At 44.7% G+C, this 41948-nt stretch carries 32 protein-coding genes and 1 riboswitch (1 of these 33 only partly in view); of the genes, 26 read left to right on the top strand and 6 right to left on the bottom strand.

The annotated features are described in order from the left end of the window. Nucleotides 1–777 precede the first annotated feature (777 nt). Nucleotides 778–2109 (bottom strand): cation:proton antiporter, encoded by a 1332-nt coding sequence (locus R7O13_RS20830; protein WP_031781147.1) that lies wholly within the window; start codon nt 2107–2109, stop codon nt 778–780. A 191-nt stretch (nt 2110–2300) separates the two neighbouring features. Between R7O13_RS20830 and metH the strand changes: the two genes are divergently transcribed. Beyond that, on the top strand, nt 2301–5981 hold the full coding sequence (gene metH, locus R7O13_RS20825) for a methionine synthase (protein WP_262607053.1): 3681 nt from the start codon (nt 2301–2303) through the stop codon (nt 5979–5981). Between the two features lie 86 nt (nt 5982–6067). Here metH and lysC read toward each other — a convergent pair whose 3' ends face one another. After that, the gene (gene lysC / locus R7O13_RS20820; RefSeq protein WP_017821324.1) at nt 6068–7420 is read right to left on the bottom strand and encodes a lysine-sensitive aspartokinase 3; all 1353 of its coding nucleotides are present in this window, start codon (nt 7418–7420) and stop codon (nt 6068–6070) included. Nucleotides 7421–7521: 101 nt separating this feature from the next. After that, nucleotides 7522–7700, bottom strand: a riboswitch (Lysine riboswitch). Between the two features lie 220 nt (nt 7701–7920). Here lysC and R7O13_RS20815 point away from each other — a divergent pair. Further along, nucleotides 7921–9042: a pyridoxal-phosphate-dependent aminotransferase family protein gene (locus R7O13_RS20815; protein ID WP_104975641.1), complete on the top strand. Its 1122-nt coding sequence runs from the start codon at nt 7921–7923 to the stop codon at nt 9040–9042. Between the two features lie 59 nt (nt 9043–9101). On the opposite strand, the gene R7O13_RS20810 is transcribed toward R7O13_RS20815, so the two are convergent. From R7O13_RS20810 to R7O13_RS20795, 4 genes are all read right to left on the bottom strand, one after another. Then, entirely contained in the window at nt 9102–10883 is a 1782-nt protein-coding gene (locus tag R7O13_RS20810) for a PglL family O-oligosaccharyltransferase (RefSeq protein ID WP_318304626.1), read from the bottom strand. Between the two features lie 67 nt (nt 10884–10950). Then, the gene (gene uvrA / locus R7O13_RS20805) at nt 10951–13773 is read right to left on the bottom strand and encodes an excinuclease ABC subunit UvrA (protein WP_086047064.1); all 2823 of its coding nucleotides are present in this window, start codon (nt 13771–13773) and stop codon (nt 10951–10953) included. A 149-nt stretch (nt 13774–13922) separates the two neighbouring features. Further along, a complete protein-coding gene (galU, locus tag R7O13_RS20800) occupies nt 13923–14795 on the bottom strand; it encodes a UTP--glucose-1-phosphate uridylyltransferase GalU (protein WP_005381239.1) in 873 nt (290 codons plus the stop codon). Between the two features lie 159 nt (nt 14796–14954). Beyond that, complete coding sequence (locus R7O13_RS20795; RefSeq protein ID WP_005381237.1) at nt 14955–15599, bottom strand: LuxR C-terminal-related transcriptional regulator; 645 nt, start codon at nt 15597–15599, stop codon at nt 14955–14957. Nucleotides 15600–15876: 277 nt separating this feature from the next. Here R7O13_RS20795 and R7O13_RS20790 point away from each other — a divergent pair, with 277 nt between their 5' ends. The 24 genes from R7O13_RS20790 to R7O13_RS20675 all read left to right on the top strand — a co-directional run. Then, nucleotides 15877–16416 carry a single-stranded DNA-binding protein gene (locus R7O13_RS20790; protein ID WP_005387798.1) on the top strand — a complete coding sequence of 180 codons (540 nt, stop codon included), beginning with the start codon at nt 15877–15879 and terminating at the stop codon, nt 16414–16416. Nucleotides 16417–16658: 242 nt separating this feature from the next. Beyond that, nucleotides 16659–18668, top strand: coding sequence for an RNase E specificity factor CsrD (gene csrD / locus R7O13_RS20785; protein WP_054728884.1), 2010 nt, complete (start codon nt 16659–16661; stop codon nt 18666–18668). An 11-nt stretch (nt 18669–18679) separates the two neighbouring features. Continuing rightward, on the top strand, nt 18680–20125 hold the full coding sequence (locus tag R7O13_RS20780) for a hypothetical protein (RefSeq protein ID WP_054579427.1): 1446 nt from the start codon (nt 18680–18682) through the stop codon (nt 20123–20125). Further along, a complete protein-coding gene (gene gspM / locus R7O13_RS20775) occupies nt 20122–20772 on the top strand; it encodes a type II secretion system protein GspM (RefSeq protein WP_005381197.1) in 651 nt (216 codons plus the stop codon). Before R7O13_RS20780 ends, gspM begins: the two co-directional genes overlap by 4 nt. Beyond that, nucleotides 20765–21097: a hypothetical protein gene (locus R7O13_RS20770; protein ID WP_005381196.1), complete on the top strand. Its 333-nt coding sequence runs from the start codon at nt 20765–20767 to the stop codon at nt 21095–21097. The genes gspM and R7O13_RS20770 overlap by 8 nt, the downstream gene beginning before the upstream one ends. 20 nt (nt 21098–21117) lie before the next feature. Next, nucleotides 21118–22758, top strand: coding sequence for a pilus (MSHA type) biogenesis protein MshL (gene mshL / locus R7O13_RS20765; RefSeq protein WP_230238629.1), 1641 nt, complete (start codon nt 21118–21120; stop codon nt 22756–22758). Between the two features lie 44 nt (nt 22759–22802). Next, nucleotides 22803–23648 (top strand): ExeA family protein, encoded by an 846-nt coding sequence (locus R7O13_RS20760; RefSeq protein WP_005381192.1) that lies wholly within the window; start codon nt 22803–22805, stop codon nt 23646–23648. Next, nucleotides 23645–24739 (top strand): tetratricopeptide repeat protein, encoded by a 1095-nt coding sequence (locus R7O13_RS20755; RefSeq protein WP_318304621.1) that lies wholly within the window; start codon nt 23645–23647, stop codon nt 24737–24739. The genes R7O13_RS20760 and R7O13_RS20755 overlap by 4 nt, the downstream gene beginning before the upstream one ends. Continuing rightward, nucleotides 24736–26460, top strand: a complete 1725-nt coding sequence (locus tag R7O13_RS20750) for a GspE/PulE family protein (protein ID WP_005381188.1) — start codon at nt 24736–24738, stop codon at nt 26458–26460. Before R7O13_RS20755 ends, R7O13_RS20750 begins: the two co-directional genes overlap by 4 nt. Nucleotides 26461–26468: 8 nt before the next feature. Next, a complete protein-coding gene (locus R7O13_RS20745) occupies nt 26469–27692 on the top strand; it encodes a type II secretion system F family protein (RefSeq protein ID WP_005381186.1) in 1224 nt (407 codons plus the stop codon). A gap of 3 nt (nt 27693–27695) precedes the next feature. Continuing rightward, on the top strand, nt 27696–28157 hold the full coding sequence (locus R7O13_RS20740; protein WP_017821318.1) for a hypothetical protein: 462 nt from the start codon (nt 27696–27698) through the stop codon (nt 28155–28157). A gap of 291 nt (nt 28158–28448) precedes the next feature. Further along, nucleotides 28449–28937, top strand: coding sequence for a type II secretion system protein (locus R7O13_RS20735; protein WP_017817383.1), 489 nt, complete (start codon nt 28449–28451; stop codon nt 28935–28937). Nucleotides 28938–29010: 73 nt separating this feature from the next. Then, nucleotides 29011–29244, top strand: coding sequence for an MSHA biogenesis protein MshA (locus R7O13_RS20730; RefSeq protein WP_318304617.1), 234 nt, complete (start codon nt 29011–29013; stop codon nt 29242–29244). A gap of 115 nt (nt 29245–29359) precedes the next feature. Further along, nucleotides 29360–29839 carry a type II secretion system protein gene (locus R7O13_RS20725; RefSeq protein ID WP_053303458.1) on the top strand — a complete coding sequence of 160 codons (480 nt, stop codon included), beginning with the start codon at nt 29360–29362 and terminating at the stop codon, nt 29837–29839. Further along, a complete protein-coding gene (locus tag R7O13_RS20720; RefSeq protein ID WP_158159795.1) occupies nt 29836–30417 on the top strand; it encodes a type II secretion system protein in 582 nt (193 codons plus the stop codon). Before R7O13_RS20725 ends, R7O13_RS20720 begins: the two co-directional genes overlap by 4 nt. After that, nucleotides 30417–31127: a PilW family protein gene (locus tag R7O13_RS20715; protein WP_213904083.1), complete on the top strand. Its 711-nt coding sequence runs from the start codon at nt 30417–30419 to the stop codon at nt 31125–31127. The genes R7O13_RS20720 and R7O13_RS20715 overlap by 1 nt, the downstream gene beginning before the upstream one ends. Next, nucleotides 31117–31551 (top strand): MSHA biogenesis protein MshP, encoded by a 435-nt coding sequence (locus tag R7O13_RS20710; RefSeq protein WP_065274898.1) that lies wholly within the window; start codon nt 31117–31119, stop codon nt 31549–31551. Before R7O13_RS20715 ends, R7O13_RS20710 begins: the two co-directional genes overlap by 11 nt. A 4-nt stretch (nt 31552–31555) precedes the next feature. Beyond that, nucleotides 31556–35521 (top strand): DUF6701 domain-containing protein, encoded by a 3966-nt coding sequence (locus tag R7O13_RS20705; RefSeq protein WP_318304612.1) that lies wholly within the window; start codon nt 31556–31558, stop codon nt 35519–35521. Between the two features lie 151 nt (nt 35522–35672). Next, entirely contained in the window at nt 35673–36716 is a 1044-nt protein-coding gene (locus tag R7O13_RS20700) for a rod shape-determining protein (RefSeq protein WP_005381144.1), read from the top strand. Between the two features lie 150 nt (nt 36717–36866). Then, complete coding sequence (gene mreC / locus R7O13_RS20695) at nt 36867–37763, top strand: rod shape-determining protein MreC (protein ID WP_005381142.1); 897 nt, start codon at nt 36867–36869, stop codon at nt 37761–37763. Beyond that, nucleotides 37753–38241: a rod shape-determining protein MreD gene (gene mreD, locus R7O13_RS20690; protein ID WP_005381141.1), complete on the top strand. Its 489-nt coding sequence runs from the start codon at nt 37753–37755 to the stop codon at nt 38239–38241. The genes mreC and mreD overlap by 11 nt, the downstream gene beginning before the upstream one ends. 4 nt (nt 38242–38245) lie before the next feature. Then, entirely contained in the window at nt 38246–38815 is a 570-nt protein-coding gene (locus tag R7O13_RS20685; protein ID WP_171344977.1) for a Maf family protein, read from the top strand. 18 nt (nt 38816–38833) lie between these two features. Next, nucleotides 38834–40303, top strand: coding sequence for a ribonuclease G (rng, locus tag R7O13_RS20680; RefSeq protein WP_005381138.1), 1470 nt, complete (start codon nt 38834–38836; stop codon nt 40301–40303). Nucleotides 40304–40315: 12 nt separating this feature from the next. Continuing rightward, nucleotides 40316–41948, top strand: the 5' end (the start) of a protein-coding gene (locus R7O13_RS20675; protein WP_258654909.1) for a YhdP family protein. It continues 2249 nt past the right edge of the window; the window shows 1633 of its 3882 coding nt (coding positions 1–1633); the start codon lies at nt 40316–40318; its stop codon lies beyond the right edge, outside the window.

Below are 41948 nucleotides of genomic sequence, written 5' to 3'. Positions count from 1 at the left end.
CGCCGGGGGTCGCGGGTTCGAGTCCCGTCCACTCCGCCACTTATATTAAGCCTCAGTCGAAAGACTGAGGCTTTTTTCGTTTTGGTTACCTGACTTACCTTAAACCCACTCTCATATTTAAATCTTGCATCTCGAGTTACACTACCCTCTTCACATGGTTTTAATACGTCGTGAACGAGCTAGCACGTAACTCTGTGCCTTAGTCTTATTCCGATACCAAGCTCTAACCAAAGCTCCTTTTATTCGATATTAGAAAATCTAGTTATGTGACAGAGTTTAATTGTTTGAAGTGTCGCTTGTTTCTAATTTGAAAATAGGATGACTTTGAATACAAGTTTAGTCTCACTGAGATCAAGAGGGAGGGGGCTAAATTTCTGTTAAGGCTTTGATCTACTGAATGCTAGCTCAGTTTTATCTTGGTGAGGTTGCTAACCTGTTTGGGTTCTGAACGCAATCACCCTAAATGTCTCTTTCTCATAAAAATACAAACTCGCTCATTGCTAAGTATTGTGGAAGTTTAGCTTTGATGTTTGCGAGGAGCCTATATTGCCAAGGGAAGAGAAGTGATACAGATGAAAATGGGTAAATTAAAAGGCTCGTCTATGAATACTATCTATCGGCAATAGTTAGTATCTATGAAAATGTAGCGTAGCGATTCTTAGTATATTTGAAGGTATATCAAAGAATAAGGAGCATTAGTCCTTGAAGGGGAGTCTGAAAATTAGTTATGAAAAAAGCAGCTAGGTAGCTGCTTTTTATTTATTAAGTTACGTGTCTTTAAGAGTCCAATGGCTCCGTATGTTCCGGAGTGGTTATTGCTTGGTTATTCTCTTCCATCTTCTTCTCTTCTGCTTTTGCTTTTTCAATCATTGGAGTGATTGTTGAGCCTTGAATGAGGATAGAGAAAACCACGACGGAGTAGGTCATTACAAGAATAATCTCTTTTACATCGATTAACTTATCTTGAATCACCCAAATACCAGATGGAATAGAAAGTGCCATCGCTAGTGCTAGGCCTCCGCGTAAACCGCCCCACGTCAAAATACGCACTGACCATGGATTATATTTTCTGTAACGTTTAAAGCCTATGTAAGAAAGAAATACACTTAGATAGCGAGCTGCTAGTACAAGAGGGACTGAAATAGCCATCATGATCCAGTCTTCTTTGTGGAATTCAAATAGCAGCATCGACATGCCGATCAGTAGGAATAACACGCCATTCAAGAACTCATCAACAAGCTCCCAAAAATGGTCAAGGTGATCTTCACTCTCTTTTGAAAAGCCAATAAAGCGTGTCCAGTTGCCAATCATAATACCGGATACAACCATCGCGAGTGGGCCTGATACATGGATGTATTCAGCAAATGCGTAACCTGCTGTTGGGACACCAATGGTAAGTAACAATTCCATTGAGTGATCATCGGTGGCACTGATCAAGTAGTGGAATAGCAAACCGAGGACGAAACCATATGTGATACCACCGATAGCTTCTTGGATGAAGAGTAAGGTGACACTACCTACAGTTGGTGCCTCAGTGCCAAATGCAATCGTAAATAGAGTGACGAAGATAACCAAACCGAAGCCATCATTGAAGAGCGATTCTCCTTCAATCTGAGTGGAGATACGTTTAGGAGCATCTAGTTTTTTCACAATAGCCAATACAGCGATTGGGTCAGTTGGCGATATTAGAGCACCAAATAGTAAGCAGTAGACCAAATCAAATTGGATGCCAATTAACTGACAAAACCCATACAGCGCAAATCCAATAAAGAACGTAGAAAACAGTGTAGCTCCAAGGGCTAAAACAGTGATCTCCCACTTTTGATCTTTAAGGTTCGGGAGTTTGATGCCTAGTCCACCAGCAAATAGTAAGAAGCCAAGAATGCCTTTGAGCAAGAAATCTTCGAAGTTAATCCTTGTGACCGTCTCCGTCGCAATTTCGGTGAGATGGAACCAGTTGTTTTGACCCGCAATTAAGATTAGAAGTGAAAGCACCATTGAACCTGCGGTAATCGCAATGGTGGTTTGCATCTTTCCTATCTTGCTGTTTACAAAAGCAATTAGCATCGCAGCTGCGGATAGAAAACATAAAGTATGATAGACCGACATAGAGCTCTCTATTTGTAACATTTTATGAATGGAATTCTCGGCTGATGCTGCTTAAATAGCAAACATTTTTTCGTGATTATTTTGTAAGTTAAGAAGGAGATAAAATAATCATTAATTCCACGTTTAGACGTCTAGACTCCTGAAGTTTGTGTGATAGGATGGAAAGATAACTAAAGGAATGAGGCTGTACTGTGGGAAGTAACGTAAGACAACAGATTGAAGCTCAATTGAAGCAACGTATTCTTTTGATTGATGGTGGTATGGGAACCATGATTCAAGGGTACAAACTTGAAGAGCAAGACTATCGAGGAACGCGCTTTGCGGATTGGCATTGTGATCTAAAAGGTAACAACGACCTGTTGGTTCTAAGTCAGCCTCAACTTATCAAGGAAATTCACGCTGCATATTTAGAAGCGGGTGCAGATATTCTTGAGACCAACACTTTTAACGCAACAACCATTGCGATGGCTGACTACGAGATGGAAAGCCTAAGTGAAGAAATTAACTTTGCAGCTGCCAAGCTTGCACGTGAAGTTGCAGACGAATGGACCGCAAAAACACCCGATAAACCACGTTATGTCGCAGGGGTTTTAGGGCCGACAAACCGAACTTGTTCTATTTCTCCTGATGTAAATGACCCCGGATATCGAAATGTTTCTTTCGACGAGTTAGTTGAGGCTTACTCTGAATCGACTCGAGCGCTTATTAAAGGTGGTTCAGACCTTATTCTTATCGAGACCATCTTCGATACGCTTAACGCTAAGGCTTGTTCATTTGCTGTTGAAAGTGTGTTTGAAGAGATGGGTATTGAGTTACCTGTGATGATCTCGGGGACTATTACTGATGCTTCCGGTAGAACATTATCCGGTCAAACCACAGAAGCGTTTTACAACTCATTACGTCATGTTAAACCGATTTCGTTTGGTTTGAACTGTGCACTTGGCCCGGATGAACTGCGTCCTTATGTTGAAGAGCTCTCGCGTATATCAGAATCTTTTGTTTCCGCTCACCCAAATGCTGGGCTTCCGAATGCATTCGGCGAATACGATTTGTCGCCAGAAGATATGGCTAAGCATGTTAAAGAGTGGGCTCAAAGTGGCTTTTTAAACTTGATTGGTGGGTGTTGTGGTACAACTCCTGAGCACATTCGCCAAATGGCACTCGCGGTTGAAAATATCGCCCCTCGTCAATTACCTGAACTTCCCGTTGCTTGTCGCTTGTCTGGCCTAGAGCCACTCGCTATTGATAAAGACTCTTTATTTATCAATGTCGGTGAGCGTACGAATGTAACCGGTTCTGCGCGTTTTAAGCGCTTGATTAAAGAAGAACTGTACGATGAAGCGCTCGATGTGGCTCGTCAACAAGTTGAAAATGGCGCTCAAATTATCGATATCAACATGGATGAAGGCATGTTGGATGCACAAGCTTGTATGGTTCGCTTTTTAAACCTTTGTGCGTCAGAACCTGAAATCTCAAAAGTACCAATCATGGTTGACTCTTCCAAGTGGGAGGTTATTGAAGCTGGTCTTAAGTGCATCCAAGGCAAAGGCATTGTTAATTCGATCTCACTCAAGGAAGGCAAAGAGAAATTTGTTGAACAAGCTAAGTTGATCCGCCGTTACGGTGCGGCTGTGATTGTGATGGCGTTTGATGAGATTGGGCAAGCAGATACACGTGAGCGCAAAGTAGAAATTTGTACCAACGCTTACCGAATTCTTGTTGATGAAGTGGGCTTTCCACCAGAAGACATCATTTTTGACCCAAACATTTTTGCCATTGCTACGGGGATCGAGGAGCATAATAACTACGCGGTGGATTTCATTGAAGCCGTTGGCGATATCAAACGTGATTTACCACATGCGATGATATCGGGTGGTGTTTCTAACGTCTCATTCTCTTTCCGTGGCAATAACTATGTACGTGAAGCGATTCACGCGGTGTTCCTCTATCACTGTTTTAAAAATGGTATGGATATGGGGATTGTGAATGCGGGTCAGTTAGAAATCTACGATAACGTGCCTGAAAAATTGCGTGAGGCTGTGGAAGATGTCGTTCTTAACCGTCGTGATGACGCCACTGAGAGATTGTTAGATATCGCGGCGGAATATGCAGGCAAAGGGGTAGGTAAAGAGGAGGATGCCTCTGCACTTGAGTGGAGAACTTGGCCTGTTGAAAAGCGCTTAGAGCACGCGTTAGTGAAAGGAATAACTGAGTTCATCGTTGATGATACCGAAGAGGCTCGTGTCAAAGCTTCAAAGCCATTAGAGGTGATTGAAGGCCCACTAATGGATGGGATGAACGTCGTCGGAGACTTGTTTGGTGAAGGTAAAATGTTCCTTCCTCAGGTCGTAAAATCTGCCCGAGTGATGAAGCAAGCAGTCGCGCATCTCGAGCCCTACATCAATGCAGAAAAGCAGGTGGGACAAACAAACGGTAAGATTTTGCTAGCGACGGTCAAAGGTGATGTACATGATATCGGGAAAAATATCGTTGGCGTTGTATTGCAGTGCAATAACTACGAAATTATCGATCTTGGTGTCATGGTTCCTTGCGAAAAGATCTTAAAAGTAGCGCAAGAAGAAAACGTCGATATTATTGGTTTATCAGGGTTGATCACGCCTTCATTAGACGAAATGGTGCATGTTGCAAAAGAGATGGAGCGTCTCGACTTTAACTTACCTCTTCTCATCGGTGGCGCAACAACGTCAAAAGCCCATACAGCAGTTAAGATTGAGCAAAATTACAAGCATCCAGTGGTTTACGTGAACAACGCCTCACGTGCAGTGGGCGTATGTACTTCTCTTTTGTCAGATGAACGTCGCCCTGAATTTGTTGAAAAACTTGAAGCTGATTACGAACGAGTACGTGATCAACATAATCGAAAGAAACCGAGAACCAAACCAGTGACATTAGAAGCTGCTCGAGCGAATAAAGTTGCTATCGATTGGGAAGCTTACACCCCTCCAGTGCCTGTTAAGCCTGGCATTCATATCTTCGATGATTTTGATGTGGCTATATTACGTCAATACATCGATTGGACACCATTCTTTATGACTTGGTCACTTGTGGGTAAGTATCCAACAATTTTCCAACATGAAGAAGTTGGTGAAGAAGCAAAACGTTTATTCGAAGATGCCAACGAGTTACTTGATCGAGTTGAGCGAGAAGGCCTGTTAAAAGCGCGTGGAATGTGTGGCTTATTCCCTGCTGCGAGCGTGGGGGACGACATTGAAGTTTATGCTGATGAAACTCGTACCGACGTTGTGAAAGTATTACGTAACTTGCGACAACAGACCGAGAAACCAAAAGGATTCAACTATTGTTTATCCGACTACATCGCATCTAAAGAGTCGGGTAAACATGATTGGATAGGGGCATTTGCTGTCACTGGTGGTATTGGTGAACGAGAGCTTGCTGATGAATACAAAGCACAGGGAGATGATTACAACGCAATTATGATTCAAGCGGTGGCGGATCGCCTAGCCGAAGCGTTTGCTGAGTATTTGCATGAGCGTGTCCGTAAAGAAATTTGGGGTTATGCTGCGGATGAAGATTTATCTAACGATGATCTCATTCGTGAAAAATACCAAGGTATTCGCCCTGCACCAGGTTATCCAGCGTGCCCTGAGCATACTGAAAAAGGACCGCTTTGGGAGCTACTTAATGTGGAAGAGAATATTGGCATGACTCTAACCTCCAGCTATGCAATGTATCCGGGCGCGTCAGTCTCTGGTTGGTATTTCTCTCATCCTGACTCACGTTACTTTGCGATCGCACAGATCCAAGAAGATCAGCTAGAGAGTTACGCCGATCGTAAGGGGTGGGATAGGATCGAGGCTGAAAAATGGTTAGGGCCAAACATTAACGGTTAAATTGATGTTTACCTCGTCCAAATGTAACAACTAATGAAACGACAAAGGGCTGCAGATACGCAGCCCTTTGTTTTATTGAGTTGAACTTACTTCTCAAACAACTCAGTGTGGAGTTTTTGTATGGCTTGTTTCGATACCGATTCATGGAGCAAGAAGCATAAGTTGTGAGGGCTAGCGCCATAACAAATCATGCGTAGGTTAAAATCTTCTAGCGTGCCAAAAACCTGTTTCGCGTAGCCTTTACTCTCACTCATGTTGTTTCCAATGAGAGCAACGAGGCATAGGTCATGTTCAACTTCTACCTTACATAACTCTTCTAACTCTTCTCGTGCAGCTTGCGGCAGCTGCGGCGCGCCGCCGGATGTATCGGTTTGATCAAGTGTTAACGATACACTGATTTCAGATGTCGTGATCAAATCGACAGAGATCTTATGCTTTGCAAGGATCTCAAAGACCTTTGCTAAAAAACCGTATGCGTGGAACATATTGGCGCTGCGTAGCGTTACCATGGTTTGGTTACAACGCAAAGCTAGCGCACGGAATAACGGTGAGCTTTCGACTTGGTGGCGAATCCAAGTTCCCCCTTTTTCTGGCTCTTTCGATGACCCTACAAATACCGGAATGTCGTGGCGTAATGCGGGTACTAGCGTAGAAGGGTGAAGGATTTTAGCGCCAAAGTTAGCCATTTCTGAAGCTTCACTAAAGCTGATCTCGGGAATTGGTGAGGCTTTTGGTGCAATTCGCGGGTCTGTTGTGTAGATACCCGGAACATCAGTCCAGATTTCTAGCCCTGCCGCTTTAACGCTCTCAGCAATTAAGGCGGCGCTGTAATCGCTGCCCCCTCGACCTAATGTTGTTGTATTACCGGCTTCGTCAGATCCTATGAAGCCTTGAGTAACAACAACGGATTGTTGGCAAAGTGGTACGAGTTTATCTTGCGCAAGCGTCGAAATTGCTTCAATGTTTGGCTCCGCGCGACCAAAGTTGTCATCAGTACGCAGCACATCGCGGATATCAAAGCGCACAGCTTGAATGCCTCGCTCACACATTAACTGAGTTAGAATATGCGTCGACATGAGTTCGCCACATGCGACTAAATGATCGGTTAACTTCGCACTAGCTTGGATAGATGCAGCCTCGGCTAGGCTGGTTACGGTATCTAATATGCCATACACCTCGGCAGCAGTTTTCGTGCTGTCTTCGAGCTGAGTTAAAATGGCGTCATGAATGTTGGCCAGATTTTGCAGTAGCTCAGTACGGTGCGTTTGATCCTGAACACCGTTGGCGAGTTCTACCAATAGGTTGGTGACGCCAGAGCAAGCGCTGCTCACGACCAGGCGAGTATTTGGATTGTTTTCGATAATGGTGGCGCAACGACTCATTGCCTCAAAGTTGGCAACACTGGTTCCACCGAATTTAGCTACGTTAAATGCGCTCACTGCGTTCTCCCACGACTTCCTAAAAAATTGTACATCCAATGTTTAGTGAGAAAAGGAACAGAGCAAAAAGAGAGGTATTTAGAATGCTATTTGAAAAATTTACCCTCAGAAGCCCTTCATCAGACTGCGCTGATGACAGTTGATGGGATTCAGCCCAATTCAACCGACAAGTCAAATCCTGCAACTTTGACTTACCTCGGCACTACTCCCCCTCAATGATTGGTGTTGGAATTGCGGTTCCACAAATCATCTACCTGGGTAGCGCTCCTCTTCTACATAAAGCTCAAACATTGAACGGTTTTGAGGCCTTAATGTCAATCAATATTTCAACCTTTATGGTGTTTTTTATTAACGATTTTGTGACACTGGTTTGACCTCCATACTTACGGCTAATTGCTGATAGAGGAAAAATCTATTAGGGTGAAGAACCCTACACCTGAGCCATGTTATTGAATAGAACTTTTAGAATGCTCAGGATAAAAGATAATCAAGGAGCTGACATGTCGATCCAAAGCTTTATTCCGCCTCACCGTATTTTAATGGGACCTGGTCCTTCTGATATTTATCCTCAAGTGTTACAAGCACTAAGCCGTCCTACGGTAGGTCACCTTGATCCTCTGTTTATCGGTATGATGGATGAGCTCAAGCAGCTATTGAAGTATGCCTTTCAAACTGACAATGAGTTCACTATTGCGGTTTCAGCGCCAGGTAGTGCAGGGATGGAAACCTGCTTTGTAAACTTGATCGAGAAAGGCGATAAAGTGATCGTCTGCCGTAATGGTGTATTTGGTGAACGCATGCGCGAAAATGTCGTCCGTGCTGGTGGTGAAGTTGTTATCGTCGATGATGAATGGGGGACGCCTGTTTCCATTGATAAAGTCGAGCAAGCATTCGAACAGCACCCAGATACAAAAGTTCTTGCTTTTGTGCATGCGGAAACCTCAACTGGTGCAGTCAGTGATGCTCAAGCATTGGGTAAGCTGGCGAAACAGCATAATGCATTATCTATTGTTGATGCGGTGACATCGCTTGGTGGTGTGCCGTTAAAAGTGGATGAATGGCAACTGGATGCGGTTTACTCAGGTAGTCAAAAATGTTTGTCATGTGTACCTGGGCTCTCACCAGTGACGTTTTCTCCTGCCGCGATTGAAAAGATTCAAGCAAGAACAACACCAGTACAGAGTTGGTTCCTCGATCAGAGTTTAGTTTTGGGGTATTGGAGTGGAGAAGGTAAGCGTAGTTACCATCATACGGCGCCAGTTAATAGCTTGTATGCGCTTCATGAAGCTTTATTGATACTGAAAAATGAAGGATTAGAAAACGCTTGGGCTCGTCACCAACTGATGCATGAAAAACTCAAAAATGGCTTACAAAAGTTAGGCTTTGAATTTGTTGTGGACGAAGCCCATCGGTTGCCACAATTAAATGCGATTTACGTGCCTGAAGGAATTGATGAAGCAAAAGTTCGTGCTCACTTGCTAGAAACCTATAACCTAGAAATTGGTGCAGGCCTTGGGGCATTAGCTGGTAAAGCGTGGCGTATTGGCTTAATGGGTTACGGCGCTCGATCTGAAAACGTTGCGCTGTGCTTAAAAGCGTTAGAAGAGTCACTCACTGAGTAAAATCATACAGCAATGAGATAAAGAAAAGCGAAGGTCATCCCTTCGCTTTTTGGTATTTATTACTCAGCTCCTGAAGTGGGGGCTGGTGAGGCAGAGATTGCTTGAGAAGGTGGTTGGTAATTGACGTCACTGAAATCAATCTTCGGGAACAAAAACTGCGCTTCAGCTCTAATTTGCTCCGCTTTACTTGAGTCATCTAAGCCTTGGTAGGCCAAAATCAAATTATTATAAAATGCAGGGCGAGGCTTATCTTTGATGATTTTTAGCGACCAATTGATATAAGGCTGAATCAAGGTTGCGTCTTGTTGGTACAGCCCAAGGTTTAAAAACGTGCTATAGACATCCCAATCAAATCTGTCTTTCCAAACCACAGGGTTACTGACTTGATTCAGAATATCAGGGTTAGTTGGTCTAGTGGTCTCAAACTTCGTCAATACATAGTTCGTATGTAATGCGCTTACCATGTAAAACGTAAACGCAACGGGAAGTACCAAACTAAAAACACGCAGCAAGCTTTTGGTCACATTACTAAAGCCGACTTGTCGATAACGAGAGACGCGCTGATCGACCCAGTACAGTAGGATAACGAAGATCAACCAATGCACGAGAGAGTGGTAGAAAGGGTATTCCAGTTGTGAGTGCAATACGATAGGTATAAACAAGGCCAGCAACGCAAGACGAGTTCCGCGTTTGGCTTGATAGATTCGATACAGTACCAGTGCCATCGCTAAGAAGATGCCGAGTATTGGCAGCAAGCCACCTTCTACTCCCCAGTAAAGTAGCTCATTATGCGGATGATCCATGGCTGGCAAACCAGCTGGGTAATTCTCATTTAGGGCATGTTGACGAGCCGTATACAGCATGTACTCAGATTCAAACTTACCATATCCATAACCAGTAAAAGGCTTTTCAATCACCATGTCTAATGTTTGCGGAAAAGTATACGCTCGAGGAGACTCCATATTTACTTTTTCTGCGGCTAACCCACCCCCATCAGGAAAGGCAAGATGCATGACAACGACTGAGAATAAGAGCCCACTTACAAGTGACACAACCCAGCGGATAAAGCGCCCTTTGGTTGCAAAACGGTACATGTATGGAATGACCAACAACACGGCGATGACCGAGGCTAACCAACCAGTGCGTGAAGCCAACGCCACAATTAGTGGTAAAGTTAAAACTGGCACGGCATAGAGAAGGTAAACATCGCTTAACTTACGGTCGTATTTGTAGGGCTGACGTGCAAGTAAATAGCTGGCAATCACCAACCCTGTCGCAAGAAAGCTGGCCATTACATTGGGCTGTTGGAAAATACCATAAGGATGATTGGCCACCGTGTCGTAACCAAACGGATTGCCTGGTTTGAGATGCAGATATTGTGTCAAACCAAAAATGGCTTCGATAACAACCGCAAGGACAATGAACCATAATAGGCGTTGGCGATGTTTATTACTGAAATGAAATTGTTGTAAAACAATAAAGAACAGGACACCACACCACAGGCCTATGAGCTTATTGGCTGCCAAGCTGCTATTCGCATTTGGGTACAGAATGGGCACTGTCATGATAAGAGCACTAATGAACAAGCCGATGGTTAGTTTTGAGTAACGTAGCACTCGATTATTCGCGAGTTGGTAACACCCAATGCCTAATGCAAAGCTAAAAGCAATCCAAGTTGTCGCATTGAACGAAAGCGCAAGCCCCGAACCGCCGGGGTTGGGCATGAAAAAGTGCATTGCCAACACAAATAGTGTTGCCAAGGCAATGAGAAACTTGCGATTGAGGGGAACCTGTACTTTTTCGGGAGAAAGCTTTGTTCCACTTACATGTATAGTAGCCATAGTTATTGCGTTGTTTTGAATGAAAAAAGACCAGCACTTGCTGGTCTCGATACTTTACCTGTTTTTTCTACTTCAACATAGGCTTGAGGAAGTGAGCTGTGTGCGAACCCTCGATTTGCGACACATCTTCCGGAGTGCCTTGAGCGATTATCTCGCCGCCACCTTGACCCCCTTCAGGACCAAGATCGATAATCCAGTCCGCAGTCTTAATGACGTCCAGGTTATGCTCGATCACCACGACAGTGTTTCCGTGGTCGCGAAGTCTGTGCAGTACAGTGAGCAACTGCTGGATATCATGGAAGTGCAAGCCGGTTGTTGGTTCATCCAAAATGTACAAGGTTTTTCCTGTATCACGTTTGGATAGCTCTCGCGCCAGTTTCACACGCTGTGCTTCACCACCGGAGAGTGTTGTTGCCGCTTGACCCAATCGTATGTACGACAAACCCACATCCATCAGTGTTTGTAGTTTGCGAGCGATGGCAGGAACTGGATCGAAGAAGGTGCGTGCATCTTCGACCGTCATTTCTAGCACTTCATCAATAGTTTTACCTTTGTAACGTACTTCGAGCGTTTCACGGTTGTAGCGTTTACCTTTACACACATCACATGGCACATAAACATCTGGTAGGAAGTGCATTTCTACTTTGATAACACCGTCACCCTGACAGGCCTCACAACGACCACCGCGCACGTTAAAACTAAAACGGCCCGGTTTGTAACCGCGAGAACGCGACTCCTGTGTGCCTGCAAACAGTTCACGGATTGGTGTAAAGATCCCCGTATAGGTTGCAGGGTTAGAGCGAGGTGTACGGCCAATTGGGCTTTGATCGATATCGATGACTTTATCGAAGTGCTCTAGACCTTTAATCGATTTATAAGGTGAAGGCTGAGCCGTTGTCGCTCCGTTAAGTTGGGTATGCGCAATTTTAAAGAAAGTATCATTAATCAGCGTTGATTTACCTGAGCCAGATACCCCTGTAATACAGCTGAATAACCCAACAGGAATTGAAAGGTTAACGTTTTTAAGGTTATTACCTGTTGCGCCTAATAGCTCAACCGTTTTTTTCGGATCTCGCGGCGTGCGATCTTTCGGTACTGCGATTTCTTTAACACCACTTAAGTACTGACCTGTCAGAGAATTCGGATTCGCGACTATCTCTTCCATGGTGCCTTCCGCAACAACATTACCACCATGTACGCCAGCACCAGGACCAATATCTATGACATGATCTGCACAGCGAATCGCATCTTCATCGTGTTCTACCACAAGTACGGTATTACCTAAATCGCGCAAATGAGTCAGTGTTTTTAGGAGTCGTTCGTTATCACGCTGGTGGAGGCCAATCGACGGTTCATCTAAGACGTACATGACACCAACAAGACCTGCACCAATTTGGCTTGCTAAACGAATACGTTGAGCTTCACCGCCTGATAAGGTTTCTGCACTGCGTGATAAGTTTAGGTAGTTCAAACCGACGTTAACTAAGAATTGCAGGCGGTCGTTGATTTCCTTCATCACTTTTTCAGCGATTTGGGCGCGTTGACCTTCCAGTTTCAAGGAATGGAAGAATTCCAATGCATCAGCAATGCTGAGTTCAACAATCTCAGGTAGTGTCGTATCAGCAATAAACACGTTACGTGCTTCAAGGCGTAGACGAGTACCGCCACAGCTTGAACAAGATTTAGTGGAGATGTATTTTGCAAGCTCTTCACGGACAGAGTTGGACTCTGTATCACGATAGCGACGTTCTAGGGTATTCAGAATACCTTCGAATGGATGGCGTTTAACGCGAATATCGCCACGATCGTTGATGTATTTAAACTCAATCTCAGTACGACCTGAGCCCTTTAGAATGACATCTTGCGTTTTCTTTGGCAGAGAATTAAAAGGGGCATGGAGGTCAAAACCATAATGATCGGCCAATGAGGTGAGCATTTGGAAGTAGTAGTAGTTCTTTTGATCCCAACCGCGAATCGCACCTTGTGCCAAGCTTAATGAATCATCTTGAATGACTCGACTTGGATCGAAGTATTGTTGAACACCCAAACCATCACAGGTGCCACATGCTCCAGCAGGGTTGTTGAATGAGAAAAGTCGCGGCTCTAGCTCTTGCATGCTGTAACCACATTGTGGACAAGCGAAGTTGGCGGAGAAAATAATCTCTTCACCGTCGCCATCCATTGGCGCGACAACCGCAATACCGCCTGATAATTCGAGTGTTGTCTCGAAAGATTCGGCCAAGCGCTGTTGTAAGTCTGGACGAACTTTAAAGCGGTCTACCACAACTTCAATGGTGTGCTTTTTATGTAGCTCAAGGGTTGGAGGATCGGAAAGATCGCAAGTTTCTCCATCAATACGCGCACGAATAAAGCCTTGAGCCGCTAAGTTCTCAAGCGTTTTAACATGCTCACCTTTACGTTCTTTGACAATAGGCGCCAATAGCATCATTTTGCTGCCTTCCTGCATCTCTAGGACTTTGTCCACCATTTGGCTGATGGTTTGCGCAGCAAGAGGGGCATGGTGCGTTGGACAGCGGGGTTCGCCCACACGAGCATACAATAGACGTAAGTAGTCGTAGACTTCGGTAATTGTACCGACGGTTGAACGCGGGTTATGAGAAGTAGATTTCTGTTCAATAGAAATCGCAGGTGATAACCCTTCAATGTGGTCGACATCGGGTTTTTCCATCAGAGACAAAAACTGACGAGCGTAGGCAGAGAGAGACTCTACGTAGCGTCGTTGGCCTTCTGCATACAATGTATCGAAAGCGAGAGAGGATTTACCGGAGCCACTTAGTCCAGTAATGACAATCAGTTTATCGCGAGGGATTGTAAGATTAATGTCTTTAAGGTTATGGGTTCGGGCACCGCGAACTTCTATTTTATCCATCGTTTTTGCTCTATGTATAACCAAGTGGGGCAAGTATTACATAGTGTGAGAAATGTGCAAAGAAAATTACTGGATAAAAAAACAGTAAAGTAAAAAGCCCAGCGTTGTGCTGGGCTTTCGATACAGTAATTTCGTACTAAGACGATGCTTTATACTGCTTTTTGTGTTGCGTGCTTACCTAGCTCAGAGGTTTTTTCATCTTTTAGATACAGGTTTTCAAAACAATAGTTAGTTGCTTCGATGTAGCCTTCAACGCTACCACAGTCAAAGCGTTTGCCCTTGAATTTGTAAGCCAATACACAGCCCGCTTTTGCTTGTTTAAGCAGCGCGTCCGTGATTTGAATTTCACCACCTTTACCAGGTTCAGTGTTTTCGATCAGTTCAAAAATATCGGGAGTCAGGATGTAGCGGCCAATGATAGCAAGGTTGCTAGGCGCCGTGCCTTTCTCTGGTTTTTCTACCATGTCGTCTACACGGTAGATGTCGTCTTTGATCATTTCACCAGAGATAACGCCGTATTTGTGCGTTTCTTCGGCTGGTACTTCTTGCACTGCAACGATAGAACAGCGGAACTGCTTAAATAGTGCCACCATCTGAGCCAGTACGCCCTCTTGCTCGTTCACACAAAGGTCATCAGCAAGAACAACAGCAAATGGCTCATCGCCTACCAATTCTCGTCCAGTTAGAATCGCGTGGCCCAAGCCTTTCATTTCGCGTTGACGTATATAAGTGAAGTTTGCAGATTCAATGATTTCACGGATATCTACCAACAGCTCTTCTTTGTTGGTACCGCTAATCTGATGTTCCAGTTCGTAGTTCTTATCAAAGTGGTCCATGATCGAGTGCTTGCCACGACCTGTCACAATACACATGCCGTTCATACCAGCTTGGATTGCTTCTTCGACACCGTATTCAATAAGCGGTTTGTTCACGACTGGCATCATCTCTTTTGGCATAGATTTCGTTGCCGGTAGGAAGCGTGTGCCATAGCCTGCAGCAGGGAACAGACATTTTTTTATCATTGGGGGAATATCCTATCTCGTTTTTATCAAGAATCTGCGCATAACTTTAACACGAGAGGTATCAATGAATCATGAATAAAGTAGGAAAAAATGTGAGACTCGGTGCGGAAAAAAGATGAGCGACTCGTTATTTCAGTTATCAGAGCCGCTCACATTGCATCATGACATTAAGTTTTGGTCTGCCCAGGCGATTGCCTGTACTCGGTTCTTTACGGATAGCTTTTTGAATATCTGATATAAGTGCGATTTGATGGTGAATTCACTGACGAATAACTCCTCGGCCATCTGACTGTTCGAGGCGCCAGCTTGTAGGCAACGCAGTACTTGTAGCTCACGAATGGTTAGGTCTACCGTAGCTGGTGCTGTATGAGTATTAATGACATTGCGGTAATAGTGTAAAAGTTGACTGGTTACATTACGCGGCAGCCAGTTTTGACCGTTAACAATGCCTTTTAACCCTTCTCCAATTTGCTCTAGCGTATCTTCAGAATAAAACACACCTTTTAATTGACCAAATGAAAGAAGTTCATCCGTGGTTAGTCTTTTAGGTACGTTGAAGACAACGGTTTCAAAGTTTTTCCATACAAGAGGCAAGTTTTTGATCGATTGAACAAGTGATTTATGTTCACTGAAGTCTATCAGTAGAATTTTATTACGGTGTTGTGGCTTGGCTTCCATGAGTGCTGCGGTTGAAATCACCGGGATGCTCATATCAACGTACTTTTCGAGTGCCGCCACTTTTTTTTGCGCATTATCTTCCATACTGATCAGAAATAGCTTTCTTGCGTAAGCCGACTTTCTCACGTGTTCCAATCTCCCTGGGTTCAATAGAAGCCATAAACTGGCATTAAAGAGAGGCCATAACCATCGCTTTACTGAATAAATGCGTTCGAATTCAAAGCTTCACGAAACGATGTCTGCAACGCGAATCAAAAATGCTACACACGTAAGTTGAAATACGATTTGGGTTCTAGAGGATGACTCAATAGATCACAATGGTATTAGACTTTAATCAAAACATTAAAGCGTGCTATTCTAATGCGCTAAAATTTTATATATCCAGAGTGAAACGGAGCACATCATGGCCAGCCGTGGAATTAACAAAGTTATTTTGGTGGGGAATCTAGGTAACGACCCTGAAATTCGTTACATGCCGAATGGCGGTGCAGTAGCAAACATTACTATTGCGACTTCTGATTCATGGCGTGATAAAGCGACTGGCGAACAGCGCGAAAAAACGGAATGGCACCGTGTTGTGTTGTTCGGCAAACTTGCGGAAGTAGCAGGTGAGTACTTGCGTAAAGGCTCTCAAGTTTACATTGAAGGGCAACTGCAAACTCGCAAATGGCAAGATCAAAGTGGCCAAGATCGCTACTCAACTGAGGTCGTTGTTCAAGGCTTCAATGGTGTTATGCAAATGCTTGGCGGTCGTGCTCAAGGTGGCGGCGCACCAATGGGCGGTCAACAGCAGCAACAAGGTGGATGGGGTCAGCCTCAACAGCCAGCTCAGCAGCAGTACAATGCGCCTCAGCAACAGCAACCACAACAACAGGCTCCGCAGCAACCACAGCAGCAGTACAATGAGCCACCAATGGATTTTGACGACGATATCCCGTTCTAAATTCTGCTTATGCTTGAATCGAAAAGGCCGCGAATATCGCGGCCTTTTTTATTGTCGCAATCTAATGATCTCACAGGCTTATCTTGGCAAGGTTAGGCGTAACAATAAAACTTATCAATGAGTGTGATTTTCTTTATGCTCCAGCCTCTCACTATCAGACTAATCCGATTGTTTGATGAACTCTTATCAAGTATAAATATTTCAATAAGGTATATGATGAATAAAAAAGGAATTTGGTATTCATGAGGTATACCCCAACTCTTAAGTTAAGCACACGGCTGGTGGCCTTTGTCACCATGATCGTTATCTGCGCCATGTTTATCTTGTTTGTCGGTGGCACCCTCTCTTTTAAACGTCTTGGGCAGGAATATCTCACCCATTATTTAGAAGGGATCGTAGAGGTGGTCGACAAGGAGATGGAAGATCCTGACGCCGCTTATTCTATGCAGCGCTGGATGCCGAAAATGCTGCAGGCTTCCAATATTGTCGAAATGACGTTGTCGACCAACAACGCCGTTGTTTATCGCTTCAAAGATACTTCTCATCAAATGGAAGCGTCAGTCTTGTTTGAGGCTGAGTACCAGCTGACTCACAATCAAGATTACACGATTCACTTTAAAGCAATTCCCCCTTACTTAGGTTACAGCTACTCAATGCAGGCGCTTTGGTCGATCACGCTTGCCGTTGTATTGATCATCTTCTGCTTAATGCGCGGCGTGGCATGGCTTAAGGAGCAATTAGAAGGCTCCGAAATGCTCGAAGAGCGAGGCAGAATGATCCTGGCTGGTAGGGTGGAGCAGTATGCCAAAGGTGACAAAAAAGAATGGCCTTACACCGCCAGTGAAGCGCTCGATGTATTAATTGAAGAGTTACAAGATGCGCGTCAAGAGCGAAGCCGATTTGATACCTTTATTCGAACTCAAACCTTCCTTGATAAGCTAACCGGTACCGCTAACCGAGTGTTATTTGATAGCAAGTTGGAATCGGCGTTACTAGAAAGTGGGGCTCGCGGCGCCGTGTTGCTAGTGCGTATTCAAGACTGGAAACTGGTTGAAGAAGAGCAAGATAAGCAAATTACGGATGAGTTTATTGTTGAAGTTGGGAGTTTATTGTCCAATTTAGTTCAACGATACCCAGATGTTGTATTTTCCCGTTATTACGATGCTGATTTTGCGCTTTTTCTACCGCACCAAAGTGCGAAAGATGTGGCTAACCTTGCCTCGCAATGCATTCGCCAGTTAGAAAAGTTAATGCCGCCAGAGCCACTTGATCCAGACAACTGGTGCCATATTGGCATCACCACTTATAAAGAAGGTGAGCGACACAGCCAAATCATTGATGAAGCCGAGACTGCTTTGCGTAGTGCGCAACTACAAAATAACAATAATTGGAGTCGCTTCAAAAAATGGAACCACGATGAAGAAGCTCGCGGAAGTGTGAGGTGGAGAACGTTATTTGACACAGCACTTACACCTGAAAGTGTGATACTCTACGCACAATCTGTGCATCCAATAAGTGACGCGACGCATAAAAAATCATTATATGAAGAGTTAACATGTCGGATTCGCGATCCTGAGAATGGGATTGTTAAAGCGTCTCGGTTCATTTCTGCGATCAGACAGGTTGGTTATGAAGCGCAAATGGATAAGTCGGTTATTAATAAATTCTTAAGAGAGTTTAAGGATAATTTTGATAACTCAAGATCGTATGCGCTCAATTTGAATGTAACGCCATTTTCTAACCGAGAGTACTTTAAATGGTTTCGTGATGAACTCTTACAGTTGTCACGTGAGCAGAGAAAGTGTCTCAGTTTTGAGTTTGTTGAAGCACAATTTGTAAGACACTTAGACTTTATGCGACCAGTCGCTAAAATGCTGGCCGGTTTGGGGTGCCACTTAATGGTTGGGCAGGCTGGGCGTACCATCGTCAGCACTCACTATTTAAAAGAAGTGGATATTCGTTACCTTAAACTTCATCGCAGTTTAGTAGCAAAAATCGACCAACGACATGAAAACCAGCTATTTGTCCGCAGTATGCTAGGTGCGGCGGCAAACAGTAAAACTAAAATTATAGCAGTGGGAATTGAGAATCAGAACGAGCTCAACACATTAATTGAGCTCGGGGTTTATGGTGGGCAAGGGCGTTACTTTTCTGCGGAGCAGCAGTTTCTTCCTCGTCCCCAAGCGTTGCCGAATTCTCAATCAGAATCCCAAGTTAAATTGGGAAGACGAAATCGCTGGCGGAAAAAATAAAGATAATAATCATGGATTTCAAAGCACTATTCGACAAGCTTAAGCGATCATCTAGTGGTGGTCGCTCCTGCTTTTTGGTTATTCAGCCAGACGCCGTTTATTTATCATCTTCAATCAAAAGTAGTCGTCCATACCAATTTGATATTTCTGAGTCCAATTGGGAAAAAGCCGTTGAGCAAGCATTGAGCGTTGCAGCGAGTGCGTATGATTCATTAACGGTTATTCTTTCTCATAACTATTACCAGATGTACCAAATTGACAAACCGGTCATGCCGCGTCAAGAATGGCCAGCTGCATTACCGTTTTTGTTGAAAGAACTGATCTCTGAGCGTGCCATCGACATTATTGCCGATGCGGTCGAGTTACCGAATTCAACCAAAGTGCAAGCATACGTCTTATCGCGAAAAATATTGGATAAGATTGTGTTACTGGCCAGCCGAGCCCAGTTACCACTAGAAGCCATTCTTCCTGAAGACGATATTTGGGGAGAGACTGCGGGTGAACTAGGAAACTTCCTATTATTACAACGCAGTGTGCGTGGTCATTTCCGTATAAGCGCTTTTGTCGAAAATACTATTGCGTTCCACCGCTCTATTCGCAGTGTGACGCCACCATTAACGGGGGTTCCGTCTAGCGATTTACAGATGGACAGTCTGTCGTTAGAACTGCAACGTTCGATTGATTATCTTTCATCTCAGTTACGCCATGTGCAATTACATCAATTGAAAGTGTGCTGCGATGAAGAGGATGAGAGCGAGCTTGTTCAGGCTCTGAACTACCGTTTAAGTACTAAGGTTTCACCGTTATTACCACCAGAACATGAGCTATCAGGACATGTTTTGGCTGACACTGCGGCTACTTCAAATACTCGACGCGTCAACTTATATCCCGATTACTTAAAGCCGAAAAAAGAGCTCCTGACGCTAAAAAATATCGCGTTATCTTGGGGCGTTGCGGCGGCTGCAATTCTATTTTCTTACGGTTATGTCACTTGGCAGAGCAGCGGTTTGGAAGATGAGATTGCTATTGTAAAAAGTAAAGGCGATATCATGAAGTCAGAGCTTGAACGTTATCAAGTCAAGCTACGTAAGCATCAACCTGACAATAATAAGCTGGCAGCTAAAGCCCGCTTAGAGCGTGAAGTCAAGGCGAAGCGAGACTCGCTTAAAGCTGTCGGGAAATACGATGACTCGCAACGCACGGGTTACTCTGGCGTGATGCAATCATTAGCGAAGCTAGGAAACCAAGAAATTTCTTTGTCCGAAATTCGAATCAATACCCATACCTTAGACCTGAAGGGACTAGCGAAAAAACCGAGCTCAGTGCCAAATTGGGTCAGCCAATTTAAAAACGAAATTAGCTTGGTTGGTCGAACGTTTGACGACGTCAAAATAGGTCGAAATGATAAGGATATTGTGACGTTTGAACTAAAAACGCGCGAGGATAAAGAGAAATGAACGAATTCTGGCTCTCATTAGAAGGGCGCTTTGGCGAAATGAGTACGCGTGAAAAAGTGCTCACTGCATTGTGCGGTTTAGTTGTCGTAATCATGTTGCTCTTTACGCTGGTATTGGAGCCAAAGCTTAACGAGATCATCAGTAATGAGAGGCAACTAAGTAATTTAAAGCAAGCAAATCAAAAGATTGAAATCGATACGCTACGTATTCAGGCGCAACTTAAGAAAGATCCAAATGCTGAGATTGATCGCGCGATATCTAATCTGTTAGCTGAGAGTCAGCATCTTTCGATGCAATTAGCGGAGATCATCGAGCATCTTATTACACCTTCGCAAATGGCTGAGCTGCTTGAAAATGTGTTGGAGCAGCAAAGTGGCATTCACCTTTTGTCTCTGCAAACCTTGCCATCTGAGCCAATAACGGAAGATAAAGAAGCATCGCAATACTCTGGTTACTACGTGCATCCTGTTCGTATGGAACTGACTGGTGACTATTTTTCTATTGCTAATTATCTGAATAAATTGGAGAGCCTTCCTGCGAGTTATTACTGGCGAAGCTTTAGTTATAAAGTCGAAGAGTACCCGAAAGCGAAGCTTGTGTTAGAAGTCTACACACTAGGATCTAGAGAGGAGTTTATTGGTGGTTAACAAACTCATCATCTCATTGCTTGTTATGGCAGCGGCAGGAACCGCTTGGGCAAACCAGGACCCAACGGCCCCACTTGGTTGGGAAAAGCCAGCGGTTGAAACGTCAGCGAAACCAAAAGTTAAACGGTACCGACTGCCTAAGCTCAACAGTATTGTGTGTAAGCCAAGTACTGATTGTATCGCGATTATGGATAACAAACTTGTCGAAAAAGGCGAGCTATTTAAGGGTTATCGCGTCGCGAGCATTAATAGTGAATTTGTAACTTTAAAGCGTGGTAACCGTCAGTGGGACCTAGAGCTTTTTGATTTAAACGTAAAACAATAATAACCAGAGCCCGATCAGATATGCGCAAATTAGTTGTAGGAATAACGATTGCTTCTTTAATGGGATGTTCAATGGGTCATCGGAATCCAGTGGAAGTTAAAGAAGCGCTCAATGAATCGATCAATCAAGCGAACAGCCGCACATTGGAAGAAATCCCTTCTTCTGTTGAGGCAGACTTGATGCCAAATTTAGACTCGAACGTTGCATCAGAGCAAGGCACCTCGAAGCGTTTTCGTATTCAAGCGAATGCGGTCGATGCAAGAAGCTTTTTCGCTTCGTTGGTGAAAGGCACAGAGTACAGTGTGGCGATTCACCCATCGGTACAAGGTAATATCACTGTCAACTTGTCAGATGTGACATTGGATGAAGTTCTGAATGTCGTACAGAATATGTATGGCTATGACGTGGTGAGGTCTGGCAAAGTTATTCAAATCTACCCAGCAGGTATGCGTACTGTGACCATTCCAGTCGATTACCTGCAGTTCAAGCGTTCTGGTCGCTCATTAACCAGCATTGTTACGGGCTCTGTAACCTCGGCTGGTACGTCTAATTCTGGTGGTAGCTCAGACAGTTCTGACTCGTCAGACTCTAACAATGGAAACAACAACGATAGCTCGACCACATCTACGGGCGGTACACGCATCGAAACCATCACTGAAAGTGACTTCTGGCCGATGCTGCAGCAAGCTGTTGCGAATCTAATTGGTTCAGGCAAAGGGCAAAGTGTGGTTGTAACGCCACAAGCGGGAGTTATTACGGTTCGAGCATTTCCAGATGATATTCGCGAAGTACGCGAGTTCTTAGGTGTATCGCAGGAGCGCATGCAGCGCCAGGTCATTCTTGAAGCTAAAATCCTAGAAGTGACGTTGAATGATGGCTACCAACAAGGCATCAACTGGTCAAACTTATCGGCATCAATTGGTAACTCGGGTAGTATTGTAGTCAACCGCCCTGCGTCGACATTACCACCATTGGATGCGATTGGCACGCTATTGGGCGGTCAAACTAACGTGACTATTTCGGATGGTAACTTCAATGCTGTATTGAGCTTCATGTCTACGCAAGGTGACTTGAACGTCCTTTCTAGCCCTCGTATTACCGCTGCCAACAACCAAAAATCTGTCATCAAAGTGGGTACCGATGAGTACTTTGTTACCGAGCTATCGAGCAATGCAGGCAACGGTGAAAACTCAAATGCGGTTCCTGAAGTGGAACTGACGCCATTCTTCTCGGGTATTTCCCTTGATGTGACTCCGCAAATTGATAACAAAGGCAATGTGTTCCTGCATGTTCACCCCGCAGTTATTGAAGTCACGGAAGAAGTGAAGCAATTGAACTTGGGCGGAGATTTCCAAAACATCCAACTGCCATTAGCGAAAAGCTCTATTCGTGAATCAGACTCGGTTATTCGTGCTAAAGATGGCGATGTTGTGGTTATCGGCGGGTTGATGAAACAGCAAAATCGTGAGCTTGTTTCTAAAGTCCCATTTTTGGGCGATGTACCAGCACTGGGGCATTTGTTCCGCAACGTGAATAACGTAACTGAGAAAACAGAATTGGTCATCTTGCTAAAACCGACCGTAGTTGGCGTGAACTCTTGGCAGAAAGAGCTAGAGCGCTCTCGTGATCTGCTGCAAGAGTGGTTCCCAGATGCGCAATAAGCGCTGGGAAAGGTTCTGTTTTTTAATAGGTTTGTGATTCGAGTATGTACTTGTCACACTTTGGATTCCGAGTTCAGCCTTTTTCGTTAACCCCAAATACCGAAATGTTCTTGGGGTTAGTCCCTCACTATGAGGCGATCCAAACCATCCTAGCTGCCGTGCAAATGGGAGAAGGGGTGATTAAGGTGACGGGAGAAGTCGGCACTGGAAAAACCATGGTATGCCGTAAGCTGATCGAGCAGATTGAATCTGAAGTTGAGCTTATTTACTTACCCAATCCAGTGTTGAATGGGGAACAGTTGCAGTTTGCTGTCGCCAGAGAGTTGGGTATCGAGAACGATGATCCGCTGCGTATCGTTTCCCTCATTCAAGAGCACTTGATTCAAGTACATGCCTTGGGAAAGAAAACCGTCTTGATCGTTGATGAAGCGCAAGCTCTTTCCCCACAAGCTTTAGAAACATTACGTCTATTTGGCAACTTAGAAACGGAACAAGATAAGCTCATTCAATTGGTGTTATTCGGACAACCTGAGTTGGATGAAAGATTGGCTAACCATGAGCTAAGGCAATTTCGTCAACGCATTACGTTTAGTTGCCAGTTACGTCCTCTCTCTATCGATGAAGGCGTGGCTTACATCAATAATCGTTTAGATAAAGCAGGCAATGGGGCGCACATTTTTTCTATTGAACAGAAAAAAGCGATTTGGCGTTCATCCATGGGGATTCCGCGCTTGATAAACCAAATTAGTCACAAGTCGTTGCTTGCTGCATTTAATGATCGTTGCACACTATTGAAAAATCATCACGTTTACGCCGCTATGCACGATACGTTTGATGCCCGTAAACCTAAGTTTAAAACACCCGTATTTTGGGGATGGAGTCAACCTTGAGTGCCATCAATAAAGCATTATCAGAACTTGCTGAAAAAACATCGCCGTCAGAGATTACTCGTGCGGAGATTCCAAGTGTCTCACGCAGTAAACCTTGGCTTTGGCTTGTCGCCGGTTTTTCGTTAAGCCTTGCGGTTGGTAGCTGGGCGGTCTCTCGCGGTCCTGTCCCTTCAGGCGAGCTATCACAATTTCAAACCGAAGCTATGCCATTGTCGTCTGTGAATGTCTCACCAATTGTTTCATCGGAGCGCACTCACTCGCCAACGAGTAAAATGACGCCCGATACAACTCAAGTGGTTTACACTAAACCAGCCACACAGCCGGTCGCGCAACAGCCTCACATGCAAGAGACTGATAGGTTCACGCCAAAATCTGAGATAAATATCGCCTCTGATGATTCAGTTTTACTCGCGCAGTTAGCAACGATGCCGAGCGAGGAACAATACGATCACGTAACCCACACGACAGCAGAAAACAGTTCAATGAGTATTGAGCAGGTTGAGCTTACACATCGTCAGCTTTCCCTTAAGGCTGTTAGTCGAGCGGAAAAGGCACTCGATGCTAACGATATGCAAACAGCGTTATCGGCTTATGCCGAGGCGTTGCGTTATGAGCCAATGAATGCAGACACGCGTCAAAAGTTATCAGCGTTGTACTTTGGTAAAGGTGACACGCGTAAAGCATATGAGATTATTCAAGAAGGCATCAACCTAGATACGAACAACCAAGTACTCCGCTTGGCCTTGTCTAAGTTGTTAGTGAAAGCTAATCAACCTGAAGCGGCGCTGAGCCCGCTTGTTCATTTGCCTCCAGTACCAAGTCGAGATTACTTGGCGATGCGTGCGGCATTGGCACAAAAACACAAGCAAAATGACATTGCGCTTGAGAGCTATCAACTCCTAACTCAGCGTGAGCCGGAAAACGCGCGCTGGTGGTTAGGTTTGGCTATTCAACAAGAGCGCGCCCTGGCTTTTACTGCCGCGATGCACTCTTACAACCAAGCTCTGGGTAAAGTTGGCATTTCGAATCAATCGCAAGCATTTATCCGTGACCGTTTGAGCATCTTGAAAGAGTTGGAGAGCGCACAATGAAAATTCAGTTGAGAAAACGCTTGGGCGATCTTCTGGTTGAGGAAGGTATCGTCTCTGAAGAACAAATCCAGCAAGCACTAAACGCACAACGCAGTACCGGGCAGAAGCTAGGGGATGCGTTAATTGACCTTGGCTTTATTACCGAAAAGCAAATGTTGGACTTCTTGTCTCAGCAGCTTGGTTTGCCACTGATCGATCTTGGTCGTGCGCCTGTGGATGCCGAAGCCGTGCAGATTCTACCTGAGGTACACGCACGTCGCTTACGTGCGATGGTCGTTGCTCGAAATGGGGACACACTGCGCGTTGCTATGAGTGACCCTGCGGACTTGTTCATCCAAGAATCATTGATGAACTTGTTGGGCCAATACAACCTTGAGTTCATTGTTGCTTCAGAGCGTCAGCTTATTTCAAGCTTTGACCGTTATTACCGCCGTACTAAAGAGATAGCCTCCTTTGCTGAACAGCTGCATGAAGAGCATAAAGATGTACAAAGCTTTGATTACGGTATTGATGAAGCCGATAGTGAAGAGGTTACCGTTGTAAAGCTGGTTAATTCCATGTTTGAAGATGCGGTACAGGTTGGAGCTTCGGATATTCATATTGAGCCAGACGATCAAGTATTGCGTTTGCGCCAGCGTATTGATGGCGTATTGCATGAAACGCTCTTAAATGAAGTGAATATTGCATCGGCTTTGGTTCTTCGACTGAAGTTGATGGCACACCTAGATATTTCTGAAAAGCGCTTGCCGCAAGATGGCCGATTCAATATCAAAGTTCGTGGCCAGTCAATTGATATTCGTATGTCGACGTTACCAACGCAGTACGGAGAATCTGTAGTAATGCGTCTGCTTAACCAGTCTGCTGGTTTGCGTCCGTTAGAAGAGTCGGGCTTGCCGCCAGACTTACTTGCTCGCTTACGTCGACAGCTGGCGCGTCCGCACGGCATGATTTTGGTTACCGGGCCGACAGGTTCCGGTAAAACCACCACGCTTTACGGCGCATTGAGTGAGCTCAACGAACCTGGGAAAAAGATCATTACAGCAGAGGACCCGGTTGAATATCGTCTGCCTCGCATCACTCAGGTACAGGTTAACAGTAAGATCGATCTAACTTTCTCGCGTGTCCTTAGAACCTTTTTACGTCAAGACCCAGACATCATTCTTGTTGGTGAGATGCGTGATCAAGAGACGGTAGAAATTGGTCTGCGAGCTGCACTAACGGGTCACTTAGTATTGAGCACTCTTCACACCAACGATGCTGTCGACAGTGCGTTACGTATGATCGATATGGGTGCGCCGGGTTACTTGGTTGCTAGTGCAGTCAGAGCCGTGGTGGCGCAGCGTCTTGTGCGCCGAGTTTGCCCAGATTGTAAAACAGAAGACCACTTAGATGAGTCTCGCCAGCAGTGGTTAGCTGGGCGTTTCCCAAATCAAGTTAGCACCATTTTTTATAAAGGCGCAGGTTGCCAAAACTGTAACTTGACTGGTTATCGAGGCCGAATCGGTGTGTTTGAAATGCTCGAACTTGAGCAAGAGATGATGGATAAATTGCGAGCCAATGATGCGGTTGGCTTTGCGCAAGCCGCGCGCCGCTCAGAAAACTATAAGCCACTGCTTGCTTCTGCAATGGAACTGGCGCTACAAGGCACCGTCAGTTTGGATGAAGTGATGACCCTAGGTGAGGGTGATGCTTCTGGTAAGACTGATCCCATTTTCATATAGGTAAGTGAATGCCAACTTTTCGTTATCAAGGCCGCACGCTAGACGGCTCATCCACTAACGGCAAAATCGAAGCAGTGAACTCAGAAGCTGCGGCGGAAGCATTGATGAACAAAGGGGTCATCCCGCTCAATGTACGGTTAGAGAAAGAGTCGGCAAAAAGCCAAGTGAGCTTGTCTAAGCTGTTTGTGCCTGCTATTCCGTTGGAAGTAATTATTCTTTTCTCTCGTCAGTTGTTTAGTTTGACTAAAGCTGGCGTACCTTTGCTGCGCTCTATGCGTGGCTTGTTGCAAAATTGCGAAAACAAACAGCTCAAAGAGGCGCTAGAAGATGTCGTTTCTGAACTGAGTAATGGCCGAGGTTTGTCTTCTGCGATGCAGCAACACAGTAAAGTATTCAGCCCACTGTTCGTTTCTATGATCAACGTCGGTGAGAATACGGGTCGGCTTGACCAAGCGCTATTGCAACTGGCGAATTACTACGAACAGGAACTTGAGACTCGCAAACGCATTAAAGCGGCGATGCGTTATCCAACGTTTGTCATTATCTTTATCACCATCGCCATGTTTGTATTGAATATCTTGGTGATCCCTGAGTTTGCATCGATGTTCACGCGCTTTGGGGTTGAGCTACCATTGCCAACGCGTATTTTGATCGCGACTTCTAATTTCTTTGTTAATTATTGGGTGTTGCTGGTTGTGGCAATGATTGGTGCGTTTACGGTGTTCAGAGCCTGGGTGGCGACGGCTGATGGTCGGGAGAAGTTCGATAAGTTTCGGCTTCGGCTGCCAATTGTTGGCGATATCGTTAATCGTGCGCAGCTTTCTCGTTTTGCTAGAACCTTCTCGTTGATGCTGAAATCAGGGGTGCCACTTAACCAGTCTTTGGCTTTGGCCGGGGAAGCCTTAGGGAACCGTTTTTTAGAAAATCGAATTCTTGAAATGAAGTCCGCAATTGAAGCGGGTAGCACCATTTCAGTGACGGCCATCAACAGTAAAATATTCACCCCATTGGTGATTCAGATGATTGCAGTAGGTGAAGAAACTGGTCGTATTGATGAGTTGCTGCTGGAGGTGTCGGACTTTTACGATCGAGAAGTCGATTACGATCTAAAAACGCTGACCGCAAGAATAGAACCATTACTTTTGGTGATTGTCGCAGGCATGGTCATGGTGCTGGCATTGGGTATCTTCTTACCAATGTGGGGAATGCTCGACATCATCAAAGGCGGCTAATAGGTGGTTGAAAATCAAAGCCGAGCAACGCTTATTGTGTTTGGGGTTATTGCTACGATTATGGCGGTGGGTTTGGCGGTCAAATTACGTCCTGTGACCGAGCAAGCACAAGTAACTGGGGCTAAGTTGGCGAGAGTTTGGATGCAAGATAGTGTTCAGCGTTATCGTCAAGCTTGGCTAGTACAAGGCGAGCCAGAGCATATGCTGATGGATGGTTTTAACCTTACTATGACTGAGGACGGGTTAGTGTCTCCCTTTACTCAGCAAGGTGTATTAGATTGTGGTTATTGGCTAGCGGTGCATTACCCCCAACGTAAAATAATGACCAACAAGTTAATAGATATCAGTGGAGCCATCAAAACTGATCGTTATGTCTGTCACTACACTTATGAAAATGGTCAGTCGATTGTAGTTATCTTAACTGCTAATCAACTGAAAATAGACGTCGAAATGTCGGCAGAGTGAATTTTTTGACACCTAATCACTATAATTGGTAATGAAAGTCGGTATAATGCAATCATTACCATAAGTAACAGGCTGTAATAGTGGGTAAACAATAATGTGTTTTTCTCATTGCAGCATGAACTGAATAATGGCGAATCGTCATTCTGCTCAAGCGGTAGATACAGTATCCACTTCACGGTCAGTTTTAGTGAACGTTGCTGCCCCAAACCGTTTTGACAATATCCAAAATGGTCGCGTGACCTAAACAAAACTTTGCAGTTGTACTGCATGCTTACATAGAGAGAGTAAACAATGAAAAGACAAGGTGGTTTCACCCTTATCGAATTGGTAGTGGTAATTGTAATCCTAGGTATTCTAGCGGTAACTGCAGCGCCACGTTTCCTTAACCTACAGGACGATGCTCGTGATTCAGCGCTTGATGGTCTAAAAGGCGCAATGGCTGGTGCGGCTGGTATTACTTATGGTAAGGCGGCGGTTAATGGACAAGAATCGACTGCTGACGGCGCAATTAGTGTTGGTTCATCGACACTTAATTTAGACTTCGGGTATCCAGAGCCTACAGCGACAGCATTAGCACTAGTTGTTGATGGTTTAACGACAGATGACTGGGAAGCTAAAAAAGTAACAGCAGCAGCAGGCGGCAACCCAGGCAAGATCACATATGGTTTTAAGAACTATGAAGATAAATGTGTAGAGTACACTGGCGCAAAAGACAAGGATACTCCAGCTGTTGTTAAGGTTATTGAAAACACAACGGCAAACAAGGAATGTGAGAAATAGTAACTATCTTCTCATGAAGGCCAGCTAGTCTGGCCTTTAACTCTATATTTTGATTGATCTCGGAATAGTTCATATGCGTAAATCATCAGGTCTTAGTGCAATAGAGTTTGTGGTTGTGCTGATTATCTTAGGTGTGATCGGTTATGTGGTATTACTAAGATTTATCAGCTTTGAACCAGAAACTTACGAAGCGAAGTGGGAGCAAACTAAGCAGACCGCAGAGCACGTTTCTGAGACGCTAAGCAACAAAGAAACGTATGATCGAATTGAAGAAGAGATTGGTCGTTCAAAAGGGCAAAATAACTAGGTATTGGTTATTTGTTCGTCTGTTCACACTTCGAATCGAAAAATTATAAACCTATCATTAATCTCATAATTTCATCGTATACTTATCTTGCTTGTTCTAAGCCTAAGGTTGGGTTATGAAAATTCGCAGCTCTGCATTAGGGTTTACGTTAATGGAGTTAATCCTCGTGATTGTTCTCCTCTCTATCCTTTCACTTTTTGCAGCCAGCCGTTTTATGGGCTCTGGCAGTTTCTCTGCATATGCATTACAAGAACGCGTGATTTCTGTGATTCGCCAAGTGCAGGTGAATCGTATGCAGTCGAATGCTACAAGTCCTGATAACAACTTTCGTTTACAAGTTTCTAGCTCATGTGTTGGTTCGGTTGCTGCCTGTGCACTAACAGGCAGTGCACGAGATGCTCGTAGTGACGTGGTTATCGATAAGTCCGCAAGGTTTTCCGTTATCAGCGGTGCCGCAAATACAATTAATTTTAACCTTCTCGGCAATCCTGTAAGTGGTGCTGTAAACATCTTAATTGAAGATAAGCATGGTCGAAGCAGCTGCCAAGTTGAAATTAATTCTCAAGGTTATGTTTCTAAAGGTACATGCTCATGAAGAAATCTAGTGGCATGACTTTGATAGAAATGATCATCGCGATTGTTTTAATGGGCATTGCGATGGTGGCGTTTACTTCTTTTCTTGTCCCTCAAATTCGAGATTCCGCCATCCCTCATTATCAAACCCGCGCGGCCGCATTAGGCCAAGGTTTCATGTCTCAGATATTGGCGCGAGGCTTCGATGAAAACAGCGACTTTGATGGTGGTACTGTTCGATGTGGTGAGAATGGAGTGAGCTGCACTGACGTAAATAAATTAGGTGTGGATAAAAAACTAGACGGTTCCTTGGAAACAACGCCTAGTGATTTCAACGATGTAGATGACTATATCGGGTGTTGGAGCACATCTACAACAGCTTCTCAGTGTGATGGTGCCTCTAGAGGGAATATCAGTGATGTACTTGGTGCGGACAGTACTGAGCAGTACAAAAACTTTAGATTAGAAGTTAGTGTTGCATATGATGATCTGACGGATAAAGCTCCCGATGAAATAACCGAATACAAAAAAGTAACATTAAGGATTTTTGCGGGGAACACGCAGCCCCTTACTTTAACAGCTATTAAGGGGAACTACTGATGAAAGATCGTGGTTTCACCTTAATGGAAATGATAGTTACGATTGTGGTCGGCAGCTTCATCATGTTGGGGATAGCTGGGTATGTCCAGTTAGGAATGAAAGGTTACGCTGATACTATCGATCGCCAACGAATACAAACACAGGCTCAGTTTGTTTTAGAAAAGATGACCCGAGAAATCCGCCATGCCGTGCCAAATAGTTTTCATGAGCCAGCTGGGACAAGCAATTGTTTGGAGTTTGTACCCATTGAATATTCTGGCTTTTATGTATTTACGGCGAACGATATTGAATTTTTAGTCGGTAATGATCCTGATCTTGAGTCTATTCCAGAGAAGAATCGGATGGTGATAAACCCTAGCCGCTATGAGGACCTTCAGTCGTCTTCCCAAAGTATTGATATTAGCGGTTTAACCAAAACGAAAGAGGCATTTGTCGTCAGTGGTGCTGCCAGTTCAATAGGTGCGACATCGGTTTCGGGTCGTCATTACATCTACCAACCCAGCACTGAAGTCCGTTATTGCTTCGATAACGGCCGAGTACTTCGTAATAATGTCATTGTCACGGATAGTATTGATGCCTCAGCGAGTTACATGCGTTATGTTGAGCCAACTCTACAACGTGGTGGACTAGTGCATATTAACTTAGAGTTTTTACAGGATGGGGAGCGTAGTGTGTATCAGCAAGACGTGCAGGTGCTCAATGTTCCGTAAACGAAATCAACAAGGTAATGTTCTCATCGTGGTGCTTTTTGTCATTATCGTGATGGGTTATTTAGCCGCCTCTCTTATGAGAATCAGTTGGTCAAATCAAAGTGGACTAACCCGGGAGTTCTTAGGCACAAAAGCCTGGTTTGTCGCTCAATCTGCCAACGAATGGGCATTGACGCAGTTGTACCCGCTTAACGATGATGATCCTGATATCGCAGATATTTGTTTGAATGAGGTCAGCGGTGCAACCCCTAATGTTACACAGAATACGGCATGTAGGATTAATAAGATGAGTTGTTTGAAGTTGGGGGTTCTGAATGAGGGAACCTCAGAGGCACAGTCTTTATTTAGAGTGCAAGCAACAGCCATTTGTGGTTCTGGGCTGTCTCAAGTACAGCGACAGCAAGAAGTTTGGGTTAGGGAGTAGAATAATGAAAAAACTATTTTTACTTTTAATATTACTTCCTTTTGGTGTTTTTTCGCACGCACAGGCAGTGACCTATGACCTATCAGAATCTGGGATCAATATTTGTGATGATATAGGCTCGGGTCAATTAGTCGGTAACGTTTATCGATGTATCACTGGTGGCATCACTTTAGAGAAAGGTGCTTCAGTAATCTATACCGGAGAGTCAAATGGAGCCCCTATCACGCTCGAAGCAGTGCGCGGTGACATTATTCTTGAAGGGAAGAACAATGTAGGTACCCAACAGCAGCGAATCAACTTGAAAACCTCAAGCTCTCCTTCCCGTTTGCAGGAGATGAAACGAGGTGGATTTAACAAAGGAAACAACACAAATTCAAGTGGTTATAGAAACATAGTAATTAATAATAAAAGTACGGTCTGGGGTGATATACATGCACATAATGATGTGATGCTAAGACATAGTATTATCCAAGGCAACATTACCTCTGATGGTGGTGACGTAATGACTGGTGATGATGAAACTAAGAGCTCTACTCATAACAAGATCTTTGGCAATGTAACGGCTTTACATGCAATTTACATTAAGCAAACATTAGTCTGTGGTACGCTCGAATCAAAAGGGCGCACGGTTACTGTTGAAAACTCAAAAAGCAATGGTCAGGGCAGTGGTAATGGTAATTCAAATGGGGTTTTTGCCTTGCACGATGCTATTAAGTCTCATGGACAGCCAATACTCAAACAGGCAGACATCTGCGGCTCGATTAACCCAACCCCAAGTTCTGATCCGCAGAGTGACATTTATTGTGGAGTGGATGAGCCTGATTGCTATTATGCCCCTGCTAAGTGCCCAGTTTCAGATGTTGAGTCGATTTGTGGTTGGGAGCCGGAACCTGAGCCAGAGCCACTTCCCGATCCAAAACAATGTATTGATGTTGAGGCCTTTGATCAAGAATATGACCTTGAGCAAAAATGGGCAACTATGGGTTACTTTAGCGGGGATTATGATGGACAGGATGGTGCAGAGCCTAAACCATTTATTCACAAGAATCGGTTGAGAATAACCAACAATGTACAGGGCCAAGCTGCGGTTGGCGCATACAACTATATATTTCCATCAAGTAACAACATTGTTGAAGTTGAATTTGACCATTTTGCGTACGATGGTAACCGTAACAACACTGGTGCAGACGGGGTTGCGATTGTTTTTTCGGATGCAAGTGTTCTACCATCTACTGGTGCATTTGGTGGGCCGTTAGGGTATGGAGTGAAACCTGACGACGGCGGTATCGAAGGATTTGCTGGAGGGTGGATTGCTTTTGGTATTGATGAATATGGTAATTTCTCTAACGAAGGCAGCTATTATCAAGATAAAAATCCGCTTGATAGCAGTCCGGGACAGAATGACCATTCAATAACAATACGAGGCTCGGGTGAGAAAAAAGGCCCTGGCGAATATATTGATACGAGCAACCATCGTATAGGTACGTTCCCTGAAGGATGGTTCGGTGGATATCGCTTTATTAAAAAGAACAGTAAGGTTGGCAAGCTCGATGATGAGTCAAAGGACGAAATTCACCGTTATCGGATGACGATTGATTCACGGGCTATCGATGGTAGAGATGCCGGGGTTTATGTCTCTATCAAAAGAGCCAGCTACCAAGGTAACCTCAAAGTTGATGTTGATGATAGAGGGAAACTAAAAAGCGATAACCTAAATTGGGAGGACATTATTGATTCTTTTAATATCATGCAAGGTTTTGCTCAATCGACTGCTCCAAGTGAATTTCGAGTGTCTGTAGCGGGCTCTACCGGGTTAGTAAAAAATGTGCATGAAATTGATAACTTTCAAATATGTGCTGATGAGTTCCAACCACTAACAGAAGGTATACATCATTTTGAGTTTGATTATTCTGGAGTTGGCAGCACATGTCAGCCGTCTGATGTAATTCTACGAGCATGTATGGATAAAGACTGTGATACGCTTTATCCTGGTTCAATAACCGATGCCGAAGATTTGCAAGTGACCCTTTCTCCTAGTGCGGGTCATGAGGTTGCTAATTGGGTACAAAGTTCACCGATTAGCTTTAAGGGGTCAACTCACCTTCAGCTGCAAGGCGCAAAAGCGGGTTTCGTGACCATCGGCATTGCAAATACCCATGGTGTTCACCAGTTCGGTTTTGAGGATACACGTTGTCGAATTAATGGCGATGAGCTTTCGGCTGAAAAATGTAAGATTGAATTCCATGGTAATACGTTATCTATCGTTGCTGAAGATGTTATTGCTAACAAGGAGTCTTCAGATAGCAACTATTTTGAATTTTGTTCATCTAGTTCAGCAACAAACACTACTCGTGATATTAAGTTGAGCATGACGTATGACGTTGCTCCTAAAGAGCAACCAAGTGTTACGCTAAATTATAAAAAGAGCGACGGGAATAGTACGCCTGTTTGGAGCTCTGACCAAACTATTTCAGGCCCAGAGGATGACCCCGCCTATCTTAGAGATGTTTACTTTGATAATAATGGTCGAGCTAAGTTTAAGTTTACCTATCCTGAAGTAGGTAAAGTTTCGTTTAATGCATCTGTTGAAGGAATCGAAGACTCCAAAGGAGTTGGCACATTTGTAAGTTATCCACATCGCCTCCAAGTAACTGCAGGTGGGCGGTGTAGCAGTATTAACTCTGGGTGTGATAGTCGGTTTGTTTCAGCTGGTGAGGAATTTACTATGAGCATCACTGCTTTGCAGTATAGTGAAGATGGTAAAGGTCATATACCAGCTAAAAACTACGAAGAAGAACAAATGGTTGTGTCAAATGAAGTTGTGTATCCCGCTATAAGTGCTGGCGGAAAAAAAGCAGAGCTTCTCACAGACACATATAAACATATTGCTTCTGATGATGCTAAAACGTTATTTCCTCAAACTGTGTCAGAGGTAGGTGCGTTTGAATTTTCAATAAGTGCGCCCAAAGGCGATGTTGAAAATACGTCTCTCTACCTTGGTAAGAGTTCATTCTTGATTCAGCCCGCGACCATTACACTTGGTCGTTTCTATCCTAAGTTCTACACGTTGCGCGGGCAAAATTGGGACTATGCTGGAAGTCAAAGCTTTAACTATATGAATCAAAACTTCGATTCTATGTGGTATGAAGTAGAGGTATTGACTGGTGGGGATTTTCCAAAATCAGTAGAAAATTATAAATACTTCAACAAAGAACATGTAGCATCTTTTGAGTTGAGTGATTCATTGAATCGGTTTAATGCTCAGGGGAATTTAACACCTTCTTGGGTAGACGCATTGGGAAGTATTCAACGCTTCACACTGACTCCCCCATTAAGTGGAGAGTGCAATTCGGCAGAAGGATTGTGTTGGATGAAAAAGACTCCTGCCGCAGGTTACGAAGATGGACCTTTTAATCTTAATGGCAACACCATAAAAGCGACAGATATAAAGGTTGGCGTGGCAACAGAGCCAGATCCTATATCGGTGTATGGTAATCCAGTTCTTTCTATGCAACCTGATATCCGCTTTGGTCGTGTAGGCCTAGATGATGTTGGTGGAAATCAGGGTGCGACCTTACATATTCCTCTAAGAATCGAATACTGGAATGGTAGCCGCTTTATCGCCAACCCTAATGACAATCAAACCGATGTGAAAGGTGTCACTGCCGCTGAAAGGCATATTTGGCCAACAGGTACTGATGCTGATCCTAAAGCGGTTACACTAGGAGCTGGTGGTGAAGTGTCTTCTGGTTCTTCTCGATCTGTTACTGCAACTCAAGCTGAACCATACCGTCAGCAAACGCGCGTTTGGTTAGATCTTGATGACTCTGAAAATGGTTTACCATGGCTCAAATATGATTGGGACAATGATGGCTCCGAAGAAAACCCCTCCTCCGTCGTCACCTTTGGTATTCATCGAGGTAACGATCGCGTGATTTACCGTGGTGAGCCAGGGTTAACCGGACAGTAACAACTTAGGTTTTTGCCCTTAAGTTAGGAAACTGCAAGAAATTGAGGCTTTCTGCTCATGTTTGTGTACCAATACCTTGCTGTGACAGCGAGGCATTGGTACATTTAGAGCAATTTTTGTCTTCTATATTTTTGCAGGATGAGCGAAGAGTATGTTTAAGAAACTTCGTGGCATGTTTTCTAACGATCTATCTATCGATTTAGGTACAGCCAACACTCTAATTTACGTAAAAGGGCAAGGAATTGTCCTTGATGAACCTTCTGTAGTTGCTATTCGTCAAGATCGTGTAGGTTCTGCAAAAAGCGTTGCTGCAGTCGGTCACGCAGCAAAACAGATGCTTGGTCGTACACCTGGCAACATTTCCGCTATTCGCCCAATGAAAGACGGCGTAATCGCTGACTTCTACGTAACCGAAAAAATGCTTCAGCACTTTATCAAGCAAGTGCACGATAACAGCATCCTAAAGCCAAGCCCACGTGTTCTTGTTTGTGTTCCTTGTGGTTCTACCCAAGTTGAGCGTCGCGCAATTCGTGAATCAGCACTTGGTGCTGGTGCGCGTGAAGTTTACCTAATCGACGAGCCAATGGCGGCGGCAATTGGTGCTGGTTTACGCGTATCTGAGCCGACAGGTTCAATGGTGGTCGATATCGGTGGTGGTACAACTGAAGTTGCCGTTATCTCTCTAAACGGTGTGGTTTACTCATCGTCTGTACGTATCGGTGGTGACCGCTTTGATGAAGCTGTGATCAACTACGTACGTCGTAACTACGGCAGCTTGATTGGTGAAGCAACGGCTGAAAAGATCAAACACGAAATCGGTTCTGCTTACCCTGGTGATGAAGTTCAAGAGATTGAAGTTCGCGGTCGTAACCTTGCAGAGGGTGTGCCACGCAGCTTTAGCTTGAACTCAAACGAGATCCTAGAAGCGCTTCAAGAGCCGCTATCTGGCATCGTATCAGCAGTCATGGTTGCACTAGAACAGTGTCCACCAGAGCTTGCTTCAGACATTTCTGAAAACGGTATGGTACTAACCGGTGGTGGTGCACTACTTAAAGACCTAGACCGTCTACTAATGGAAGAAACTGGTATTCCTGTGGTTATCGCGGAAGATCCACTAACGTGTGTTGCGCGTGGTGGCGGTAAAGCACTAGAAATGATCGACATGCACGGTGGCGATCTGTTCTCTGAAGAATAAAGGTTTAGGTGAAGCTCATGTCGGGCTTCACCTTCATTTCTGCTCTCTCTGTAATTCAAACATGCTCCATACCTAAAAGTATTTAGTTAAGTATTTTTAGGTTGCCAAGTAAGGCTCAATAATCATGGAAGCAATCAGGTCAAAAACAAGATGAAACCGATTTTCGGCAGAGGTCCGTCTCTGCAATTACGTCTGTTTTTTGCTGTCATCGTGTCGGCGAGCTTAATGCTGGCCGATAGTCGTCTAGATACGTTTTCCAACGTTCGATACCTACTAAACAGTATGGTTGCACCGATTCAGTACGCAGCGAATTTGCCTCGTAGTATGTTCGATGGCGTATTTGAACGTTTTAATTCTCATCAGGCATTAGTTGAAGGCAATCGCAGCTTAAAGCGAGAAGTGTTACGCCTGAAAAGCGAGCTTATCTTGCTCGACCAATATAAAGAAGAAAACCAACGCCTACGTAAGTTGTTAGGATCTTCATTTGTCCGTGATGAAAAGAAAGTCGTGACAGAAGTAATGGCGGTGGATACTTCACCTTATCGTCATCAAGTGGTGATCGATAAAGGCCGTATTGATGGTGTTTACGTTGGTCAGCCTGTTATCAATGAGAAAGGCATCGTTGGTCAGGTCACGTTTGTCGCAGCGCACAACGCACGTGTTCTGCTGCTAACGGACGCGAAAAATGCAATTCCTGTCCAGGTGATCCGCAATGATATCCGAGTGATCGCATCGGGCAATGGTGAAATGGATGAAATCCAACTGGAGCACATTCCAACCAGCACAGACATTCAGGTTGGTGATTTATTGGTGACATCCGGTTTAGGTGGTATTTACCCTGAAGGATATCCAGTCGCGACGGTTACCAATGTGGATCACGATACGCGTCAAGAGTTCGCCTCAATCAAGGCTGAGCCGGTTGTGGAATTTGATCGCTTACGCTACCTACTGCTGATTTGGCCGAATGAAGACCGTCAACACAAAGTACTGCGGTCCAATGTAGATGAAGGATTAGAGCAAGAACAAGAGGTAACCGATGGCCAATAATGTATTGAGTAGCCGAATGGTGATTGGCGTCAGTTTCTTCGTTGCGCTGGTACTGCAAACCATTCCATGGCCAGGTGTGTTAGATGTGTTACGCCCTTCATGGTTGTTCCTTGTTACGTGTTATTGGGTGTTGGCACTACCGCACCGAGTGAACGTCGGAACTGCGCTAGTGTTGGGCTTATTATGGGATATCTTGATCGGCTCAACGCTTGGAATTCGTGGCATGATGATGTCGATCGTTATCTACCTCGTGGCGCTGAATTTCCTGTTGATTCGCAACATGGCTTTGTGGCAACAGTCGATTTTAATTGCCTTTTTTACTGCGTTATTGGAAGTTTTGATATTCTGTGGGGAATATTTGAACCAGGACGTAGTATTTAATCCATTATCTCTGTGGACGGCGGCAATAAACTGTATACTTTGGCCATGGATGTTTTTATTAATGCGACGAGTTCGTCGTGCATGGCACGTAAGGTAAAGCGGTGAAGAAAAGCTTATCTCTCGTTCTCGCATCGGGTTCTCCGAGAAGAAAAGAGCTGCTTGCTCAACTGGGTTATGATTTTGAGATCGTATTGCCTGATATTGAGGAAGCCAAACAGGCTCATGAGCAAGCACGAGATTACGTGTTGCGTCTTTCTTTGGAAAAAGCTCAGGCAGGCTTAGCGTTGGCTAAGCCTGATTCCGTTGTATTGGGCTCTGATACGGTCGTCGTATGCGATGACCGTGTGCTAGAAAAACCAAAAAGTTTTGAAGATTCAAAGCGTATGCTTACTGACTTATCGGGTCATCGCCATCAAGTGATGACTGCGGTGAGCGTTGTATCATCGGAACAACAACATTCAGTGGTCGTTACCACTGACGTGTGGTTCAAACCACTGACTCACGAAGAAATCGAACAATATTGGCAGTCAGGAGAGCCATGCGATAAAGCTGGAAGTTATGGTATTCAGGGACTCGGAGGGCGATTTGTCACCCGAATCGAAGGCAGTTATCACGCTGTAGTAGGCTTACCTTTGTTCGAAACCGATCAGCTAATTCAAGAATTTTTATAATTGTTTTGAGGTGTGCACATGAGTGCAGAATTGCTGCTTAACGTGACCCCGAGTGAAACTCGTGTGGCCATGATTGAAGGTGGAGTACTACAAGAAATACATATCGAGCGCGAATCGCGTCGCGGTATTGTGGGCAATATATACAAAGGCAAAGTAAGCCGAGTGTTACCAGGTATGCAGGCGGCTTTCGTCGACATTGGTTTAGATAAAGCGGCGTTTTTACATGCGTCAGATATTGTTCCTCATACCGAATGTGTGGCAGAAAACGAAAAACAGCAGTTTCAAGTCCGTGATATCTCTGAGCTGGTACGCCAGGGACAAGACATTGTAGTGCAAGTGGTCAAAGATCCGCTCGGCACGAAAGGTGCGCGTTTAACGACGGATATCACCTTACCTTCGCGTTATCTTGTTTTTATGCCGGGGGCCAGCCATGTCGGTGTTTCGCAGCGTATTGAAAGTGAGAAAGAGCGCGAGCGTTTGAAAAAGGTGGTGAACCATTACTGTGATGAGCACGGTGGTTTTATCATTCGTACCGCGGCAGAAGGCGCTGATGAAAAAGAGCTCTCTCAAGATGCGGCATTTCTAAAGCGTTTGTGGCTAAAAGTCATGGAGCGTCGCTCAAAATACAAAACGCGTTCAACACTTTACGGTGAACTCGGCTTAGCTCAACGCATTCTGCGTGATTTTGTTGGCACAGAGCTCGATAAGATCATGGTCGACTCCCGCCTTGAATATGAAAACCTGAAAGAATTCACTTCTGAGTATGTACCGGAGTTAACAGATAAGCTTGAGCTTTACGAAGGTGACAAGCCAATCTTTGACATGTACGACACCGAAAACGAAATTCAGCGTTCTTTAGAGCGCAAGGTCGAGCTAAAATCGGGCGGCTATTTGATCATCGATCAAACCGAAGCCATGACCACCATCGATATCAACACGGGTGCATTTGTTGGTCGTCGTAATCTCGAAGAGACTATCTTCAATACCAATATAGAGGCAACGCAAGCTATTGCGCGTCAGCTACGTTTACGTAACCTCGGCGGTATCATCATTATTGATTTTATCGATATGGCATCCGAAGAGCATCGTCAGCGAGTACTTACCTCACTGGAAACGGCGCTGGCGAAAGACCGAGTAAAAACCAACATCAACGGCTTTACCCAGCTTGGCTTAGTTGAAATGACGCGTAAGCGCACACGAGAAAGTATTGAACATATCTTGTGTTCTGGCTGTCCTACTTGTGAAGGCCGTGGCAGCGTGAAAACGGTCGAAACCGTATGCTTTGAGATATTACGCGAGATTACTCGTGTGAACCGTGCTTACGACGCCGATAATTTTGTCGTGTACGCATCGCCGTTTGTTGCTGAAGCGCTATTGGGCGATGAGTCTCATGCGTTAGCTGAGCTCGAAGTATTTATTGGCAAGCAAGTGCGAGTTCAGGCTGAACCCCTGTACATTCAGGAACAGTTTGACGTCGTAATGATGTAATTTGGAACATTTGTGAATTCTGGTGTTAACCGTTTTGGGCGTTTTTGTGCGTGGAGTTTAGTTACTGTATTGGTGTTATTAGCCATATTAGTGACCACGCTGCGCGTCACATTGCCGCAACTTAACCATTTCCAAGATGAGATCAAAACCTGGGTCAAGCAAGGCACAGGTTTTGACGTTTCTATTGCCAATGTCGCAGGGACGTGGCGCAATAATCATCCCTCAATCGCGTTACTGGGTTTAGAGGCAAATCTACCAAACGTGCAAGATGCACGCTTCGCTGTTGAAGAAGTCCAAATTGAGTTCGACCTTATTCAATCTCTTTTTCAACTTAAACCTGTAGTTGCAGACCTTACCATTCATAACCTCGCTTTAGACATTCACACGGTAGACATTCTGCCGACTTCTCATCGTCAAGATCCGAAGCCTGAAGTGGATAAGAGCGAAGTGAAACTCATTGACCAACTCGACTCACTTCTTTTACGTCAGTTCGAAGACTTCACTATTAGCGATTCACGGATTTGGTATAAGTCTGTGTCAGGTGAAACTCGCCGTTTAGATATTGAGCAGCTTCGTTGGAGTAATCAAGGGAAGCGTCACGTAGCCGAGGGCACGGTTAGCATTGCCGATGTTCGCCTGAACTCATTGTTAGTAAGCGCTAACTTTAAAGATCATGGCTCGTTGCGCGATGTATCTGGTGAGTTTTACGTGAGTGCTCAAGATGTCTCGGTCACACCTTGGCTGACCACTTACATGCAAGAAGAGTCAGGAGCAGAGTCGGGTAAAGTCAGCTTAAATACTTGGCTAACGCTCAAACATAGCCAACCGCATGATGCTTATGTTGAATTACTGCCTTCCGAGTTGGTGTGGAATGAAGATGGACATCATGAGCTGTTTATTGAGTCTGGAATTTTCAATCTTCGACCAGATAGACAAGGCTGGAAAGTAAATGGCCACTCACTTCAGATCAGAACCGACAACACCCCTTGGCCAGAGCTAGACGTCGCGTTTGATTGGCAACCAAACGGCTGGATGCTCAATCTCTCTCAACTCGACATCGAAGCACTCATTCCGCTCATCAAGTTGGCTCCAGAGTCAGAGTCGACCAGTGACCTTATTAACAAACTAGCACCGAAAGGTCGGGTCGAAGATGTCCGATTGTCAATGAACGGCGGTTTAGACACCTTACGCTACTCGGCTGAACTGGATGAACTCGCGATGACACAATGGGAGCTCCTACCCGGGTTTCATCACGTACAGGGCAGCGTATCGGGGGATGTGAATCAAGCTAAAGCAAAAGTCACCGTCATTGATGATGTATTTCCGTACGGCGATGTATTCCAAGCTCCGCTGAATATCAAACAAGGTGAAGTCGATATTATCTGGCAGCAAGATGAGAGCGGCTGGCGCTTGTGGTCGGACAAAGTGACGGCAGCAACGCCTGATCTTCAAGTCCTGGGGGCATTCCGTCTTGATTTTCCAAAAGAACAAAGCCCATTTTTATCGTTCTATGCCGAAGCGGATCTCTACAACGCGGGTGAGACATGGCGCTATCTACCGACTCTGGCACTTGGACAAGACTTGACCGACTATCTTTCGACCGCGATTCAGGGCGGTAAAGTGAACACAGCGAAATTGTTGTGGT

The sequence above is a fragment of the Vibrio sp. Y176 genome, assembly GCF_033438945.1.
This window is presented reverse-complemented; position numbering and strand designations above follow the sequence as displayed.

Coding starts and splice junctions, on each gene's coding strand:
- R7O13_RS20830 (WP_031781147.1), bottom strand. CDS start 2,109: ATGTCGGTCTATCATACTTTATGTTTTCTATCCGCAGCTGCGATGCTA.
- R7O13_RS20815 (WP_104975641.1), top strand. CDS start 7,921: ATGTCGATCCAAAGCTTTATTCCGCCTCACCGTATTTTAATGGGACCT.
- R7O13_RS20810 (WP_318304626.1), bottom strand. CDS start 10,883: ATGGCTACTATACATGTAAGTGGAACAAAGCTTTCTCCCGAAAAAGTA.
- uvrA (WP_086047064.1), bottom strand. CDS start 13,773: ATGGATAAAATAGAAGTTCGCGGTGCCCGAACCCATAACCTTAAAGAC.
- galU (WP_005381239.1), bottom strand. CDS start 14,795: ATGATAAAAAAATGTCTGTTCCCTGCTGCAGGCTATGGCACACGCTTC.
- R7O13_RS20790 (WP_005387798.1), top strand. CDS start 15,877: ATGGCCAGCCGTGGAATTAACAAAGTTATTTTGGTGGGGAATCTAGGT.
- csrD (WP_054728884.1), top strand. CDS start 16,659: ATGAGGTATACCCCAACTCTTAAGTTAAGCACACGGCTGGTGGCCTTT.
- R7O13_RS20780 (WP_054579427.1), top strand. CDS start 18,680: ATGGATTTCAAAGCACTATTCGACAAGCTTAAGCGATCATCTAGTGGT.
- gspM (WP_005381197.1), top strand. CDS start 20,122: ATGAACGAATTCTGGCTCTCATTAGAAGGGCGCTTTGGCGAAATGAGT.
- mshL (WP_230238629.1), top strand. CDS start 21,118: ATGCGCAAATTAGTTGTAGGAATAACGATTGCTTCTTTAATGGGATGT.
- R7O13_RS20760 (WP_005381192.1), top strand. CDS start 22,803: ATGTACTTGTCACACTTTGGATTCCGAGTTCAGCCTTTTTCGTTAACC.
- R7O13_RS20750 (WP_005381188.1), top strand. CDS start 24,736: ATGAAAATTCAGTTGAGAAAACGCTTGGGCGATCTTCTGGTTGAGGAA.
- R7O13_RS20745 (WP_005381186.1), top strand. CDS start 26,469: ATGCCAACTTTTCGTTATCAAGGCCGCACGCTAGACGGCTCATCCACT.
- R7O13_RS20735 (WP_017817383.1), top strand. CDS start 28,449: ATGAAAAGACAAGGTGGTTTCACCCTTATCGAATTGGTAGTGGTAATT.
- R7O13_RS20730 (WP_318304617.1), top strand. CDS start 29,011: ATGCGTAAATCATCAGGTCTTAGTGCAATAGAGTTTGTGGTTGTGCTG.
- R7O13_RS20725 (WP_053303458.1), top strand. CDS start 29,360: ATGAAAATTCGCAGCTCTGCATTAGGGTTTACGTTAATGGAGTTAATC.
- R7O13_RS20720 (WP_158159795.1), top strand. CDS start 29,836: ATGAAGAAATCTAGTGGCATGACTTTGATAGAAATGATCATCGCGATT.
- R7O13_RS20715 (WP_213904083.1), top strand. CDS start 30,417: ATGAAAGATCGTGGTTTCACCTTAATGGAAATGATAGTTACGATTGTG.
- R7O13_RS20710 (WP_065274898.1), top strand. CDS start 31,117: ATGTTCCGTAAACGAAATCAACAAGGTAATGTTCTCATCGTGGTGCTT.
- R7O13_RS20705 (WP_318304612.1), top strand. CDS start 31,556: ATGAAAAAACTATTTTTACTTTTAATATTACTTCCTTTTGGTGTTTTT.
- R7O13_RS20700 (WP_005381144.1), top strand. CDS start 35,673: ATGTTTAAGAAACTTCGTGGCATGTTTTCTAACGATCTATCTATCGAT.
- mreC (WP_005381142.1), top strand. CDS start 36,867: ATGAAACCGATTTTCGGCAGAGGTCCGTCTCTGCAATTACGTCTGTTT.
- mreD (WP_005381141.1), top strand. CDS start 37,753: ATGGCCAATAATGTATTGAGTAGCCGAATGGTGATTGGCGTCAGTTTC.
- rng (WP_005381138.1), top strand. CDS start 38,834: ATGAGTGCAGAATTGCTGCTTAACGTGACCCCGAGTGAAACTCGTGTG.